This is a genomic window from Nocardioides eburneus (genome assembly GCF_040838215.1).
In the GTDB taxonomy this organism is placed as follows: Bacteria; Actinomycetota; Actinomycetes; order Propionibacteriales; family Nocardioidaceae; genus Nocardioides; species Nocardioides eburneus.
Genome location: NZ_JBFPJR010000005.1, coordinates 54220 through 108969, shown reverse-complemented (window position 1 = coordinate 108969; position 54750 = coordinate 54220). Strand labels below are relative to the sequence as shown.

Sequence of the window (54750 nt, the reverse complement as noted above, 5' to 3'; positions counted from 1 at the left end):
TCGCGGGTGAGCGCCCGTGCCCAGCAGGCGGTCGACGACGCCGTACGCCGGCTCGGCTACACCCCCAACCCGGCCGCGCGGTCGCTCGTGACCCGGCGTACGGACTCCGTCGCGCTGGTCGTCCCCGAGCCGGACGAGCGGGTCTTCTCCGACCCGTTCTTCGCGCGGACGCTCCATGTCGTCACGAGCGTCCTCTCGGCCCGCGACCTCCAGGTCGTGCTGCTGATCGCGCAGCCCGGCGACGAGGAGCACCGGATGCTGCGCTACCTGCGCGGGCGCCACATCGACGGGGCGATCGTGGTCTCCCACCACCGCAGCGACAGTCTCTCCGACCACCTCGCCGCGCTGGGTCTCCCGTGCACGTTCATCGGGCGACCGTGGACGAGCACAGATCGGGTCTCCTACGTCGACACCGACAACAGGGCGGGTGGTCGCGAGGCCACCCGCCTCCTCCTCGACCGCGGCTGCCGCCGGATCGGCACGGTCGCCGGTCCCGCCGACATGACCGCCGGACGCGACCGCCTGGAGGGATGGCGCGAGGCGCTCGGTGACGCCGGCCTGCCCACCGACGCCGTCGTCCACGGCGACTTCACCGAGCTGGGCGGCGCCGACGCCTGCGCCGCGCTCCTGGACGCCCATCCCGACCTCGATGGGATCGTCGTCGCCTCCGACCTGATGGCGTCGGGCGCCCTGCGCGTCCTCTCCGCGCAGGGCCGGCGGGTCCCGACCGACCTCGCCGTCACCGGGTACGACGACCTCGGCATCGCCGAGCACACCGACCCGCCGCTCACGACCCTGCGCAACCCCATCGGGGAGATGGCCGAGGAGGCCGCCCGGCTGCTCCTCGAGCAGCTCGACGGCGGGCTCACCCTGCCGCGGCGGGTCATCTTCTCCCCCACCCTCGTGCGGCGCGCGTCGGCCTGAGCGGTCGCGCTGCGCCGGACACGAGACACCCCTAGCATGTGACCCGGCCCACACCTGCCGAAGGAGCGCGCATGCCCGACGTCGAGACCGATCTCCAGATCGCCCGCCAGCACAGCCTCGGCGACCTGCCGCGCCGGACCGCGCAGCGCCTCCCCGACAAGCCGGCCATCATCGACGGCGACACCCGGCTGACCTTCGCCGAGCTCGAGGTCACGGTCGACCGTACGGCGGCCGCGATCGCGGCGGCCGGGCTCGCGAAGGGCGACCGGCTGGCGCTGCTGTGCCACAACTGCTGGCAGTTCGCCGTGCTCGACTTCGCGGCCGCCCGGGTGGGGGTCGTCCTCGTGCCGATCAACTTCATGCTCGGCGCCGACGAGATCGCCTTCATCCTGGCGCAGTCCGGCGCCACCGCCTTCGTCGTCGAGGACACGCTCGTGCCCACGGCCGAGAAGGCGCTGGCGGAGTCGGGCTCGCGGGTGGCGACGCGGGTCGTCGTACCCCTGCACGGCGAGGTGCCGTCCGGCTGGACCGACGTCGCCACCTGGACGGCGTACGACGGCGTCGCGCCGCTCGTCCCCGTCGCCGACGACGACCCGATCCGGATGATGTTCACCTCCGGCACCGAGTCACGGCCGAAGGGCGCGCTGCTGACCAGCCGGGCGCTGATGTGGCAGTACGTCTCCTGCCTCGTCGACGGCGAGATGAGCGCCGACGACGTCGAGCTCCACACCCTGCCGCTCTACCACTGCGCGCAGCTCGACTGCTTCCTCGGCGTCGACGTCTACCTCGGCGCGACCTCGATCATCCTGCCGTCGCCGGAGCCCTCGGCCGTGCTGCGCGCGATCGAGGAGCACGGCGTGACGAAGTTCTTCGCGCCGCCGACGGTGTGGATCGGGCTGCTCCGCTCCCCCGACTTCGACACCCGCGACCTCTCCAGCCTGCGGAAGGGCTACTACGGCGCCTCGCCGATGCCGGTCGCGATCCTGCGGGAGATGACCGAGCGGCTCCCCGGCGTACGCCTGTGGAACTTCTACGGCCAGACTGAGATGGCGCCACTCGCCACCATCCTCGGCCCGGACCAGCAGCTCTCCCACGCCGGCTCGGCGGGGCGCGCGGCGCTCAACGTCGAGACCCGGATCGTCGACGACCACGACCGGCCGGTGGCGCCCGGCACGATCGGCGAGATCGTCCACCGCTCGCCGCACGCGACGCTCGGCTACTACGAGCAGCCCGACAATACCGCGGAGGCCTTCCGCGGCGGGTGGTTCCACTCCGGCGACCTCGGCTACCTCACCGAGGAGGGCCATCTCTACGTCGTCGACCGCTTGAAGGACATGATCAAGACCGGCGGGGAGAACGTCGCCACCCGCGAGGTCGAGGAGGCGATCTATACCCTCGACGGCGTCGCCGAGGTCGCCGTCTTCGCGGTCCCGCACCCGCGCTGGGTCGAGGCGGTGGCCGCCGTCGTCGTCCCCAAGGCCGGCGCCACGCTGACCGCCGAGCAGGTCATCGACCACACCCGCGCGTGCCTTGCCGGCTTCAAGACGCCCAAGTACGTCGTCGTGGCCGACGCCCTGCCGAAGAACCCCTCCGGGAAGATCCTCAAGCGTCAACTCCGCGACGAGCACGCCCACGTGGCCGACTGACCGCGGCCAGGACAGGGTTGACTCTCTGGCATGGACGTAGGACTCGACGGACAGGTCGCCCTCGTGACCGGCGGCAGCAGGGGCATCGGCAAGGCGTGCGCGAGGGCGCTGCTCGCGGAGGGCGCGTCGGTCGCGCTGCTGGCCCGCGACGCTGAGGCGCTCGCGGCGGCCGCGGCGGAGCTCGGCGGCGACGTCCTGACCGTGGTGGCGGACACGACCGACGCGGCCCAAGTGGATGCGGCCGTCGCGGAGGTCGTCGCGAGGTTCGGCCGGCTCGACGTGGTCGTCAACGCGGCGGCCCAGCCGGCGTCGAACTCCACGAAGGGCACCGGCGTCGCCGGGACGGACGAGGCCGAGGTCATCGAGCAGGTCGACACGAAGGCGTTGGGCTACCTGCGGGTGGCGCGGGCCGCCGTCCCCCACCTGCGGGCCGCCGGCGGCGGGCGCATCGTCAACATCTCCGGCATGAACGCGCGCGCGACCGGCTCGATCATGGGCTCGGTCCGCAACATCGCGGTCGTCGCGATCGCGAAGAACCTCGCCGACGAGCTCGGCCGGGACAACATCGCCGTGACCGTCGTCCACCCCGGCCTCACCCGGACCGACTCCCGCGAGTTCACCCCGGCGATGCAGGCCGGTTCGGAGGCCAACGCCCTCGGCCGCACCGTGGACGCGAGCGAGATCGGCGACATCGTGACGTTCCTGGCCTCTCCGCGCGCCGTCGCGCTCAACGGCGCCGTCCTCACCGCCGACGGCGGCCGGGTCGGATCCATCTGGACCTGAGGGCCGGGGCCGCTCGGGGCGGCTCAGCCGTCAGCTCGGGCCGGCACCGCCGTCAGCTCGGCTCAGCCGTCAGCTCGGCTCAGCCGTCGGCATCGGCTCAGTAGGCGTAGCCGCCGCCTCCCGAGTCGGCCGGCGCCGGGCTCCCCGACGCCTTCGGCGCCGCGGTGATCTTCGCGCCGTCGGGCGCGACGACCCACCACACGTCGTCGAGCGCCTGGCCGGTCAGCTGACCGGCCTGCGTGTCGCCGACGTAGTAATAGAGCGGCCAGCCGTCGAGGGTGAGCTGCGGCTTCCCGTCGACGCCGGTGATGCTGCCGAGGGTGCCGGTCACGCCGGTCCCCTTCGGCGTCCCGCTGCCGGCGGGGACTGCGGGCCACGAGGTCGCACACCCGCCCGTGCACGCGCTCGAGGAGGCGCCCTTCGTGTCCTGGTCATAGACGTAGACCGTCCGCCCCGCGCCGTCCACGACGATCGTGCCCAGCGGCGTGGAGGCGGTCTTCACGACGGTGCCCTGGGTGGTCCCGGAGCCGCCGGATGAGCCGGCGGAACTGCTGTCCGAGCTGCCGGTCGAGCTGCCGGTCGAGCTGCTGTCCGACGCAGCGGACCCGCCGCCCGAGGAGCCACAGCCGGCGGCGAGGAGCCCGACGACGGCCAGGCCGGCGAGCGCGGGCGAGAGGTTGGTCAGGTTCATGGCTGCTCCTCGGCGAGACGTGCTGACCCCAGGGACACGAGGCGCAGCGTGCGGAGGTTCAGCGGGTGGCCGGTCACCCCGCCGATCAGCCTGCCGACCGGCCCGCCGATCACCCGGACCGGCCACCCGGGCGCCCGGTCATCAGGACCGCGCCCGCGTCGTCCCGCAGCTGGACCTGCCGGATGTCGGCGACCGCCAGGTCGGTCGAGCCGCTCGTCCGCGCGGTCTGCCCGGGGCTGGCGTGCCAGCGTGAGACCAGCGATGGGCGGCCGTCCGGGTCGACGACATAGAGCGCATAGGTGTGGACGGCGTCGTACGGCTCCCGGGCATACCAGCACGTCATGTCGACCTTGGTCCCCCACGAGGTCGGCACGAGCGCGACGTCGGCGGTCAGCGGGATCTCCCGCGCCGGCCGGAGGGCGACCTGGACGGCGGTGGGGTTCGGCTCGTCGGGCCCCGCCAGCGACAGGGGTACGACGACGGCGGCCGCCACCGCGGCAGCGGCTGCGACCCCGAGACCTGCGCGGGTCGACGTACGCCGCCAGAAGGCTGGCCTCGCCGTCTGCTCCCGCGCCGCGGCCTCCAGCAACCGGCGCTCGAGCCCGGGCGGCGGCGGGCCGGCCGTCACCTCGGGCGTGGCGAGCAGCGCCTCCGCCTCCTCGGCGTCGACGCGTGCGAGCAGGCCCGGCAGCGGGGCGAGGTCGCCGACCTCCGCCTGGCAGCGCGGGCAGCGGGCGAGATGGCGCTCGAACTCGGCGCGCTCGGCCGGCGAGAGCGCACCGACGACGTAGGCGCCGTCCCAGTCGGCGTACGCCTCGTGCTCGGTCTCGTGGTCGGTCATCTCGTCACCCCCCTCTCCTGCAGGGCGAGCCGGAGCGCGCGCAGCCCGTAGTGGAGCCGCGACTTCACCGTGCCGGCCGGGATCCCCAGCTCCTCGGCGATCTCGGCGACGGTGAGCCGACCGTAGTAGGCACGGACGACGACAGCCAGGTGCTCCCGCGAGAGCGAGCGCAGCGCATCGCTGACCAGCATCGTCTCGAAGAGCGCGTCGACGCGGTCGGGCAGCGATGGGTCCGGCAGCGCGTCGAGGGTCAGGTCGGCGGCCGCCTCGTGCCGGGACCGGGCGCTGCGCGCCTCGTCGACGACGAGGTTGTGGGCGACCGTGAACAGCCAGGCGCGGGCGGACCCTCGCTCGCCGTCCGCGATCGCGCCGCGCCAGGCGCGGAGCATCGTCTCCTGCACGACGTCCTCGGCGCGCGCCCGGTCGCCGGTCAGCCGGACGACATAGCTCCACAGCGCTGCGGCATGGTCGCGGTGCAGCTCGCGGAGCAGGTCCGGGTCGCCGACGGGCCGCGCCATCTCATCACCTCCGCCCCTGACACGGGACAGACGGCCCGAACGTTCACTCGGGCGCACACCCCCACTGAACCACGCGGCGCGCCGTTCCGTGTCGACGTCATGACCTTCGACGGAATCCCCGCCCACCCGCTCCTGGTGCACGCGGTGGTCGTGCTCCTCCCACTCACGGCGCTCGCGCTCGTGCTCCACACGCTGTGGCCCGCGGCGCGCCGCCGGCTCGGGATCGTCACGCCGCTCGCCGCACTCGCCGTGCTGGTGCTCGTGCCGGTCACGACCCGCGCGGGCGAGGACCTGGCCCGCTCGCTCGGCGCCGAGCAGAGCCCGCTGGTCGAGCGCCACGAGCAGCTGGCCGGGCAGATCCTGCCGTGGGCGGTCGCGCTGTTCGTGGTCGCGGCCGCCCAGTGGTGGTGGGGCGGTCCGGGGCGGGACGTGCTCGTCGGCGCGGACGGGTCGGCCTCCGTCGTACGACGCACGCTCGGGGTCGCGCTCATGGTCGCCGCGCTCGTGGTGGCCGTCGGCGCGACGGTCGTGCTGGTCCGCGCCGGGGACGCGGGCGCCCGCGCCACCTGGGGCGGCTGAGGGCGGTGTGACATCCAGCGTGCGTCCTGGCGCACTCTGGGTGTCACAGGAGCCCCTACTCTGTCCTGCATGGACCCGATCCGCGAGGCACACCGGCAATGGGTCGCCCACGGCTGGACCGACGCCGCCGACGGCATGGCGATGGTGACCTCGGTCGTCCGGGTCCACCAGCTGCTGATGGAGCGGATCGATGCCGTGCTCCGCCCGCTCGACCTCTCCTTCGCCCGCTATGAGGTCCTGCGCGTGCTCGCGTTCACCCGCGCCGGTGCGCTGCCGATGACCCGGCTCGGCTCGCTGCTCCAGGTCCACCCGACCTCCGTAACGAGCGCCGTCGACCGGCTGGAGCGGCAGGGGTACGTCGCCCGCAGCCGTGGCGAGCAGGACCGCCGGGTCGTCCTCGCCACGATCACCGACGCCGGCCGTGAGGCGGTCGAGACCGCCACGGTCGGGCTCAACACCGAGATCTTCGAGAAGCCGGGTCTCCCCGAGCCCGCCCAGGTCGCCACGCTCCGCACGCTGCTCGACGAGCTCCGCTCCTCCGCGGGCGACACCGTCGGCTGACCCGCCTCGGGTCGAGATGTCGGTTTCGGCCCCTCGAGATGTCGGTTTCGGTTGGCCGAAACCGCGGTTGTGGTTGGTGGAGACGGCCACAATCCGCATCTCGACCGACCACAATCCGCATCTCGACCGACCAGAACCGACATCTCGACGGAGGGGGACGCGCGCCCTATGCTGGAGATACTTGGACTTCCTAGTTTCTCGCCTTGGATGGAGGGCCGATGGCCACCCAGGATCTCTATGTCCCGCAGCACCACGTCCGCATCGTCACGGCGAGCAGCCTGTTCGACGGCCATGACGCCTCGATCAACATCATGCGGCGGATCTTCCAGAGCCAGGGCTGCGAGGTCGTCCACCTCGGCCACAACCGGTCGGTCCAGGAGGTGGTCGACGCGGCGGTCGAGGAGGACGCGCACGCGGTCGCGGTGAGCAGCTACCAGGGCGGCCATGTCGAGTACTTCGAATATCTCGTCCAGTCGCTGCGCGAGCGCGGCGCGGACCACGTCAAGGTCGTCGGTGGCGGTGGCGGGGTGATCATCCCCGCTGAGATCGAGCGGCTCGCCAAGTCCGGAGTCCACATCTTCTCCCCCGAGGACGGTCAGCGCCTCGGCCTGGTCGGGATGGTCAACTCGGTCGTCCGTGACATCGACGCCGACCTGTGGGCGCAGCACGCCGTGACCGCCGACGAGGTCCTCGCCGGCGACCGTACGGCGGTCGCCCGCGCCCTCACCGGCGCGGAGCAGGGGCGGCTGCCCGACGACGTACGCGCCCGCCTGACCGACGCCGCCCGCGACGTCCCCGTCCTCGGCATCACCGGCACCGGCGGCTCAGGCAAGTCGTCCCTGACCGACGAGCTCGTACGCCGCCTGCGTACCGACCAGCAGGACAAGCTGCGCGTCGCGGTGATCGCCATCGACCCGACCCGGCGCAAGGGCGGCGGGGCGCTGCTGGGCGACCGGATCCGGATGAACTCCATCGACGGCGATCGGGTCTACTACCGCAGCCTCGCGACCCGGGGCGCCCACGAGGTTCCCGAGCACCTCACCGACGTGCTCACCGTGGTGAAGGCCGCGGGCTTCGACCTGGTCATCGTGGAGACGCCCGGCATCGGGCAGGGCGACGCGGCGATCGTGCCGTTCGTCGACGTGTCGCTCTATGTCATGACGCCGGAGTTCGGGGCCGCCAGCCAGCTGGAGAAGATCGACATGCTCGACTTCGCCGACGTGGTGGCGATCAACAAGTTCGAGCGCCGTGGTGCCGCCGACGCGCTGCGCGACGTGAGCCGCCAGCTGGTGCGCAACCGCGAGGCGTTCGGATCTTCGCCTGAGGAGATGCCCGTTTTCGGGACGTCGGCCGCCACCTTCGATGACGATGGGGTCACCGCGCTCTACCAGCATGTGAGGGGGGTGCTGGCGGAGCGCGGTCTCGGGATCGACGAGGGCGTCCTGCCCGCCGTCTCGGTCAGGCACTCCTCCGGCATCCACCCCGTCGTCCCGCCCGAGCGGGTCCGCTACCTCTCCGAGATCGCCGAGACCGTCCGCGGCTACCACGCCCGCACCGACGAGCTCGCGGTCGCCGCCCGCCGTGCCCAGGCCTTCGAGACCGTGGCCGCGGAGCTCCCCGACTCAGCGTCGGTGACAAAGGCCGCGGCCGAGGCGAAGGCCGCCCTCCCCACCGACCTCGCGGAGCAGCTCGCGACCTGGCCGGAGACGGTGGCGTCGTACGACACCGACACCCAGACCGCCGGCCGGGTGTCGCTGTCGGGCACCAAGATCCCGCGGGTGGCCGTCCCCCGGTTCGACGACCACGGCGAGCTGGTCCGCTTCTTCCGGCGCGAGAACCTGCCCGGCCGCTTCCCCTACACCGCCGGCGTCTTCCCGTTCAAGCGGACCAACGAGGACCCCGCCCGGATGTTCGCCGGCGAGGGCGACCCGTTCCGCACCAACCGCCGCTTCAAGCTCCTCTCCGAAGGCCAGCCCGCCACCCGCCTGTCCACCGCCTTCGACTCGGTCACCCTCTACGGCCGCGACCCCGACGAGCGCCCCGACATCTACGGCAAGGTCGGCACCAGCGGCGTCTCGGTGGCCACCCTGGAGGACATGAAGACGCTCTACGACGGCTTCGACCTGCTCGCCCCCACCACCAGCGTCTCGATGACGATCAACGGGCCCGCGCCGACGATCCTGGCGTTCTTCCTCAACACCGTCATCGACCAGGCCCGCGAACGCGGCCTCGACCCCGCCGAAGCCCTCAAGACCGTGCGCGGCACCGTCCAGGCCGACATCCTCAAGGAGGACCAGGGCCAGAACACCTGCCTGTTCTCCACCGAGTTCTCCCTGCGCTGCATGGCCGACATCCAGGAATGGTTCATCGCCCACGGCGTCCGCAACTTCTACTCCGTCTCGATCTCCGGCTACCACATCGCCGAGGCCGGGGCGAACCCGATCAGCCAGCTCGCCTTCACCCTCGCCAACGGCTTCACCTACGTCGAGTCCTACCTCGCCCGCGGCATGGACATCGACGACTTCGCGCCCAACCTGTCCTTCTTCTTCTCCAACGGCATGGACCCCGAATACTCCGTCATCGGCCGCGTCGCGCGCCGCATCTGGGCGGTCGCCATGAAGGAGAAGTACGGCGCCTCCGACCGCTCCCAGAAGCTGAAGTACCACGTCCAGACCTCCGGCCGCTCCCTGCACGCCCAGGAGATGGACTTCAACGACATCCGCACCACCCTGCAGGCCCTCATCGCGATCTACGACAACGCCCAGAGCCTCCACACCAACGCCTACGACGAAGCCGTCACCACCCCCAGCGAGGAGTCGGTCCGCCGCGCCATGGCCATCCAGCTCATCATCAACAAGGAATGGGGCCTGGCGTTCAACGAGAACCCCCTGCAGGGCTCCTTCATCATCGACGAGCTCACCGACCTCGTCGAACGCGCCGTGCTCGAGGAGTTCGACCGGATCTCCGAGCGCGGCGGCGTCCTGGGCGCCATGGAGACCGGCTACCAGCGCGGCCGCATCCAGGACGAGTCCATGCTCTACGAGCACAAGAAGCACGACGGCTCCCTGCCCATCATCGGCGTCAACACCTTCCGCCGCCCCGAGGTCGCCCACGACGCCGACCCCAACGCCGCCCTCGCGCTCTCCCGCGCCACCGAGGAGGAGAAGACCGGCCAACTGCGCCGAGTCCGCGACTTCCAGGCCGCCCACAGCGACGAAGCCGCCGCAGCCCTCGACCGGCTCAAGAAGGCCGCCACCACCGGCGACAACATCTTCGCCGTCCTCATGGACGCCGCCCGAGTCTGCACCCTCGGCCAGGTCACCGAAGCCTTCTTCGAAGTCGGCGGCGCCTACCGCCGCAACGTCTGAGCTGAATGCTCGCACCGGGGCACCACCGATGACGGACGACCTCGGCATCCCGTACGACGGCCCCCGGCCCGCCCAGCGGGTCGTGTCGCTCGTCCCCTCACTGACGGAGGCGCTCGCCACGGTCGCGGCAGACCGCCTGGTGGGTGTGACGGACTGGTGCACGCATCCCGCCGACCTGGCCGCGCGCGACATCGCGCGGGTCCGCGGCACCAAGAACCCCGACCTCGCCGCGATCCGGGCCCTCGCCCCCGACGTCGTGGTCGCCAACAAGGAGGAGAACCGCGAGCTCGACGTCCGACGGCTCCGCGAGGCCGGCGTGCGGGTGTGGGTCACCGACATCGAGACGGTCCCGGCCGCGGTCGCATCCATGGAGCGGCTCCTCGACGGCCTCGGCTGGGACCGGCCGGACTGGCTCGCCGACGCGCGACGCCAGTGGTGCGGTCCGCTCCCCCGCGTGACCCGACGGGTCGTCGTACCCATCTGGCGGGATCCGTGGATGGTCGTCGGCGCCCGCACCTTCACCGGTGACCTGCTGCGCCGACTCGGCTGGGAGAACGTCTATGCCGACCGCGTGCGCAACCCCGACGGCGCGCGCTATCCCCGTGTCCCGCTCGAGGAGCTCGACGCGGCCGGCGCCGACGTCGTACTGCTCCCGGACGAGCCCTACCGCTTCACCGCGACCGACGGTCCCGAGGCCTTCACCCGGACCCCCACCGAGCTGATCAGTGGACGGCTGATCACGTGGTACGGCCCGAGCCTCCTCGAGGCGGCAGCGCTGAGGTAGTCCGGGACGTTCGAGTCCGTTACTGAGGAGTAGACCGACCGGAACGTCCCGGATTACCCAGCCCCAGCACCAACCGACGGCACTCAGCGAAACGCGGGCTTCTCCTTGGCGAGGAACGCGCGGACGCCCTCGGTGAAGTCCGGACCGGTGTAGACATCGCGCAGCAGCTCCTCGTCGCCCTCGGGAGCGGCCTCAAGGGCCGCGGAGCGCGCGGCGAGCTGGGACTTCGCCGCCCCGATCGTGACGCGCGAGAGCGGGAGGATGCCGTCCACGAGCGCCGCGACCTCCTCGTCGAGCGCCGCCGTGTCCGCGGCGACCGCCGTGAGCGCGCCGACGGCGTAGGCCCGGTCGGCGCCGACCAGCCGCGCGGCGAGCAGCATCTCGCGGGTGAGCGGCTCGCCGAAGACGCCGGCGCAGCGATAGACGATGGGCGCGGCGAGCGCGTTGCCGAGCGTCTTGGCGATCGGGTAGCCGAAGCGCGAGTGCGCCGTCGCGACCCGCAGATCGCAGTGGGTCGCGACCGCCAGCCCGCCGCCGACGCAGACACCGTCGACGGCGGCGATGGTGACCTGCGGGAGCGCGTAGAGCTTCTGCAGCAGCTCGCGGATCCAGTCCTCGTAGGCGACCGCGTCCTGCGAGAGGAAGTCGGAGATCTCGTTGCCGGCGGCGAACGCGCGCCCGCCGGCCCCCTGCAGGACGAGCACCCGGGTCGACTCGTCCGCGGCGAGCTCGTCGCAGAGGTCGTGGAGGGCGGCGTACATCGCCTGGGTGAAGGCGTTGTGGCGGTGCGGCCGCTCGAACGTCACGCGTACGACGCCGGCCCGGCGCTCGATTCGAAGCTCGTCAGTCACGTGTGCTGACCCTAGAGCACCCCCGGCCGAGACGACCGGGGGTGCTCACGCGGACATGCGGAGGCGAGGCGCGCGATCAGATGTTCGGCTTCACCTTGTCGTTGTAGATCCCCTCGAGGGTGGTCTTGAGCTTGCCGAGCTCGGCCGCGACGTCCTTGTGCTGGTTGAGGATCCGATCGCAGGTCGCCGCCATCTGCTCGTCGGCCCCCGGCAGGAACACCCGGGCGTAGTCCTGCGACCGGGTCGCGGCGAGCTGGTCGATCGAGGTCTTCGCCTGCGGCGTCTTCTTGATGATCTGCGACGGGTCGGCGTCCTTGCGGACGGGCATGTAGCCGGTCGCCTGGGCGAACTTGAGCGTGTTCTCCGGGGTGGTGAGGAACTTGATGAAGGTCGCGGCCGCGAGCTGGTTCTCGACCGGGATGTCCTTCATGATCGCGACACCCGAGCCGCCGGTCGGGCAGACCGGCTGGTCGGCGCCACCCTTGGCCTGCGGGCCGCCGGGGAGGAAGCCGACGCCGATCTCGAACCCCTTCGCGAGGCTCAGCGCGGTGGCGAGGCTGCCGGTGGAGCCGACGGTCGCCGAGGCCACGCCGGCGGCGAGGTCCTGGATCGAGTCGGTGCCGGCCACGGCCGCCCACTTGTGCTTGTAGCGCATGTCGGCGAGGAACTGGATCGCGGCGACGGACTCGTCGGCGTCGCAGGTGATCTCGAAGCTGTCCTTCTTCGACCAGCCGCCACCCCAGCCCCAGAGGTTGTTCTGGAACGACCAGCCGGCGTAGCCGGCGAGCGCGGGGAGCTGGAAGGCGTTCTTGCCCGTGGCCTCCTTCAGCTTCGGCGCCCACTCGGCGAACTCGTCCCACGTGGCGGGTGCCTTCTCCGGGTCGAGCCCGGCCTTGTCGAAGTGGTCCTTGTTCCAGTAGAAGACCGGCGTCGAGCGCGCCCACGGCACGGCCCAGCTGGCCTTGTTGTAGACGTAGTCGCCCAGCAGCGAGTCGACGTACTGGTCGGTCTCGAAGCCGACCGCGTCGAAGGCCGAGTCCAGCGGGATGATCTGGTCGTTCATCATGTACTGGAACCACCACACGTCGGACAGGTTGACGATGTCCGGGAGCTTCCCGCCGCGCGAGACGGTGGCGAGCTTGTGGGCCAGCTCCTCATAGTCCGCCCCGGCCGTCACCAGCTTGACGGTGATGTCGGGGTTCTCCTGCTGGAACGCCTTGATGATCTGGTGGGTCACCGGGCCGGACTCGCCGGGGTTGGTCGTCCAGAAGGTGATCTCCTTCGCGGGCTTCACGCCGTCGAAGTCGACCTGCGTGACCTTGCCGGCGGTGTTGCCACCGCCGCTGGTGCTCGGTCCGCCCCCGCAGGCGGACAGTGCTGCCGCCGTGATCCCGAGGCCGGCCAGACCGAGGAACCGACGCCGGTCGAAACTCGGGCGCCCGAGTGGGCCCGCCCCCTGCGGCAGATGAAGCGTCATTGCTCGTGTCCTTCCGTGGGTGATCGAATCCGACAGGATCAGCCTTTGACCCCGCCCTGGGTGAAGCCGTTGACGATGTGACGCTGCAGGACGGCGAAGACGAGCAGCACCGGGACCAGCACCATCACGGTGCCGGCCATGATCGGACCGACCGTCGCCGCCAGGTTGTCGCTGTTGCGCAGCAGGGTGATGCCGCGCGCGAGGGTCATCATGTTCGGGTCGTTGGTGATGACCAGCGGCCAGAGGTAGTCGTTCCACTCATAGACCACGTTGACGAGCGCGACCGTGGCGATGCTGGGGGCCGCCATGGGGATGACGTGGTGCCACAGGCGGCGCCAGTGCCCCGCGCCGTCGAGCTCGGCGGCCTCGAGCACCTCCAGCGGAAGCTGCATGAAGGCCTGCCGCAGCAAGAAGGTCCCGAATCCCGTGCCGAGCCCCGGCAGGATCAGCCCCCAGTAGGTGTCGCTCCCGCCCATCCCCGAGATGAGCACGTAGTTGGGCAGCACCGTCACCTGGGGCGGCACCATGAGCGTCGCGAGGATGGCCCAGAAGATGAGCTTCTTGCCGGGGAACTCGCAGAAGACCAGCCCGTACGCCGTCATCACGGCCAGCACCACCTTGAGACCGGCGCCGACGACCGTGACGATCGTGGAGTTGAGGAAGAACCGGCCGAACGGCAGCTCGTTGAGCGCCTTGGTGTAGTTGTCAGTGCCCCATCGGTCCGGGAACAGCGTGAACTGGTGGCTCGCGAGGTCCGAGGGCGACTTGAACGACGAGAAGCCCAGATAGACCAGCGGCAGCAGCACGACCAGCACCGCCACCAGCAGGGTCAGGTAGTCGCGGAGCACCAGCAGGCTCAGGCCACGCCGGAGCCGGTTCCGGGGAGGACGCGGCGGCTTCGCCGCCGCCACGGGCGGCTCGGCGAGGGTCGGGGCGCTCATCGGGGCGCTCATCGGGGTCCCCGATCGATTGTTGGCCGGGGGAGCGAAGCGGAGGAGGTCAAGAATCGAGTGGGGTGGTTCATCGGTAGTGGACCTTCCGCTCGAGGAAGACCAGCTGGAAGAGCGTGAGGACCGCCAGCAGGCCGAACAGGACCGTCGACATCGTCGCGGACATCCCCGCGTCCCCGTCATAGAAGCCGGTCAGGTAGGCATCGAAGATCAGCGTCTTGGCGCCGTGGCCGAGCTTGTCGAGGCCGATCAGCAGGTCGAACGCCTGCAGGGAGTTCAGCATCACGGTCACGAGCAGGAAGAACGTCGTCGGCGAGAGCAGCGGGAACGTCACGGAGAAGAACCGGCGGATCGCGCTGGCACCGTCGAGCTCGGCGGCCTCCAGGATGTCGGTGGGCACTGCCTGCAGACCGGCCAGATAGATCACCGCGGCGTAGCCGAGGTTCTTCCAGACGTAGACGATGATGACCATCACGAGCGTGAGCCGCGGGTTGTTGATCCAGTCCGGGCTCGTGAGGTGGATGCTGCGCAGGATCGCGCCGAGCGCCCCGATGTTGGGGTCGAAGATGTAGAGCCACAGCAGCGCGACGGCGAAGCCGGAGAGGACGTACGGCGCGAACACCGTCGCCTGGGCGAACCCGACCCCGGGAAGCTTGCGGTTCAGCGCCACGGCCACCAGGAGACCGAGCGCGAGGGAGAGACCGACCGTCGCGACGGTGAAGATCGCCGTCGTGAGCAGGACGTGGCCGGCCTCACCGCTGCGGAAGAACTCGCGATAGTTCCCGAGCCCGACCTTGGTCGCGAAGTCGGAGCTGATGTCCCACTTCAACGTCGAGTAGTAGACGTTGACGATCAGCGGCCGGTAGGTGAAGACCGCGATCAAGGCGACGTTCGGCCCGACGAACGCCAGGAACAGCAGCGCCTCCTTGAGGCTGAACCGGCGACGTCGCCGTGGCGCGCTCAGCGCTTGCGTCACACCCGTACCACTCACGGTCGGGGAGTCAAGCGCCGTCACGGTCGGGGAGTCAAGCGAGGTTGTCTTGACCAACAGGGCTGCTCGGGTGAACGGGACCCGCCCACTGGGCGAATCACTTCCGAACCAGCCATCGGGCCAGGAGCGTGCCATCGGCCTCGATCAGCGCCGCCAGCTCGAGGCCGACGTCGAGCTGGTCACCGACGACCATCCGACGCCCCTCCCCCGCGATGAGGCACGGGACGACGGTCGAGCAGAGCTCGTCCACCAGGCCGGCGCGGAGCAGGTCGCCGAGCAGCCGCGGCCCGCCCTCGCAGACGATGTGGTGGAACCCCTCGGCGTGGAGGCCGGCGATCGTCCGGCGCAGGTCGTCCGTGTCGCCGCCGTGCGCCAGCCGCACCGAGCCCTCGGGTGCGTCCGCCATCGTCTCGGGCAGCGCCCCGCTGCGGCTGACGACCACGATCGGGGTCGCGGCGGGCCCGTAGCCCTCGGCGCGCGCCGTCCCGGCGCCGACCAGGATCGCGTCGGCGGTGTCGCGGAGCCGATGGAAGATCTCCTTGTCGACCGCGTTGTTGATCGTCCCGCTGCGCCCGTCGGCGCCCTGCGCCGAGCCGTCCACCGTCGTGACCATGTTGGCCCGCAGCCACGGCCCCTCCGGCCACGCATACGAGCCGTCGCCGACCAGCGTCCTCATCGCATCCACCCGTCACCTCGCACTCACGTCGCGCTCGCGCCGCAGCCCATCCGCGTCCTCCCCGAAAGTAGCGCCCCGCAGGCCGCCGCCGTGTGACCCTCACGGTGCGCCATGGCGCACGCTGGGTGTCACACCGCTCCCGATAGGGTCACTCGCATGAGTTGGCTGGTGACGGGTGGTGCGGGCTACATCGGGGCCCACGTGGTGCAGGCGCTGATCGACGCCGACCTGACCCCGGTGGTGATCGACGACCTCTCGTCCGGGATCCGCCGGTTCGTGCCGGAGGAGGTGGCGTTCGTCGAGGCGAGCATCCTCGACCGCGCCGCCATCGAGGGCGTTCTCGCCGAGCACGACGTCGAGGGCGTCATCCACCTCGCCGGTTTCAAGTACGCCGGCGTGAGCGTCTCCCGGCCGCTGCACACCTACGCCGCCAACGTCACCGGCACGGCCAACCTGCTGGAGGCCATGGTCGACGCCGGTGTGGACAAGCTCGTCTTCAGCAGCAGCGCGGCGACGTACGGCACGCCCGACGTCGACCTCGTCACGGAGGAGACCGAGACCCACCCGGAGAGCCCGTACGGCGAGTCGAAGCTGATCGGCGAGTGGCTGATCTCCGACGTCGCGACCGCGCACGGCCTCGCCCACACCAGCCTGCGCTACTTCAACGTCGTCGGCTCCGGGCGGCCGGACCTGTTCGACTCGAGCCCTCACAACCTCTTCCCGCTGGTCTTCGACGCCCTCGCCCACGGCCGCACGCCGCAGATCAACGGCGACGACTACCCGACGCCGGACGGCACCTGCGTGCGCGACTACGTCCACGTGGCGGACCTCGCCCACTCCCACGTCGTCGCCGCCCGGGCGCTCGCGGCGGGCCACGGCCTCGAGCGGGTCTACAACCTCGGCTCCGGCGAGGGCTCCAGCGTCCGGCAGATCATGGACACGATCCGCGAGGTGACCGAGATCGACTTCGAGCCGGTGGTCAAGCCGCGCCGGCCCGGCGACCCGGCCCGGATCGTCGCCGCGGGCGACCTCGCCCGCCGCGACCTGGAGTGGGAGATGCGCCACGACCTGCGCAGCATGGTCGCCACCGCCTGGGCGGCCCGGCAGGCCGCCGGGGCGGACTATCCCGCCTGAGGCCCGACTGGTCTAGATGACCAGACCGATCGGTCCCAATTCCGGAGAAACCCCGCGCGGAGGCTTGATTTTTACCTAACGTGAGCCATGCCGGACAGAGGGGTTCGGCCTCAGGTTCCGACTTCGTCGGACGTGGACTTCGTTCCTAAGGGCTCACTGCATGACGGTCTTGTCAGAGCGGCTCGAGCGGCCGGTTTCGACCAGCCCCAGCCGCGCGGTTCGTTACGTTCCGCTGAGCGCCTTCGTCATCGACCTCGCGGTCATGGTCGCGGCGTGCCTGCTCGCGGTCCTGGGTCGCCACCACCTCCCCATCTTCCGCAGCGCCACCGACGTGTCCTCGAGCGTCACGACGGTCGGCCCCCTCCTGGTCGTCTGCTGGGTGGCGCTGCTGTGGGCCCTCGGCGCCTACCGCAGCGACGTGTTCGGCGCCGGCGCGGACGAGTTCAAGCGGGTCTTCCACGCCAGCATGTATGCCGCCGGCTTCGTCGGCGTCGGCTGCTACCTCGCGAAGTTCTCGCTCTCCCGCGGCTTCTTCGCGCTCGCCTTCGTCGTCGGCCTCCCGGCCCTCTTCGCCGGCCGCGTCGTGCTGCGCCGCCTCCTCCACCAGGCCCGCGCCCGCGGCGTCCTGCAGGAGCGGGTCCTCATCGTCGGCGGCCCCAAGCAGGTCGACGACATCGCGGCCGTCGTACGCCGCGAGCGGTGGGTCGGCTACAGCATCGTCGGTGCCGTCGTCCCGACCGGCTTCGAGGCCTCCGAGACCCCGTCCGGCGTCCCCGTACTGGCCCGCGCCCAGGACATCAGCGCCCTGCCCGAGTGGTGCACCGACACCGACGTCGTCTTCGTGGCCGGCGGCCTGCCGTACTCCTCCACCGAGCTGCGTCAGCTGCTCTGGGACCTCGAGCAGCACGATGTCCAGCTCGTCGTCGCCCCCGCCGTCACCGACGTCTCCGGCGACCGCGTCCGGGTCCGCCCGGTCGGCGGCCTCCCGCTCGTCCACCTCGAGGGACCGCGCTGGGCGAAGGCGACCCGCTGGGCGAAGCGCTCCTTCGACATCGTCGGCTCCGGCCTGATCCTGCTCGCCGCGTTCCCCCTGATCGCCTACGCCGCGCTCCGCGTGAAGTTGTACGACGGCGGCCCGGTCTTCTTCCGCCAGACTCGCGTGGGGAGGGACGGCCAGGAGTTCGGCTGCTTCAAGTTCCGCACCATGGTGGTCAACGCCGAAGCGCTCGTCGCCAGCCTTCAGCAGGAGCAGGGCACCAGCGCGCTGCTCTTCAAGATGAAGGACGACCCACGCATCACCCGGCCCGGCAAGTGGCTGCGCCGCTTCTCGATCGACGAGCTGCCGCAGCTCTTCAACGTGCTCCTCGGCGACATGAGCCTGGTCGGCCCGCGTCCCCAGGTGCCGGCCGAGGTGGCTCTCTACGACGACGTCCTCCACCGCCGCCTGCGGGTCCGCCCCGGGATGACCGGCCTGTGGCAGGTCTCGGGTCGCAACGACCTCTCCGTCGAGGACTCGGTTCGGCTCGACCTCTACTACGTCGACAACTGGTCGATGCTCCAGGACCTCTCGATCCTCGGCCGCACGGTCGGCGCGGTGCTCGGCAGCCGCGGCGCCTACTGACCGCAGCGCATTTCCCCGGTTGGCAGGGGATTTGGCACCACGCCCCGGCACACGCAGACGAGGCCCGCTCCGATCGGAGCGGGCCTCGTGCGTGGTGGAGCAGCGGGTCAGTCGTTCTTCGGCTGCTCGGCGGGCTTGGCGGCCGGAGCCTTGGCCGCCGGCGCCTTGGCAGCCGGCGCCTTCGTGGCGGCCGACGCGGTGGTCTTCGCCGGGGTCGACTTCGCGGCGGCGGTCTTCGCCGGCGCCTTCTTGGCCGGAGCCTTCTTCGCGGCCGTCTTGGTGGCCGGGGCCTTCTTCGCGGCCGTCTTGGTCGCGGGGGCCTTCTTGGCGACCGTCTTGGTCGCCGGAGCCTTCTTCGCCGCCGGCTTCGCGACCGGCGCCTGGGGAGCCGGCTTGCCGCGGAGCTTGGCGACGAAGACCTCGCCGCGCTTGGCCAGGTCGTCGTAGGTGTCGGTGACCGTGCTCGTGGTCTCGTCCAGCTTGGCCTTGGCCTTGGCCGGGAGGGCGCGGGCGTCGGCCTGCAGCTCGGTGACGGTCTTCTTCGAGGTGCCGGCGAACTCGGCGTACGACTGCTTCGCCTTGGCGGGGAGCGCCTTGGGCTCGAAGGAGATCACGGTCTGCTTGACGTCGGCGTACTTCGCGGTGGCGTCACCGCGGTAGCTCACGACCTTCTTCTGCACGCCGACGGCGTACTCCTTCACCGCGGCGTAGGCCACCTCCGCGACGCCGGCACCGGCGTAGAGCGGCTTGACCGGCACGGCGACGTCGAGCTTGGGCAGCTCGGTCTTCGGCAGCTTCGGGAGCTCGGCCTTGGGGAGCTTCGGCAGCTCCAGCTTCGGGAAGGACGCCTTGGGAAGCGACGGCTTCGGGATCTCGAACTTGGGCAGCTTGGGCATTCAGATCTCTCCTTGCGGGGTGGTCGGGTCCGTGGTGGTGGTGTCGGTCGTGTCGCTGTCGTCGTTGGCGCGACCGTTGAGAGCGAGGAAGGACTGGTAGACGTCGAGGAGCGAGCGCTTCTGACGCTCGGTCAGGCGGGAGTCGCCGAGCACGGCGAGCTCGACCGAGCTGCCGACGCCTTCGTCAGGGCTGAGGATCCCGGCGCGGATGTAGACCTGCTCCGCGGAGATGCGCAGCGCCTTGGCGATCTGCTGGAGGACCTCGGCCGATGGCTTGCGCAGTCCGCGCTCGATCTGACTGAGGTAGGGGTTGGAGACTCCTGCCTGGTCAGCGAGCTGGCGCAGGGACATCTGCGCCGAGATGCGCTGCTCCTTGAGGTACTCACCCAATGTGCCGACCGTCTTGCCGACCTTGCTCTTGACCATGACTCCATGGTGCTAACTCTTGCTAGCACTTTCAAGTCTTCTGTTAGCAAAGACCACATGTTGGACGATTGGTTGTCTCGTCAACCTCGTGTCGGCCCGAACCGGGCAGTCAGCGCCGACTCGTGACCCAGACGTACGCCGCCAGCGCCATCCCCGCGACCCCCGCGAGGTCGGCGCCCGTGAGCCCGTGGCCGGCGCCGAAGGAGAGCAGGACCGGGCCCTCCATCGGTCCGTTGACGAGGATCCAGAGCACCGAGAAGACGGCGAGCAGCAGGGCGCCGGTCCGTCCGACGAGATGCGCGAGACCGGCCGCGAGGACGAGCAGGACGAGGACGAGAGGTGCCACCAGCCTGTCCCTCCCCGCGCGCGCTCCCTGGAGCGCGCGCAGCTCCCCGACAGGGCGGCCGCCGCCGTACACGGTCTGGACGCCGGTCGCGCGGACCGCCTCGGTGTCGACCCCGTCCCGGGTGTCGACGCCGTCCTTGGCGAGCGCGGCGGCCATGACGACCGGGCGGGCGCGCCCGGCGCCGTCGTCGGTCTTGAGGGCATAGGCGCGGCCGTCCGGCAGCGCGACGGCATAGACCGACTCGGCGCCACCCTTCCCGATCGCGCCGGGGACGGCCCGCAGCAGGGCGAGCTCGTCGCGGGTCGTCCCGGAGACGTTTTCGGGGTGGCGGCGGATCGCGTCGGCGATGCGCGCGGCGGGCCCCGTGGTCGCGGTCGCCAGCGTCGCGAAGGCGCGCGCCAGGCCCACCAGCGAGGCGGAGAGGAGCGGCGCACCGCAGCCGTCCACGGCGATGGTCGTGGGCTCGCCGGTCATGCGGGTGTACGTCGCCGTGATCGCCTCTTGCAGGGGGTGCGCGGGGTCGAGGTAGCCCTCGAGCGGCCAGCCGTTGGCCACGCAGGTGGCGAGCATCGCGGCGTGCTTCCCGGAGCAGTTCATCGCGATCCGCGACTCCGGCTCGCCGGCGCGGATCATCGCGTGGCGGGCCGTCTCGTCGAGCGGGTAGTCGGGGATGTTGCCGAGCGCGGTCTCGTCGAGACCGACCGAGGCGAGGATGCGGCGTACGCCCTCGAGGTGGAAGGCCTCCCCCGAGTGGGACGCGCAGGCCAGGGCGAGCAGATCGGGCGGCAGGTCGAGCCCGTGCTCGACCATCGCGTGCGCCTGGAGCGGCTTGTTGCACGAGCGCGGCAGCATCGGCGAGGTCACGTCACCGACCGACCAGTCAATGCTGCCGTCCGGGTCGAGGACCACCAGCGAACCGTGGTGGTGACCCTCCACGAAGCCGGAGCGGACGATCTCGACGAACGGGACGGGCGACGGCATGTGCCCAGGCTAGGCCGCGCACCTGACGCGCGCCGACACCGGGCTCGGGTCGTCCGCGCGCGACCGATCGGCGCAGATATGCCAAGGTTGCACCCGTGTCCAGCGCGCCCCAACACAGCCCCACCCCCCGTGAGCTCGACGACCTCGAGCTGATCGTCCACGGCGTCCTGCCCGGTCCGTTCAACGCTCCCGGCTCGGCCCTCACCCTCACCCTGCCGCCCGAGGTCGAGGAGAAGGCGCGCGCCGCGGGCGCCGTCGAGATCGTCGACCCCGAGGGCCTGCCGCTCGCGACGGTGTCGTGGCCGGCCGGCGAGGTGACGCCGCTGGCCACCCCGGCCTACGGACCGTTCCGCCGGTTCCACCTCTCCCCCGCCCGGGTCCGGGAGGCGTACGCCGGCCGCACGTTCGTCCCGGTCACCGATGCGCTCACCTACACCGAGCTCGACGAGATCGCCGAGCTCGGCCCGGTCGTCCTGCTCGCCCTCGTCGGCAGCGGCACCCCAGCGCTCTCCCCCGTGGCGCTCCTGCGCGCCACCCTGCTCGCGACCGGCCACCTCCAGGACGCGGTCGTCGTCGCCGTACCCCTGGCCTCGCACGGCGACCCCGAGGCCGATCACGCGCTCGGGATCGAGGTCACCAAGGCGTACGCCGCCGGCGACCCGGTCCACGCGCTCAGCGACGCCGCCGAGTCCGCCGAGGACCCCGAGCAGGCCGCCGACTATCCGTCCGACATCGCGGAGGTCGTGGAGTTCGACCGGCCGGAGCCGGCGGAGCAGGGCCTGGTGCTCTTCTTCACCGGCCTCTCGGGCTCGGGCAAGTCGACACTCGCGCGGGCACTGACCGACCGGATCCTCGAGCAGGGCCGCCGGACCGTGACGAGCCTCGACGGCGACGTCGTGCGCCGCAACCTCTCGGCCGGGCTGACGTTCTCCAAGGAGGACCGCGAGACCAACATCCGCCGGATCGGCTGGGTGGCGGCGGAGATCTCCCGCCATGGGGGCGTCGCGGTCTGCTCGCCGATCGCGCCGTTCGACGCCACCCGGCAGGACGTGCGGCGCTACGTCGACGAGGCCGGCGGCGCGTTCTTCCTCATCCACGTCGCCACGCCGCTGGAGGAGTGCGAGCGGCGCGACCGCAAGGGGCTCTATGCGAAGGCGCGGGCCGGGGAGATCCCGGAGTTCACCGGGATCAGCTCGCCCTATGAGGAGCCGGCCGATGCCGACGTACGCGTCGACACGACCGGGCGCACCATCGAGTCGGCACTGGTCGACATCCTCGTGGCGCTGCGCGACGCCGGCTACCTCGACCTCACCGGGGAAGGGCCGGGGACGAGTGGAGCGGGTGAGCCGGCCCCTTTCGTGCCGGCGCCGGCGACTGAGCCGGCGCCGACCCCCGAGCCGCTGAAGGTCCTCTTCGTCTGCACGGCCAACATCTGCCGGAGCGCGTACGCCGAGCTGGTGGCCCGCAGCCTCGTCGGCGACGGTGACGAGGTGAGCTTCGCCAGTGCGGGCACCCACGGCTGGCGCGACCACCCGCTCGAGGCCGAGATGGCGGCCGTGCTGCCCGAGGGCGTCGTGGCCGACGCGTTCCGCAGCCGACCGGTGACCGCGGCCATGCTGGCCGAGGCGGACCTCGTGCTGACGATGGAGGCGGCGCAGCGCGCCTACCTGCTCCAGGACCACCCCGAGCACGTCCGCAAGATCGTGACGCTGGGCCAGGCCGCGGAGGCGCTGCCGCGGCTCGCGCGCGAGGCGGACGGCCCGCTCGGCCGTGCCGAGCTGCTCCGCCGGCTGGGCACCTCGCGCGGCGCCGCCGATCCGGCGCTCGACGTCACCGACCCCTATCGCAAGGGCCCCGATGCGGCCGCCGCCGCGGCCGAGCGGATCCGGGTGTTGCTGGACGGCGTGCTCGCGGCCTTGCGCACCCCGTAGACTGCACCGGTCGACTTAAGTCGATCAGACAAGTAAACCTACGGAAGAGTGACAGGGTGCACGATCTCTTCACCATCGACGCGGGCGAGGTGCTCGTCGTCAGCTTCGCCATCGGCATCGTCGTCGGCCTCACCGGCATGGGCGGCGGTGCCCTCATGACGCCTGCCCTGATCCTGCTGGGCATCAACCCGACCACCGCGGTCGCCAACGACCTGGTCGCGGCCTCGGTGAACAAGTCGGTCGGCGCCGGGGTCCACTGGCGCCACGGGTCACCGAACCTGCGGCTCGCGGGCTACCTGATCGCCGGGTCGGTGCCGTGTGCGTTCCTGGGGACGTTCGTCACCCGGCTGCTCGGCAGCGGCGACGAGGAGGACCTGCTCAAGACGATCCTCGGCTACGCGCTGCTGTTCGCGGCGGCGTCGTACGCCTTCCGGATGTATCTCCAGCTCCGCCACGTCACCAGCGGCAACACCATCCCCGACGAGGACCCGCAGCTGCGACCGCTGCTCACCATCGGCATCGGCGCGGTCGGCGGCTTCCTGGTCGGCATCACCTCGGTCGGCTCGGGCTCGGTCATCATGATCGCGCTGCTGCTGCTCTATCCCACGCTCTCCGCGGTCAAGCTGGTCGGCACCGACCTCGTGCAGGCCGTCCCGCTGGTCGTCGCGGCCGCCGTCGGGCAGGTCATCAATCACGGCGTCGAGTGGTCGGTCCTCATCCCGCTCATCATCGGCGGCTCCCCCGGCACCTTCCTCGGCTCGAAGATCGCGCGCTGGGTCTCCCAGTCGGTGATCCGGCGCGGCATCGTGATCGTGCTGACGATGTCGGGCGCCAAGATGCTCGGCGCCTCCTCCGACGCGTTGCTCATCATCGCCGGCGCCATGCTGCTCCTCGGGCCGCTCGCCTGGGGCTTCGTCCGCCAGACCCGCGGGATCCCGGCCTTCGACAACAACCTCGCCGCCTGGCGGCTGCCGGAGCGGAAGTAGTCCGCATCCTCGGGTCCTCAGACGTGCCAGGCACGTCTCAGGACCCGAGGTCGTGGACCGGACAGTCCGGACCGCAGGGCGTCGGCGTCCCGTCCCAGCCTCGGCGCCGCAGGATGAGCGCGATTCGCATGGCGGTCCGGCACGACGTGCCGTACACCTGCTTCCACCGCAGCCTGGCCGTCTCCTTGCCCCCGAGCGCCAGGTCGTCGAGGTCACGGTCCGCGTCGCGCCCCTGGGCCGCCCACGAGTCGTGGCCCAGACGCCCGTCGAGCTCCACGACGAGGCCGTAGGCGAGGTACTCCACGTCGCGGAACTCGTGGCCGTTCGCGGTGCGGCGTGGGACCTGCCGGTGCGCCCGCGGCAGCCCATGGGCGCGCTCGACCCGCTCGAGATAGCCGTGCTCGAGGACGGAGCACGTCCCCTGCGCGAGGTCGGCGAGGAGCTCCTTGATCCAGCGCCGCCGACGGACGCGCGGGAAGCGCTCGAGCGCCCGGGCGAGGGAGCGCGCCGTCACGCCCCGCCGACCCACGACGTCGGCCAGGATCGCGACGACCTCGATCTCCGTCTCCGCCTCCTGGGCCATCAACAGCGCGTTGTCCTCGATCCGCAGCCGTGGCGGCTTGTCGGGGAACTGCCGTTTCGCCAGGCCGGTGACGCGATGGATGACGATGCCCTCCGGTGGGCGCAGCCGGCGGGACGCGTCGATCGCGACATGGATCGGCCCACCGTCGTCCTTCCTCGGCTCGGTCAGCGAGGTCCAGCACAGGGCGGCCGGCTGCGCATAGAGGACGGCTGCCCACGCGCGCTGGTGCCAGGTCAGGGGCCCGGTGTGGTTCACGTAGACGCGCGGGTGGACGCGGCGCAGCTCTTTGCGGCGCAACATCCTCTCGATGTCGCCGTGCGTGCGTCCGGCCTCATGGAGCTGGGCATGGCTCAGCACGCCATGCTGGTCCTCGCGGGTGCGCTCCAGCCATGCGTCCCAGAACGCCCGGGCTCGGTCCTCGTCCTCCGTCACAAGGAATGTCTTCCCGCGTGAAAGCGAGAACGAACGACCCACCTGACCCCTGTGGAAACTCAGATGCTCGGGTCCTCAAACGCGGCAGGCACGTCTGAGGACCCGAGGTCGGAGCTCAGTCCTCCAGATAGCGCCGCAGGGCGACCAGCTGGTCCTCGGGCTCGAAGCCGGTGGCGCGGATCTTGTCGAGCGCGAGGACGGAGTGGCGCGGCCGCGGGGCGAGCGGCTTGCCGGCGGCGTACTCCTCGGTGGTGACGGGCCGGACGTCGTCGGCGGAGCGGCCGCAGGCCGCGAAGACCTCGCGCGCGACGGCATACCAGGAGAGCGGCTCGCCGGCGTTGGTGACGTGATAGGTCCCGTACGGCGCCGCCGACCCGACCAGATGGCGGGTCGCGTCCGCGAGCGTCGTCGCGAAGGTGAGCCGCCCGATCTGGTCGTCCACCACAACGGGCGAGACGCCGCGCTCGGCGAGGGAGCGCATGGTGCGGACGAAGTTGGCGCCGTCGCCGACGACCCAGGAGGTGCGCACGACGTAGTGGCGGGGCGCGGTCGACGCGGCGAGGTCGCCGGCCGCCTTCGTCTGGGCGTAGACGCCGAGGGGCGAGAGCTCCTCGTCCTCGGGGTGGCCCTTCTCGTTGACGGCGGTGAGGGTGCCATCGAAGACATACTCCGAGGAGTAGTGGACCAGCGTGAGCCGGTGCTCGCGCGCGACCCGGGCGAGGCGCGCCACGGCGGTGGCGTTGACCGCCCAGGCCGTACGCCGGCCCTCGGGCGTCTCGGCCGCGTCGACGGCCGTGAACGCGGCGGCGTTGAGCACGACGGCGTACTCCCCCCACGGCCAGGCCTCGACCGCCTCCGGCGAGCCGAGGTCGAGCTCGGCGCGGCCGGCCACCTCGGCGTCGGGGAACGCCGCCGCGAGGGCGCGCCCGAGCTGGCCGCCGCCACCCAGGATGAGCGTCTTCTTGGGCGCCATCGGGGTGACGTCGGCGAGGCGCGGGTTGGCACGGTCCTTGGCCGAGATCTCGACCTCGTCGGAGTCGAGCGGGATCGGCCAGGCGATGGCGGCGGTCTCATCGGCGAGGTGGAGCGCGGGGTAGGCGACGCCCGGGCGCCAGTGGTCGTTGACGAGATAGGAGTAGACCGTCTCGTCCTCGAGCGCCTGATAGGAGTTGCCGACCCCGCGCGGCACGAACACCGCGGTCTCGGGGCCGACCTCGACACAGAACGTCGTGCCGAACGAGTCCCCCTCGCGCAGGTCCACCCACGCCCCGAAGACGCGCCCGGCCGCGACCGAGACGAACTTGTCCCACGGCTCGGTGTGGATGCCGCGGGTGGCGCCCCGGGTCGCGTTGAAGGACATGTTGTTCTGCACCGGCCCGAAGTCGGGCAGGCCGAGCTCGGTCATCTTCGCCCGCTGCCAGTTCTCCTTGAACCAGCCGCGCGCGTCGCCGTGCAGCGGCAGGCGTACGACGAGCAGCCCCGGGATCGGGGTGTGCTCGACGCTCAGTTCATTCATCGGATCAGTTCTCCGTGACGTCCGGGTTGGAGGTCACTGTCCCTTGGCCGCGTAGGCGGCCTCGGTCGCGGCCTTGGCGGGGCGCCACCAGTCCTCGTGGGCTTGATACCACGCGATGGTGTCGGCGAGACCCGCCTCGAAGTCCTGGTAGGTCGGCTCCCAGCCGAGCTCGGTGCGGAGCTTGCCGGACTCGATGGCGTAGCGGCGGTCGTGGCCCGCGCGGTCGGTCACGAACTCCAGGTCGTCCTCCGACCGCCCGAAGTGGCGCAGGATCGCCCGGACGACGTCGAGGTTGGAGCGCTCGCCGTCGGCCCCGATGAGGTAGGTCTGCCCGATGCGCCCCTTCTCGAGGATCGTCCACACGGCCGAGGAGTGGTCCTCGGTGTGGATCCAGTCGCGGACGTTGAGCCCGTCGCCGTACACCCGCGGCCGGCGGCCGTCGATGACCTCCGTGATCTGGCGCGGGATGAACTTCTCGATGTGCTGCCAGGGGCCGTAGTTGTTGGAGCAGTTCGAGATCGTGGCGCGGACGCCGAAGGAGCGCACCCAGGCGCGGACGAGGTGGTCCGAGCCCGCCTTGGAGGCGGAGTAGGGCGAGGAGGGGTTGTACGCCGTGTCCTCGGTGAACCGCTTCGGGTCGTCGAGATCGAGATCGCCGTAGACCTCGTCGGTGGAGACGTGGTGGAAGCGGACACCGGTGCGGCGGGCGGCCTCGAGGAGGGTGAACGTCCCGACGATGTTGGTCTGCACGAACGGTGCCGGATCGGAGAGCGAGTTGTCGTTGTGGGACTCGGCGGCGTAGTGGACGACCGCGTCGGTGGCCGGGTCGAGCCGGTCGACCAGCGGGTCCACGACCGAGGCGTCGGCGATGTCGCCGACGACCAGCTCGACGCGGTCCTCGGGCAGGCCGGCGAGGGACTCGCGGGTGGCGGCGTAGGTCAGCTTGTCGAGCACCGTGACGTGGGCGTCGGTGTGGCGCACGACGTGGTGGACGAAGTTGGAGCCGATGAAGCCGGCGCCGCCGGTGACGAGGATGCGGTTCACCGCTTCATCCTAGGGAGCGCGGGGTCTTCCGTAGGCTGGCACCACTATGAAGGGCATCATCCTCGCCGGCGGCACGGGCTCCCGGCTGCATCCGATCACGCTCGCGATCAGCAAGCAGCTCATGCCGGTCTATGACAAGCCGATGATCTACTACCCGCTCAGCACGCTGATGCTGGCCGGGATCCGGGAGATCCTGGTGATCACGACGCCCCATGACGCCCCGGGCTTCGAGCGGCTGCTGGGCGACGGGTCGCAGTTCGGCATCGAGATCACCTACGCCCAGCAGCCCTCCCCCGACGGCCTCGCCCAGGCGTTCACGATCGGCGCCGACGTCGGCTTCCTCGAGGAGGGCCGCGACCGGGTGGGGCTCGTCCTCGGCGACAACCTCTTCTATGGCACCAGCCTCGGCACCCAGCTGCGCCGCTTCCACGACCTCGACGGTGCGGCGGTCTTCGGCTACCGAGTCGCCGACCCGACGGCGTACGGCGTCGTCGAGTTCGACGACGACAACGTCGCGATCTCGCTCGAGGAGAAGCCCGAGAAGCCGAAGAGCCCGTACGCCGTCCCGGGGCTGTACTTCTATGACAGCTCGGTCGTCGGGCTGGCGCGCACGCTGACGCCGTCCGCCCGCGGCGAGCTCGAGATCACCGATCTCAACCGGCTCTATCTCGAGGCGGGGAGGCTGCAGGTCGAGGTGCTGCCGCGCGGGTCGGCCTGGCTCGACACGGGGACGGTGGAGGATCTCAACGAGGCGGCGAACTACATCCGCGCGATCGAGCACCGCCAGGGCCTCAAGATCGGCGCTCCCGAGGAGGTCGCCTGGCGGATGGGGTGGCTCTCCGATGAGGAGCTCGCCGACCTCGCCCAGCCGCTGGTCAAGAGCGGCTATGGGAGCTACCTGCTCGACCTGCTCCGCTGAGGGCTGGGCCTCAGGCCCGGTGGTAGTCGTCTTCGAGGCGGCAGATGTCGTCCTCGCCGCAGTAGTCGCCGCGCTGGACCTCGACGATGACGAGCTGCTCGTCGGTCTCGTTGCAGATCCGGTGGGCCTGGCCGACGGCGACCTCGACGCAGTCGCCGGGGCCGGCGATGGTGGAGTCGCCGTCGAGGATGCAGGTGGCCTTGCCGGAGACGATCACCCAGTGCTCCGCGCGGTGGTCGTGGGTCTGGTAGGAGAGGCGCGAGTGGGGCAGGACCTCGATCCGCTTCACCTTGTAGCCCGGACCCTCGTCGAGGATGTGCCACGAACCCCAGGGGCGGTTCTCGGACTCACCGATCATTGCTGTGCCTCTCGTTGCTGCTGTGCTCAGTGAAGCCTAGGTCGCGGAGGCCGCGGTCGTCTTGGCTTCAGTAAAATCGCGGTGCCGAGCGCTGTGCCGCTCCAGGTGGGGGCACCGGTCGCCGTACTTCTTCTTGCAGGCGACCTTCCGTCGCCACCGTCTCCACATACGCATAGGAGAACGCTGTCACCGGGGCCGGGATCGGGACGGCGGAATGCTTGAGAAGTCACCCAAATGAGTTAATCCGGTCCAGGCCATCGGGACCCCAGTCCCGACCAGGAGGACCCCAGACCCTGCCTCAGTCGCGGCCGTAGATGTCGCGGGTGTAGACCTTGGCGGCGACGTCGTCGAGGACGTCGGTGCGACGGTTGGCGATGATCACGTCGGCGCGCTTCTTGAAGTCGTCGAGGTCACGCACGACCTCGGAGTTGAAGAAGAGGTCGTCGACCAACTCGGGCTCATAGACGATGACCGGGACGCCCTTGGCCTTGATCCGCTTCATGACGCCCTGGATCGAGGAGGAGCGGAAGTTGTCGGAGCCGGACTTCATCGCGAGGCGGTAGATGCCGACGACCGCCGGGTTCCGCTTGAGGATGTCGGTGGCGATGAAGTCCTTGCGGGTGGTGTTCGACTCGACGATGGCGCTGATGAGGTTCTGCGGGACGTCGCGGTAGTTCGCGTGGAGCTGCTTGGTGTCCTTGGGCAGGCAGTAGCCGCCGTATCCGAACGACGGGTTGTTGTAGTGGCCACCGATCCGCGGGTCGAGGCCGACGCCCTCGATGATCTGGGCGGTGTCGAGATCGCGGGTGGCGGCGTAGGTGTCGAGCTCGTTGAAGTAGGCCACCCGGAGCGCGAGATAGGTGTTGGCGAAGAGCTTGATCGCCTCGGCCTCCGTCGATCCGGTGAGGAGCACCGGGACGTCGTCGTCGAGCGCCCCCTCCTGGAGGATCTCGGCGAAGGCCTTGCCGTCGGCGCACTCCGACCCGACGACGATGCGCGAGGGGTGCAGGTTGTCGTAGAGCGCGCGGCCCTCGCGGAGGAACTCCGGGGAGAAGACGATCGCGGCGCCGGGGTGGCGCTCGCGCAGTTCGGCGGTGAAGCCGACCGGGACGGTCGACTTGATGACGATCGCGGCCTCCGGGTTGGTGGCGAGGACGTCGCTGACGACGGTCTCCACCGTGTGGGTGTCGAAGTAGTTGGTCTTCTCGTCGTAGTTCGTGGGGGTCGCGACGACGACGAAGCGGGCGCCGTCATAGGCCTGCTGCTTGTCGAGGGTGGCGGTCAGGTCGAGCCCGTCGCCGGCGAGGAATGCCTCGAGCTCGGCGTCCTGGATCGGCGAGCGACCCGCGTTGATGGCGTCCACCTTCTCGGGGACGACGTCGAGCGCCACCACCTCGTGACGCTGGGCGAACAGCACTGCCAGCGAGAGTCCGACGTAGCCGGTGCCGACGATCGCGATCTTCATGCGAGCCAGGGTAGGTGCGGGGCCCTATCACTGGGGTCGCTTTGCGGAGACCCCGGCGTGAACATTGCGTCACACGACCGGCCTCAGCCGGAGGCGCCGAGACCGTCGACCGCGGCGAGGACGTCGGCGAGCGCGGCGCGCTGGTCGTCGCTGAGCCGATCGCGGTGGAACCCGGCGTCCGCCAGCAAGGCCACCGCCTTGTGGGCCTGGCCGAGCGAGACGCCCGCGACGGCGGCGATCTCGCGCAGCGTCGCGGTCGGCAGCGACGGGTCGTCCAGGAGGGCCGCGACCACACGCCGATTGGCCGGGGTGAGGAGGGTGGACGTACGCCGGCCGGCGGCCGCCGGCTCCGACGCCATGCCGGCCCGGTCTGCTCCGCCCGTCCGCTCGGCCCGCGGCGGCCTCGGTCGTCCCGCGACCTCGATGAGGACGGTCCCGAACCGGACGGAGGCGTTGCCGACGCTGTCGACGTAGCAGACCCCGGCCTCGCGCAACTGCTCGCCCATCCGCGGGGAGATCCAGGGCGCGGTGACCATCGCCCGGACCGCCTCGTCGCGGGCGGCGAGCACCTCGGAGAGCCGGATCGCGGGCATGGCGTAGAGCGAGAACCGCTGGTGGGAGCCGGCCCACCGCAGGGCGAGGGTCGCATCGGCCCGCACGAGCGGAGATCGCTCGTGCCGGACCGTGCAGTCCACGCCGTACTCCCGCAGGCGCGCGTGCACCGCCTCGACCAGCGTCCTCGTGACCGTCATGCTGTTCACTCTAAAGGCGTGTTCATGATCCACGAACACGCGGGTTCACTGAACAAACGGCGGTGCGGATGGGGATCGAGGCGAACCGAGGGTTAGGCTGCCCGCCATGACGTCCACCCATGCCGACTACCGGTTGAGTCAGCTCGACCAGCTGGAAGCCGAGTCGATCCACATCTTCCGAGAGGTCGCCGCCGAGTTCGAGAAGCCTGTGCTGCTGTTCTCCGGCGGCAAGGACAGCATCGTGATGATGCGCCTCGCGGAGAAGGCGTTCTTCCCGGCCAAGATCCCCTTCCCGGTGATGCAGGTCGACACCGGCTTCGACTTCCCCGAGGTCGTCGAGACGCGTGACCGCTGGGTCAGCCGCCTGGGCGTCCGCCTGATCATCGCCAGCGTCGACCAGGCCATCAAGGATGGCATCGTCGTCGACGACGGCAAGACCTCGCGCAACCGTCTCCAGATCGGCACGCTGCTCAACGCCATCGAGGAGAACGGCTTCACCGCCGCCTTCGGCGGCGGCCGCCGCGACGAGGAGAAGGCCCGTGCCAAGGAGCGCGTCTACTCCCACCGCGACGAGTTCGGCCAGTGGGACCCGAAGAACCAGCGCCCCGAGCTGTGGAGCCTCTACAACGGCCGCATCCACGAGGGCGAGCACATGCGGATCTTCCCGATCTCCAACTGGACCGAGCTGGACATCTGGGACTACATCGCCCGGGAGCGGATCGAGATCCCCTCGATCTACTTCTCCCACCAGCGCGAGGTGTTCGACCGCGACGGCCTGCTCCTGACCGCAGGCCCGTTCAACCCGCTGCGTGAGGGCGAGACCGTCGAGGAGCGCACCGTCCGGTTCCGCACGGTCGGCGACATGACGCTGACCGGCTGCGTCGAGAGCACCGCGTCGACATACGAAGAGATCATCGAAGAGGTCGCCGTGGCCCGCGTCACCGAGCGCGGCGCGACCCGAGGCGACGACAAGTTCTCCGAGGCCGCCATGGAGGACCGCAAGAAGGAGGGTTACTTCTGATGGCCGACGAGAAAGTTCTGCCCGACATGGACCTGCTGCGCTTCGCGACGGCCGGGTCGGTCGACGACGGCAAGTCGACGCTCATCGGGCGCCTGCTGCTGGACTCGAAGTCGATCTTCGAGGACCAGCTCGAGGCGGTCGAGCGGACCAGCGAGTCCAAGGGCTACGACTACACCGACCTGGCGCTGCTGACCGACGGGCTGCGCTCGGAGCGCGAGCAGGGCATCACGATCGACGTGGCCTACCGCTACTTCGCGACGCCGAACCGCAAGTTCATCATCGCCGACACCCCGGGCCACGTGCAGTACACCCGCAACATGGTCACCGGCGCCTCGACCGCCGACCTCGGCCTGGTGCTGGTGGACGCGCGCAACGGGCTCTCGGAGCAGTCCCGCCGCCACGCGGTGATCCTCTCGCTGCTGCGTGTCCCGCACCTCGTGCTGGCGATCAACAAGATGGACCTCGTGGACTTCAAGCAGGAGGTCTACGACCAGATCCACGCCGAGTTCACGCAGTTCGCGACGAAGCTCAACATCCCCGACCTCGAGGTCATCCCGATCTCGGCGCTGCAGGGCGACAACGTCGTGACCCGCTCCGAGAACATGCCGTGGTATTCCGGCCCGACGCTCATGCACCACCTCGAGCACGTCCACGTCGCCTCCGACCGCGACCTGATCGACGCGCGGTTCCCGGTGCAATACGTCATCCGGCCGAAGTCGGACGAGCACCACGACTACCGCGGCTACGCCGGCCAGGTGGCCGGCGGCATCCTGAAGCCGGGCGACGAGGTCGTCGTCCTCCCGTCGGGGATGACGTCGAAGATCGCCGGCATCGACCTCTTCGACCAGGAGGTCACCGAGGCGTTCCCGCCGATGTCGGTGACGGTCCGACTCGAGGATGACGTCGACGTGTCGCGCGGCGACATGATCGCCCGGGTGCGCAACGCCCCGGAGCCGACGCAGGACATCGACGCGATGGTCTGCTGGATGACGAACGCGCCGCTGCGGCCGCGCCAGAAGCTCGCCATCAAGCACACCACCCGCTCGGCCCGGGCGTTGGTGAAGGACGTGCAGTATCGCCTCGACGTCAACACCCTCCACCGCGACCAGGACACCAAGGAGCTGGGTCTCAACGAGATCGGCCGCGTCCAGCTGCGCACCACCGTGCCCCTGCTGGCCGACCCGTACTCCAAGAACCGCACCACCGGCTCCTTCATCCTCATCGACGAGGCCACCGGCATCACCGTCGGTGCGGGCATGATCAACGGCTGATCGTCGGTCGACACCGTCGCACGCCGGTCGTACGCCGAAGGGGGGCGCCCCACAGGGAGCCGCCCTTCTCGCGTCGTGGCGCCGGCCGATGGCCGACCGGCGTCGTGCCGGCCCTCGAGAGAGGGGTCCATCGGGTCTCCGCGTCCGACTGACCGGTCAGTCAGGTGTCACGCTGGCCACCGTCTCAGACGGGATCGAACACCTCGGGGCCGAGCAACGCGCGATGGGCGGCTGGCCGGCGCCACCTCAGCCCAGTCGCACGCCCTCGGCCTCCGGAAGCCGGGCGGCGGGGATGCGGGTGGTCCCGACGTCGGTCGGGGTGATGCGGGCGATGGGCCGACCGTCGCGAGTGACCTCGTACGTCTCCCCGAGCGACACGTCATAGAGGACCTCAGCGAGCCGTCCGGCGAGGTGCCAGTCACTGATGATCTTCACGGTGCCGACGCTAGGCCCCGCGTCTGTGGCTGAGCCGAGAATGCCCGGAGAAGAGACCAAGGACCCGGGACCGAGGACCCGTTCAGGCTCGAAAGGGCGCGGGATACCCACATGTGAGGTTTCGCCCGGTCTGGACCAGCCGCTACAAAGAACGATCTGCTGATCTCAGGCAGCCGCGTCCGGAGAGGCCGGCGCCATGCCGTCGACGCCGACGTACGCCGCGCCGGCGCCGCCCCACCCGACGACGTACGAAGCCAGGCCGGCCCTCGTTCCCACCTCTCCGCGAGGGCCGGTCGCCCCCAGGACAGCCGGGACGTGCGTGACGAGAAGCCGATCGGCCTCGTCGTGGCGGTGGTTCCGAGCGGTGGTGACGGTCTCGCAGGGCACGGCGGTCATGAGGTCCTCCGGTTCGTCGCTGGATCAGCTGGGGTCGTGACCTTGAGCGTCGCGGGACCGGTTGGGCGGGCCGTGGGACGGCGCTGTGGAGGCGCTATGCGTACGACGCCGGCGCCCGGCCAGCGTGGCGGCCGCCCACCCCTCCCAGGCTTCGAACACACGTTCTATCCTGGCCACATGCGGGCAGCCGAACCGGTCCACGTCTGGGTGGACCTCACGAACTCGTGGGGCCCGCGCTCCGAGCCGGGCGTCCTCATCGGCTGGCGCAAGGGCAACCTCGGCTGGGAGGGCTGGGTCATCCGCGTCTCGACCTACTCCACCGGCAACGGCTCCGCCGTCCACGTCGTGCAGTCATGGATCCCCGCCCCGCTGATCCGCCGCGCCGCCACTGATCCCCCGCGGGCGGACATCTCCCAGCACAAGCGCATCGGGGGCTGAACAGAATTCTGTTCGGGCGCTTGTCGGCGGCCCCGGCGCCAGCCGCTCGGCGCCGCACGAATAGCCCGATCGGACCACTCCCCCAGGGCCATAAGGCCCGAGCGCGCTCGTTCCTCGGCGCGGCGGCGCGAGCGGCCTTTACTGTCGGCGCGGATGCTCACCGAGGAGGACCATGCGACGCGCCATCGCCGCGACCATTGCGGCCGTCACCGCCACCGGGATCGGTGCCGGGCTCGTCCCCGCCGCCCACGCGACCACCGTGACGGCACGCACGGCGCTGCACCGCACCACCGTGGCGGTCGGCCAGCCGACGCATGCGAGCGTGACGCCGAACGGGACGGTCACCCTGAGCGGCAGCGTGCGGGACGCGACGGCCGGCAAGCCCGGCGTACGACGGGCGCTCCACCTCGAGCTGAAGACGGCGTCGGGGTGGGTCACCCGGGCGACCGGCGCCACCAACGCCACGGGGGGCTACACGCTGCGCGTCCCGACGTACTGGTATGGCCACCACACCTGGCGCGTGGTCGCTCCGGCGACGAGGACGGCGGCCGCGGGCGCGTCGTCGGCGCGCGCAGTGACGGTCACGGTGCCCTACAAGGCGCGCGGGAAGGCGTCGAGCCACACGTTCATGCAGGCACGGGTCGTCCGCTGGAACCCATGCCAGGTCATCCCCTACCGGGTCAATCTCAACGGCGGCCCGGCCGAGACGATGGCGGTGGTCAAGGCGTCGTTCGCCAAGCTCACCGCGGCGACCGGCATCCGGTTCGCCGACAAGGGGACGACGTCGGCGATCCCGTTCGCGGCGGGCAAGCGCGGCCAGCTTGCGGCTGGCATCACGATCGCCTGGACCCGCGTCTCCACGGTCAGCGGACTCGCGGGCACCGCGGTGGGCCTGGGCGGCTCCACATGGACGACCCGGCCGACAGCGCACTACATCGACGGCGGCGTCGCCCTCGACAAGGCCTTCCCCCTGCCGAAGCTCTCCAGCACGTCGAGCGCCAGCGTCAAGAAGCTGCGCACCAACCTCATCGAGAGCGTCGTCCTGCACGAGCTGGGGCACGTCATGGGGCTCGGCCACGTCAACGACCGCCAGCAGGTCATGAACCCCGTCGACGTCGACGGTTGGACGACGTACGGCGCCGGCGACCTCGCCGGCCTCGCCCGTCTCGGCCTCGACCAGGGCTGCCTCTGACCTGACGCTCCCCGGTCAAGACGAATACGGAGAAGAGAGCGCTCGGCCGGTTCTCCGCAGGGCCCCGCCGGACCAGACATTTCGTACGACGCCCGCATGCCCGACCCCAGTGCGGGTTACTTCGGGTCGCTCGTTACGCACGAGCCGCGCTCATGGGCCCCGTCCATCCCGCAGAGGACGGGGCCCAACGCATGTCAGCCCAGAAGAGCCCGGCCACGACGACAGGGTGCGGCAGCCCGGTCGGGTGACCTGTCTGCGGTGCTCGACCCAGGGGACACTCCTCGGCAGGACTGCCGCACGCCGACCACGCTAAACCCCCGCGACACGCGCGCGCATCCCCGCCCTGGAGTCGCGCTACAACGTCTGGTCGGAGCGCGCCGGCGCGAGCTTCGTCTACAACGGCGTCAGCGGCGCCATGCTGAGGATGACGCCGCAGGACCGTCACGCGCTTGCCGAGGCCTCCGCCGGTCGGCCGGCACCGGCGGAGGTCTCGGCCGAACTGCTCACCCAGCTCACGCACGGACGCATGATCGTCCCGGACGATGCGGACGAGGTCGCCATGCTCGGGGCGCGCTCGGGGCGCGCTCGCGCCGCAGGCGTTGCTGACCGCCCGGGTGTGTTGGTGGGCGATCAACCAGATCCGTCGTGACGACGCCTCGATCGGTGGCTTGGCGCGACAACTCTGGACGACGTGCAACACGGTGTGGACCTCGATCCGTCCGATGATCACGGCGATGGCCGCGGACGAGATTCGGTTCGCCGGCGCGAAGCCTCGCGGCGTCGATGAGCATGTGTGGCACCACGTGGCGAAGTTTCCGGTCGCCGATGGTCGCGGGCACAAGCATCTGACCGGGATGGTCGACCTCACCGCCGGGAACGACGGCAAGCCGCGGGCGCGGCTGGTCGACGTCGTCCCTGGCGGGTCCAGCAAGGCCCATAGCGGCTGGCTCGAGGAGCGCGGCGAGGACTTCAAGAACGGTGTCTAGGTCGCCACCATCCCCGCTCCACGGCCACAAGAACGCCATCGACGACCAGCTCGAGGACTCGACCGCGATGCTCGACGCGTTCCATGTCGTCGAGCCCAGCACCATCGCGGTCGATGAGGCCCGACGCCGGGTACAGCAGGAGATCCACGGCCGCCGTGGCCGCAAGAACGTCCCGCTCCACGGGATCCGCACCGTCCTGCGCTGCGGCGCCAAGAAGCTCACCGACCGTCGATGAGCTCGGCTCGACCGGGCGATCGCTGCAGATGACCCCCACGACGAGGTCCTCGTCGCGTGGCTGTGCGCAACAGCAACTCCGATCCGCCTACAACGCCCAGAGCCCGGCCGAAGGACGGCCGACCGCCCAGAAGGTCCTCGTCTCCTTGACACCGGCCTGCCCGATCCCGGAGATCAAGCGACTCGGCAAGACCCCGAAGCATTGGCGCGAGGCGCCCCTGGCCTACTTCGACACCGGCCGCGCCAACAAGGGCGGCACTCAAGCCATCAACGGCCTCATTGAACTCCACCGCCGCGTCGCCCGCAGCTTCCGCAACCACGAGCTACCGACTCGCATGCTGCTCGTCGGCGGCGGGCTGTCCAACCTCACCTCAAGTAGGAAGAGCCTGATAGAGGTCGCCGACCGCGCCGTTCGCTGAGAACGCAACGCTAAAGGTCGCCAGCAGGCGAATATGTACCGCCTGCAGCATTAATTGATCTACTCAGTGCATCGCACAAGCTCAGCCACTCGCCGCTTGGCGGATCGTGGCAGTGCCATTCGTTGAATGGCCTGAGATTCGCCCAGCGACGACGCCGCGCGCGTGTTCAGCACGTCATGCCAGCGCCGAAGGACGGACGCCCGCGTCAATATGCGCTGCGCAAAGTCCTGCGCCCGCCGAGCGATCTCCAGCGCCTCTCTGGGATGACTATCTGCCCAATTCAGTTGTTCCACGAGGTCGGCCAGATCCCTGCGTACTGGAATATACTCTTTGAACGGCTCAAGTTCCGTGAACCACCACTCGTTCCAGGGGCGTTTTGCGATAAACAGTGGCCGTCCAGAGTGGAGCAGCAACTTCACACGCCCGCTATAGCCGCGGCCTTCGACATCGATGAGGTAACGGAAACGTCGAACCTGGTTCAGTATATCCATGCCTTGGTGAGCGCGACGGCGGGCGACTGGCGAAAGACGGCGACGGGGTGACCACCGCGGATAATAGGCACCCGTGGCCCAGAATTCGGCGCGCTCCGCGTGCTTCTGACCCCACGTAAGGAGTCGGTAACGGGCCGGGATCCGAGCTGGATTTCCCATCCAACCAAGCAGATCAGTCTCCGATGGAACCGAACCGGCGGCCGCGAGGTCGCGCGCGAGTTCGTCCCATCCGACCGAAGGGGCTAACGGCTGCTGAAACATGAAGTCAGGAACCCCAATGTCAGCAAGTCCGCGCCGCTCGGAGAACGAGAGGACTTCGCCAGCATGGCCGATTGGTCGGTCGCCCGTATGAAACAACGTCGGAGGCAAGTAATTCGCGCTTGGTTCGACGTCGCTCAATAGCTGAAACAACAAAGCGTGGCGGTTGCTGAAGCCTTGAAAATCGAGTGCACTGAGACCAGTTCCGTCGTTCCAGAGGACGATCTTCTCGTAGAGCGGATCGGCGAGTTGACGCGGCAAGCGTGACACGGATTCGACTTGGTGAACGCGAACCAAAATTGGGTCCTTCCTAGAGAGATGGCGGAATTCCAGTTTTGCATTAGATCCGTTGATGGCGGCGTGACGCAAAAACGTCAAGACTTCCCGAAAGATTGCGGCAACCGCAGAGTTGGATTCTAGCCTCGTTGGCCACAGCGGGATGACAGAACTCAGAAACTACTTGGCGTCCAGCGGAGGATGCCGAGCGCGGTAGCCGACTCGGTCTGCGCACCCTGCGGTGCCTCGGCTTCCTCGCCCGAAAGCGGGGCCGGCTGAGTTTGAGCTGGATGCAGTTCAAGGTGCAGCCCGTGACGGTCTTCATGCTGGTTTAGCACGGTCAGCCAATAGCGCATTGGTGCCATGCTCAGTCCTCAGACCGTCGCCGTCACCACGCACCGTCGGGTTCCGGACGGGGTGGTACAAGTCGGCCCTTCAGACAGGCGCCGTCGCGGCAGCGGCTATCACGGGGCCGGGCCTTCCAGGGACCGGCCAACGTCGTGTTGTCGCCGCGAAGCTCGTCCTTAGCGACAACACAATGAAGAGCAGGGCGTCGAAGATATCCAATAGCTGGGGCGGGATGCGCTGGAGACGGCTCCGAAGAGCTCATCGACCGCCACCACTCGCGGCGCTGTTGCCAGCAAGGTCGATGGGTCGGACGCTCATGGCGCGACCCTCGGACTCGTCCCAAGCCGCGACGCCGTCTCCTGACCCGTTTGCTGGCGTGATTTCCCTGTCGGCTTCCTCTGCCGAACCAACCAGGGAAATGGCAAGGCCGATTGCACACCATGCAGGAATCGCGGCCATCAGACGGTTCTCGAACATGAGAACCTCCGTAGAGTTGTGGACCACGTACATCAACAGGACTGCAGCCCCGAATCGGCTCGACTCGTTGCAGCCATGCAACGCGAGCCGGGACCAAAGGGTCAGCAAGACTACGGCAATGAGGATGACTCCGATGTAGCCGAGCTGTAGATAGGTCTGCATATAGGTACTGTGCGAGGAGAGTTCGGTGTTCAGAATGTCGCGCGGTAGCGCGCCGGCACCGAGACCAGTCCACTCGTGGCCAGCGACCGCCCTTGTAATTGCTGGCCAGAGGACTTGGCGCCCCGATGTGGCGGGCCGTCCGGTGTGTAGAGCAATCCACTGTGAAACCGTGAACGCCCGAGGGCTGGTGAATGTGTGAAGGAAGTACCACGTCAGTGCCGAAACCCACGTGATGCAGCCGACGACACCGATAAGCCAGAACGTCTTGCGCGAGAGCACCTTGGCGCCCCAGTAGCCGAGAATTAGGACGGCCGTGTAGGCGACCAGGCCACGGAAGTCGAGCAGGAACGCAAGCGTGCCCGTCACCAGGAAGAAGGTGCCGGCGTAGAACCAGGACTTCTGCGGCTTGCTGTAGATGAGCAGCGACATCATGAACGCCACAAGGTAGGCGACCGCCCCGCCGGTCGCGTTCTTTGACATATGACCGAAGTTCACCGCCAGCACTCCGATTGTGACCAGCGCATAGGCCCAACCACGGAACCACCGGTAGGCGACCATCTCTTTGCCGTAGGTGGCGAACAGCAGGATCGCCGACCCGGCCGCTGCGGTCGACGCAGTGTGCCGGAGGCCCTGATAACCGTGTTGCGGAGCCCCCACAGAGCTGAAGAGGTAAGCCAGGACGAGAGCCGCTATCGCGATCCTCAGGCGCGGTGCGCGGTGCGACCGCGTAGCGATCGGCAGCAGCGAGTAGAGCCCAGCGGCAGCGCCCACCGCGTCCCCCAAAGAGCCGCTGACGCCGGAGATGACTGGGACCGACAGGAACAGCAGCCCGAGCAGCGCCGCGAGCAGCCGCAGGTCAGTGGGATCAGTCAGCCGCCGTTGCAGACGGCTATGAGCACTAGGCATGGCATCGCAGCCTAGGCCAACGTGGACCCACCTGCGTCCGAAGCGGCGCCGGGCTGATCCCACCACGAGGCCCAAGACGAGGAACTGATGAACGAACCGGATGGGGTCGACGTTCCAAATAGTCAGGACCGGCTTCATCGCCGCTCCCCATCGCAACACGTTCACCGCGAATCTGCAGCAGCCCGAGCCCCTGGAGCGCCCTCGACTCAACCTGGATAATTGTCAACCTGGACCGGTCAAACTCCCTGCTCGCCGACATGTGCAACGTCCTCACTTACTCTTCTCTGCCACCAGGCACCCACTTACCGGATCTTCAACATTCCCCCTGGGTGGCCAGAACACGCCAAGAACCGTGGGATCGATGCCGATGCGCCGGCGACAGTAGACCCACGCGACGAGGTTCCATCCGGCTGCGGCGAGCGCGATGCAGATCGCTGCGCCCTTGGCACCCAAACTTCCGACGGCAACCGGCATCACGCCGACACTCACCGCATTAAACACGAGGAGGATCGCGGTGTACGCATTCTGTTTGCCGCTCATCTCGAGCAGCGCTCCAGTCGGCCCAGCCAACGTGTTCACGAGGTAACCCGCCCCAAGAATGACCAGCGCGGAGTAGCCACCGTGGAAACCACCGCCGAAGAGGCCCAGGATCCAAGGCCCGCAAACGACGATTCCTACGAATCCTACGGAGCCGAAGATTCCACCAATCCAGGCGGTCAGAGTGCAGACCGTCTGCGCTCGGCGGCGATCACCGACAACCAGGGCTCGGGACAAGAGGGGAGTGCAGATGATGCTCGTCGCGAGCAGGAGCAGGTTCAGCAATTGCGCCACGCGTAGGGCAGAGAAGAACGGCCCGGCAGACGCAGCACCCATAAGGTGCTCGATCAAGATGACTGACAGAGCCGGAGCCGCGTTCATGATCACTGAACTAAGCCAGAGTCCTCGCGCCGGCGCTGCCCACTCAGACCGGGCGTAGCGCGCTGGGCCGCGGAAGATTCTTCGACCTTGGCGGCACTCGAAAAAACCGAGTTGAGCCACGGCCGTGATCGCTAACGAGATCGCAAAGATCCATACCCACGCAAGCGCCGAGGTCGAATTCGTCCCCCAGACGACGACAGAGCCGGCTGCCCCGATGAAGATCCCGAAGCGCCAAAGTAGGTCACGCGGCACCAAGGTGAGCGCAAGCCCAGCCATTGCCCGGAACGCCACCGCCTGGAACTCGACGACTCCCATGGCGATCGTCAGACAGCACACGCCGAGAATCCACCAGGGAGCTGTTTGACCGTTTGCAAGCGAGTACAGCACCACCACGACCGAGCACGCTCCACAGCCGGTCAGCACGAGCCGATAGCTGTGCCGCATCACGCCTCGGGCGAGCTCGACTTCGCCCGTTTCGTCATAAGCCGCGGCGAATCGCAGGGACAATGGGCGCTGGCCCAGACTTCCGACGACCGCAAGAAGCGTCGTCAAGGAAAAGGCCGAACCGAAGTAGCCGTAGTCTTCTGCTGACATCGCATGCGCCAGCGCGACGAACATGACGAACTGAAGCCCGGCGCTGGCAATCTTGATGCCAAAAGCGACGGCACTGCTTCCGATCAGGTGCCGATGCGGGCTCCGAAGGATCCTGCCCATCATCGGGGATCAGTCCTCCACTGTCGCCACTTGTAGGAAACCGCACCGCGCCACCCGCGCTCGCGCGCGTAGGAGCGAACCACCCTCGCAGCGTCGGCAATCGCCGCGCATCGGGTGTACCAAGCTCTGGGTGCCTCAGCTCGAGTCGCAAGCACGGGCGTGTATCCGCACGCTTGCATCTGGTAGTAACAGATGGCCTCGATCTTTCGGAGGTGTCGCGGGTCAACGGCCGTGCGCCACGCTGACTCCGTTTGGCGGACGCCTCGCGACGTCGCCGCCCTGCCCCATCGCTCCCCGGTCTGGATCACGCCCAGGGCACCGGTATCAAACTTGACTCCGAGCCAGGACGCGACACGACCGAGCGTCTCCTCGGGTCGTGCTGTCAGATCTTCATAGCGAACTTCGGTGAAGCGATCTGGGTGGGTCAACGCAAACGTCGCCGCCGCCGCGGCGGCGTCACGCCATATGACCGCCGACCTCAACCAACTCCGGCCCCATGCCCGGTTCATCGAAAGCGCAGTGTCCCGCGGATCCCGCACGATGTTGATCACTCGCGCATCGGGCCAGGTGGCTGAGATGAGATCCAGCTCGAAGATGTTCTCCGGTGTCTTGTCTCCCCAGAACAGTGGACGAAGCCGACCTTCCTTCTCCGCAAATGAGAGAACAACGCTCTCGAATGCAGCACCCGGATTCGTACCCCGGATTGCGGACGCCAATAATTCTGGGTCAGGCCACAGGCCACGGTCTTTCATGTGCGACCCGAACGCGGACTCCTCGATTCGACGCACCAGTGAGCGCGGGTCTTCGTGCGCAGCAGCCCGTAGGAAGAGTCCGAGTATCTGAAACTCCTCCGGAAGGAGGTACACGCCGTCGAAGCCGCGGAGCGCGGTCTTCATCAGCGTCGTGCCACTCCGCGGCGCACCGACGATGAAGAGCGGCGTCCCGTCATACACGCTCATCTATCCCTCCAGAACGAATGCACACTTGCCGCTCGGTCGACCATACGAACGGCGCCGACGCTACGTCCTCGGCCCGCGCTTCAATGGGCGAGCACAGCAACGCGAACGTCGGCACTGCGATACAGCATCGCCCAATCGCGGTGTCGAGACGCAAAGGCGGCTCAGGGCTCGCGAAGACCAACAGGGGCAACGCGTAGAGCGAGCTCCTTAGCGACGAATCCACGTGATGGCCAACCAAAGCCATGATGATGAGCACCAGCAGGACAGCGACGAGCAGTGCTCGAACCAGACGGCTCACGTTCCAGGAATGGATCAGGTTGGGCCCATCTCCGGATAGAACACCTACAGACTTCGACGCCCTTAACCCGACAGTCGACTCCCTGTACGCATCCTCGGCCGAGCGGCCTCCCTGCCAGTTCACCGTGTTGCCGGCGGCGTCCACACCGCAAAGGTCTCGCCTCGGCGGGCCCGCAGGACGCCAAGCAACGTGGACATGACAGCGACGAGCAGATCCCAGACGAAACTTGACGACTTCGGCACAACGACCCGTGCGGCGACCGTCAAGACGGTGGCCGCCGCGAGTGCGATGAGGCCAGGCACGCCGACGGAGGCAAGGAACACAAGAGCAGCGAGCAGTCCTACGGAAACGGGCACGGCGCCCCACCATCGGAGCATCTTGTGCGCCGCGTACTTGTACTTGTCTACCGGCGACATCGCCTCGCGCCCGGACTTCATCACAGTGTGCGTGTGAAAGGCTCGCGCAGCGATGCGCACCTTGCGGCGGGCTTCGTCTGCCCGGTCGGAGACCAGCCGCTCATACGCCACAACTGACGGAGCCTTGACGAGACGCTTTCCCGCAAACACGACAGCCATCGAAACGGTGAAGTCGTCCTGCACGGTGTCGGGGAAATCTGGATAGAGCTCACGACGTACGCTGAAGATAGAGCCGTCGGCTCCCATCACGTTCCCGGTCGCCGACTCGAGGGCCTTGCTCCACTCCTCCAGTCGCCAATACAGGCCACCAGCCGCTTCGGTAGCGGTGCCTTCGGCCGAGGATATGTAATGGAGGGAGCCACCCACTCCTCCGACCCGCTCGTCAGCGTAGTAACGACCCAGTTCGGCAACGCAGTCCACGTCGAGGATGACATTGGCGTCGGTGAAGACCAGGTAGTCGGCCCGGCACTGCGCGACCATCTGCTTCATCCCGTGCGCCTTTCCCGTGCGGCCGGAACCTCTGACGACCGTGACCAGGTCCGGCTCGGCCTGTAACAACTGGAGGGTGCCGTCGCTGGAGGCGTCGTCGTAGGCGAAGACCTGCAGGTTCGGGTACCGCTCCTTCAGATCGCGGATGTTGGCGAGCTTGTCCGGCATCACCCTGGCCTCGTTATAAGCGCAGAAGAACAAGGCGAAGCCCGCTCCATCTGTGCCGGCTTCGCCCAGGCTGAGCGGCTTCTTCGGCAGCAGGCGAAGGGTTAGGGGATAGATCACGTATGGGTACAGGAAAAGGAGTCCGCACGCGACCGCGACCATCGCAGACACAACGGTCACCGTCGTCATCGGTTCCTCCCGCCGCGGCTGAAGGCGGCGACCGCTGGACCGACGTGCAAGTCCCACGAGAAGTTCGCCAGGGCGTGCTCTCTGCCCTTCGAAGCGATCCGCCCACGCGTCTCGTTGTCGACGACCATCCGTCGGATCGCGTCGGCGATCGAGTGGACGTCATCACCATCGACGAGAAAGCCGGTCTCACCGTCAAACACGAAGTCCCTCGGCCCTCCGTCACGACCCGCGATCACGGCACAACCATGTGCCATCGCATCCGCGATCGCGATCCCGAACCCCTCAAAATCGGCGCCCTCGTGCGAGTGGGGGTGGACAAAGATGTCCGCCCAGTCGTAAAGGTCGGGGACTTCCTCGTCGGCCATGAACCCGAGCATGCGCACCTGCCCACCGAGACCGTTGCGGTCAATCGTGTGCTGGATCGTCTCGACCTCAGGGCCCTTGCCCGCGATGCGGAAGTCGATCGATTTCCGCACCGCTTCATCAAGCGACGCGACTGCTTCGACCGCGTTTCGAACGTTCTTCCGGGCAACCAGTCGACACAAGGAAAGCAAGCGCACTGGGCCGTCATGGGCGGTACGCATAGAGTTCTCCGCCCTCAGCGCGTCCGTGAGCCCATTGTGCGCGACCTGCCACCTGGCGCTGTCTTTCGGTCTGACGGCGGCCAACGCGACGGCCCGAGTCTCCGCGGAGACCGCAAGCACCGTCGCCGCGCGGCGGAACACGCGGCGCATCAACGGGCGGGCGCCTGGCGGGAAGTTGAGCACCTCACGTCCGTGCACAGTGACCACTCGCGGCACTGTTCGGAACACCATGTCCGCCACGACACCCACACGCCAAGTAGTCGAGTGGACGCCGATAACACCATCGCACGCCTTCGCCGCCGAACACGCTTCGCGAAGCATCCGTCGAAAGACGGTGACCTGTCCGCCTGGCCCGGCGTTCCACAAGCGGAATGCTCCGTCGGGCGTGCTGCGCGTTCCCCACCCAGAATTCCCTTCGGTCTGCGTGAGCACGACGACGCCGCAGCCCGCCCGCAAATATGCCCGCACAACCTGTTCGGAGTAAGTCTCAACGCCGCCCAGCACCGGCGGGAATGCCTTGGCGAGAACAACAACCGTCCCCGTCATAGATCCACTCATCCCTTGTCAACCTGTCCGGCGGTGTCGGGGGCATAGCCGTACCCATACCCGTAGCCGTACTTGCGGTTCCTGCCCGGCACCCCATTGATGACAACGCCTACGAGGGCAGCGTCGACCTGTGCGAGGCGATCGAGCGAGTGTCGAACTTGGTCACGCGTGACGTTGCCGTGGCGTACGAGAAGAAGAGCCCCGTCGGCCCGAGAGGCGAGGAGCGCGGCGTCGGTGACTGGCAGGAGCGGAGGGGCGTCGATAATGACGACGTCGTACTCCTTGCGGAGCTGGTCGAGGATATCCTGCATAGCGTGCGACTGAAGTAGCTCGGCCGGGTTCGGCGGGACCGGGCCTGCGGCGATGAACTCGAGGCCGCTGGCGTCGTGTTTCTGGACCGCATCTGGAAAGGACACCTTCCCGACGAGCAGGTTGGTGAGACCGACCGCGCCGTCGAGCTGAAGCTGCGCGTGAGCCTTCGGACGACGCAGGTCGCTCTCGAGGAGCAAGGTTCGTACGCCGGCCTGGGCAAGACTGATGGCAAGATTGGTAGCGGTCGAGGTTTTGCCCTCGTTCGGCACCGCGGACGTCACTACGAAGATTTTCTGCGCGCTGTCGACGTCAATGAACTGCAGGTTCGTCCGCAGCACGCGGAAGGCCTCGGCGCGCGGCGAGTGGGACTCGATGTCGCTGACCAGTGGCGTCTTCGTCGCATCGGAGTCGAACGTGATGGCGCCCAGGACCGGAGCCTCGGTCACCTCTGCGAGGTCGTCCGTCGAGTTGATCCGGGTGTCGAGCGTCTGGCGGAGCACGGCGAGGCCGAAGCCGATGAGCAGCCCAAGGACGACGCCGAGGCCGATGTTGCGGACCGGCTTCGGAGAGACCGCAGCGTCGGAGTACGAGGCGTTGTCGACGATCGTCGCCTTGATCGGCGCCTGCTTCTTGCCCGGCGGCGTCTCCAGCTGGCGAACCATGTCAGTGAGGTGCTCGGCGTACGACTGCGCGATCGACTGCGCCTGATGCGGGTCGGGATCGGTCGCAGTGAGGGTGAGGTTCACCGTGTTCGTCGCGACCGTGGCCTTCACCTGCCCGGAGAGATCGGCGGGCGTCGTCGAGAGGTGGAGGTCCGAGATGACCTGCTGCGCGAGTTCGCGCGAGGAGACAAGGTCGGCGTACGACTGCACGCGTGCCTGCGAGAACTGGCCGGCCTGGTTGAGCGCGCTGGCGTCATCGAGGTTCGATGTCGAAACGAAGAGGCGGGCGCTCGAGGCGTACTCCTTCGTCTGGACCAGCGTGAGCGCCACCGCCGCAGCCGCGCACACGAGCGTCGTCACCACGATCCATGCCCACCGACGGCGCACGATCTTCAAGTAGTCAGTGATCTCCACTGGCGAGGGTTCCTTCCCGCGTCATGCCCCATGCACGACTGACTGACGCGGAACGGGCCTCGGTGCACCGTTCCGACCGGACCATTACACAGGGTCCAGGTGGGCCCTGTTCACGTTTTGGGTGGACTGGACAACCCCAGTATTGGGGGTTCGCACGGCGTGTCCAGACCACATGACAGTGGCTAGGTACTGAGAGGTCGAAGCGCGGGACGCCCGGAGCAGCGTTCCCACACGCCGATTCCGCTGCGCCGATGGCCTCGTCGTCCTACCGTGATCGGCATGGTCTCGATTCCTGCACGCTGCGCGCGATGCGGTTACACGTTCCAACCGAGCGGCGGCATCTGGATCGAGGGCGCCACCAACGTGACGTTCAGCAACAACACCGTCAACTGTCCCCGCTGCGGCGGTCGCGCCCAGTTCATCGACGGCACCTTCGACGTGGTCGATGGCTCTATCGCGATGCGTTCCGGGCCGGCATGGAGCTGGGATGTGGTCGAGTCGCTTCGGCTGACGCTGGTTCGGATTGTCGAGGACCAGCCTGAGGACCCGGTGGCCGCGGTCGAGACGACGAACCCCCGCATCGCTGGCATGCTACGTCGCGCCACGACGGGCTGGAGCAGGGGCGAAATCATGAGCCTGCTCAGCCTGCTCCTGTCAGTGTTGAGTTGGCAGGGTGCGACCCCTGCGGACATCAAGCAGTGGATGACTGACGCTGAACAGGCGGTCGTCCAACTCATCGAGCAGTCGGCGCAGGAAGGGCCACCACCGGGTCCGCCCACTTCCCGTTGATCCACGCTTGGCCGGCGCTGCCGTTCATCTTTTCGCTCCGTTCGGTCTCACTGAACGCGCCCAAAGATCGAACGCATGGGAGGCTCGCAGCTTGCGACAGGAGGCGGTCGACGGACCGGCGGAAGGGATCGAGGAGCCGGAACGTCCACGGTGAAGCGACGGCAAGCATCTTGTGGCGAGCGGGCCGTCGAGGATCGCTGACAGCTGCCACCCCTGTTTGCCTCATCGGTCTAGCCGTGAGCATGCAAGCAGCCTTGAAGGGTTGCAGTTGTGTCTGCAACCACGCACACTTGCAAGTGCAACACACAATGCAATGGGAGTGATCAAGGTGACCGGCACGGTCGAGACACAAAGTCGCGTGCTCGTGGCGCGCGAAGAGCGAGTGCAGGCGAAGACGCTGCTCGAGAGGCTCGCCGGCAGCGATGACCTCGTCGTCGAGCTGCCTCATGACCTGACGGCCTCGGTGCCCCGGGAGCTCGCGGGCATCATCCGCCAAGTTCTGGAAGCGATGGCTTCCGGCGGCACGGTGACGGTTGGCTCCATGCCCGACGAGCTCACCACGACAGTCGCTGCCGAACAGCTCGGCGTGTCACGAACGACGCTCATGAAGATGATCAACCGCGGCGACATCGCCGCACACAAGGTCGGGTCGCATCACCGCCTCAAGACAGCCGATGTTCGCGCGTTCAAGCGGGCCCGACTCGCGCGCCAGCGCGCAGCGCTGGCGGAACTGCGCGACCTTGAGGACGAACTCGACGCGCGCTGAGCCGAAGCCGACAGGCGGGGACCCAAGCGCACCGAATCAGCCGCCACTGTTTCAACATCCTGGCCCGTTCGGTGTTGCCGATGGCGCCCAAAGATCGAACGGACGGGACCCTGGAGGCACGCCAGCAGGAACCGTCGTCGTACTCAGGCGATTGGCCGACGGCGTGGGCGGCGGGTCTAGATTGGGTGCGGCAGTCCGGCTCGGAGTGTCCCCTGGGGTGAGCACCGCGGTGGGTCACCCGGCCGGACTGTCGCACTACCTGTCGGTGCCCAGCGGGCGGGGGGAAGCATTCGCGCGCGTGCGGGTGGCACGACTCGGCCCCGTCACTCTGCGTGAGCGTGCCGGGGCCGTCGTTCCTTCCCGCGCACCGAGCGGCGAGGCGCAGGGAAAGTGACGGCCAGTACCCGACACGGAGTTCCCGAAAACCACCCCGCGCGACAATTTTTCTCGATAGCGTCTGCGACGGCTCGCGACGTCCCCACGACTCACCGCGGGCCGACGAAAGGCCCCAGCCTCAGGGGGAGGCTGGGGCCTGTTCGCACCCGCCGCCAGGTCGGCTCCGGACGATGCGCATCGGCGGTGGCCTTGGGCCCTGGTCGGTCGATCAGCGGTGTGCTAGACACGAAATGGACGGGCCCCGTGCCTCACCACTCGCTCAGCAGACGGCGAGACCGACCAGCGATCTCAGGAGCTGATCAAGCATGACCGCTCCTCACCCCTCGGCAGGTGGATCTCCCCCGCGCGGCGTCGCCGGGCGGCTCGAGGACCTGACGCGCGCCGAGCGACGCGCGCGGACGGCGGACCTGCTCAGCCGGGTCCCCACGTGCCACGACGCCCTCGCCCGGAGTCGTCTGATGGTCGAGATCGCCGCGCTCAATCTCTGCCGCGCCGACGCCGTCGCCCACCGCTACCGGCACCCCGCCATCGACCGGCGCGAGCTCCGCGACTGCGTCCGCCGGGCGCTGCTCCAGGGCGTCGCCACCTTCGCCCCCACCGCCGGTGACGACCTGTGGGCGCAGGTGATGCCCGTCGTACGCCGCGCGGCGCTGGGCTACGTCAGCGCCCACCCCCTCAGCACCGTCCGTGAGCTGTACGCCGGCCGCGACCGCGCGCTCGGGCCGGAGGCGCTTCGCGGGCTGCTGGGTGAGAGCGGGCTCGACCAGGAGCAGACGACGCGGCTGCTCGGCACGCTCAGCGGCCTGACCTGGACGCGGCGGCTGCCGCCGCGCGAGCGCTGGCTGCTCTGCCTCCAACTGTTGAAGGGCACGCGCGAAGCGACGCCGCGTCCGACCTCGCTTCCGCTCGGTGGCCGGCCCTCGCGCCTCGTCGCCCGTGTCCTCCCCCTTCTCGGGACCGGTGCGCCGCGTCGACCACCCGACGCGCCCCTCCCGTCGGGCGCCGCGTGAGCCTGACTCGTCTCTCCATCGTTCGCCGAGAGGGACGGTCGGCGTCGACGGCGATCGGGTGCCGACGACGATCCGGCGCGGGCCACGGGGTGCGACAGCCCTCAGGCGAGTGTCCCGCTGGCACCGCGACAGGTCACCCGGGGGGCTGCCGCACTTCCTCCAGGGTTCCCGCTTGGCCGGGGGAACCATTCGTTCCACCGCGATCGTTATTGAACTCGTCCGGCCGCTCAGTCATCGGAGTGGTGATCCCGACGGCGGTCGTTGCGCTTCCACGCCCGGCGGCCCAGGACCAACTCGATGGCCGCCTCGATCGCCGCATGGTCCGGCGCCCGGCCGGCCTTCGCGCCTTTCGCCAGGAGAGCCTGGACCTGGCGCTGCTCGCGCTCGGACAGAGCGAAGTAGCGATCGTGGGGTCTGCCACTGCTCATGTGGGCTCAACGGCTGTGGTCTAGAGCAGGTCACGGCCCCAGAGGAGGTGACCTGCGCCGCCGTGCGACCCCTGGCGATGATTCGCTCCCGCCCAGCGGGCGGAGACGGTCAGTGGCAGGAGGACTTCGCGGCGCTGGCGGAGGAGTCGAGACCGGGGGTGACGTCGAGGTCGGCGTCGCCGGTCTGCCCCTTGCCGGACTTCATCTGCCAGCCGAGGTCGACCTTCTGACCCGGCTCGAGCGTGACGTAGAGCTGGGCGACGGGCCGGCCGTCCTCGTGGGAGAGCCAGGCGGTCGAGTCGGGCTTGCCGTCCTGCATGACGTGGCTGATCGTCCCGCCGACCGGGCCGTGGATGAAGATCGTGACGATCTGGCTGCCCTTGCTGATCTGGAAGTCGCGATAGCCGCCGAGGATGTAGGGCGTCTGCTTTGCCACGTTGTCCTTCGAGAGCGTGCTCGTGAACGTGGCGCTGCCGGTGAGGCCCTGGACGCCCGAGGTGCAGTAGGTCGAGCGTACGGCCGCGTCGTAGCGCAGGAAGTAGCTCATCTTCGACATCGTCGAGTCGTTGAGGCTGACGGTGACCTGCGGGCTGGACGTCGAGGCGGTCACGAAGTCGCCCGCGACCGGGGTGCCGGTGAGGCGCTTCTGCACGTCGGCGTGGAAGGAGTGGATGAGGACGCGGTGCTCGATCGCGCCCTTGCCGAGCGCACGGATCAGCGCCTGCGGCGAGCCGGTGCCGTTGGCGATCCGGTCGAAGACGGTCTTGGCCACCGCCCGGAAGAAGACGTCCTGCTTCGTCGGGTCCGGGATCTTGACGTAGACCTGGTGCAGGAGGACGTCGGTGGCGTTGTCCGGCGTGAGCTCGACGCCCTGGACGGTCACCGGGCCGGTGGCGGCGAGGAGGTAGCCCAGCTCGACCGCGTCCACCGTGATGACGCCGTCGACGTGCTCGCCACGGACCTCCTCCCAGCGCGCCTTCCACAGGTCGGCGGTGCGGGCGAAGTCGGGGGTGACGTTGGCGTCGAGGAAGTAGGTGCCGAGCTGGTCGCCATAGATGTTGCGCTCCGCGGCCGTCAGCGGCAGGACGGAGGACTTGCGCATCGGGATCTCGTTGCCCGCGACCTGCACCGGCATCGTGATCTTGCCGTTCTGGGTGTGCAGCAGCGAGACCGCGCCGGGGAGGCCGCCGGTGCTGCGGATCTCCGCGTTGTTCTGCATGACGAGGAGGTAGTTCCGCGGGCCGTCGCCGCCGAGCATCGTCGGCAGGATCTTCGCCGCGATGTCCGCGCTCGCCATCGTCGAGGCGGCGCTGTCGATCCGGCCCTCGAGGTCGCGGTAGCGGTTCTTCAGCCCGGTCAGGTAGCCCGACGGGTCCTGCGTGGCCAGCTCGTCGCGGGCGCCGGCGAGCGCGGTCGACGCGTCGGCGATGCCGCCCTGCAGCTTCGTCACCGCGGCGATGTCGACCTTGCCGTCCTTGGGCACGATCGTGGACAGGTCCGTCGCCGACTGCGCGAGCGAGGCCAGCCCCTGGTCGCTGAGGTCCGCCACGACGCGGCTCGCCACCCGGACACCGCGGGCGTCGTCGCCGTACGCCGGCAGGTGGGTCGCCAGCGACCACACCCAGCCGTCGGTGCGCTCGTGCGCGTCGCGGCTGTGGGTGCGCAGGCTCGCCAGCGCGCGGTCGATGCCGGCCGAGTCTCCGTCCGCGACGGCGGACTGGAGGTGGGCCGCGTCGTCGGTCGCCGCGGAGAGACTGCTCTGGACCTGGTGGGCCTGCCAGGCGGCGTACACGCCGAGCACCACCAGGACGACGACCAGGGCCCCGACGGCGGAGAGGATCCACCGCTTGGGATTCGACACGCGCATGAGCTACCTCAGGATCACAGACATGGGAAACGGGCCCCGCGGCACGCCGCGGGGCCCGTCAGCGAAGCGAACGGCTCGGATCAGCCCCTGGTCCACCAGCGGTACTTGGGGTAGACCGGGCGGTAGTGACCCTTCGGGGTGAAGGTCACCCAGACGCGGTAGGTGCCGCGCTTGAGGTTCCAGATCTTCACCGAGACGTCCTTCTTGAACGTCCACCGCGTGATGACACGCTTGTGGCCCTGCGGGTCCACGATCGTGATCCGCATCTTGCCACCGAGGTGGCGCGGGTTGCCGACCCGGAACCAGCCGGCGTGGTGGGCGCGCGCCCGCGGCTTCTTGATCCCCGGACGCGGAGCCTTCGGGCACAGGCCGTAGCCCGGAGTGCCGCACTTGCTGCTTGTCTTGGCCAGCACCGGCGACGCCTGGGAGGCGCCCCCCGACACCGTTGTCAGGCCGGCCGCCATCAGGAACGCCGCGAGGATCGCGACGATCAGCTTCTTCATGTGTCCTCCTGCCGAGACCCGGAGCAGGGTCGGCCGTCGACCTATCTGTACGAAGGTAAAGCATGCTCGAAGGAGGCGCCTCGCGCAGCCGCTTCCCCAAAATAGGTGACACAGGTCTGGACCTCTAGACCAGGTGGGTGGTCCCGGGTGCTGGGGTCCCGCTCTGGTCCGACCCCGGGTCCGGGCTGGGCCGGCGCTGAGCCGGCCTTGGCCGGCGCTCAGGGGCCGGCGCTCAGGGCAGGCCGAGCAGCGACCGTGCGTCGGCGGGGGTCAACGGCTCACGCTGGGCCAGGCGGCCCGCCTCGACGGCGCGGTCGACGAGCTGGCGGTTGTGCTCGACGGGTACGCCGCGGCGCAGCGTCAGCACGTCCTCCATGCCGACCCGGAGGTGGCCGTCCATGCTCAGCGCGGCCAGCATCACCGGCAGGGTCGTGCGGCCGACCCCGGTCGCGGACCAGCTCGTCACCTCGGGCGGGAGCGCGGTGACGGCGCTGACGAGCGCCTGGGCCGTCCCCGGCATCCCGCCCGGGACACCGAGCACGAAGTCGACGTGCACCCGGCCGCCGTACGGAAGGCCGAAGCGGTCCAGCAGGCGCCGCAGGCTCGCGACGTGGCCCAGGTCGAAGAGCTCGAACTCCGGTACGACCCGGCGCTCCTGGGTCAGCTGGTAGAGCTCCGTCACGAACGGCCACGGGTTGGAGAAGACGTCGTCGCCGAAGTTGGTGGTCCCCATCGTGAGGCTGCACGCGTCGGGGGCGGCGTCGAGGACCTTCAGGCGCTCCTCGAGCGGGTCGTGGACGCTGCCGCCCGTCGAGAGCTGGACGATCAGGTCGGTCCGCTCGCGCAGCGCCTGCACGGTGTCGGTGAGCCGGGTGAGATCGAGGGTCGGGCGGTGGTCCGCGTCGCGGATGTGGACGTGGATCATCCGCGCCCCCGCCGCCTCGCACTCCCCGGCGGTGCTCACCAGCTCCTCGAGGGTGGTCGGGAGCTGGGGGCAGTCCGCCTTCGCCGTCTCCGCGCCGGTGGGCGCCACGGTCACGAGCAGTCCGGTCATGGGGCCAATCTAGGGTGCTACCCATGCGTGCCGTCGTGACCCGAGTGTCGTCCGCGTCCGTGAGCGTCGACGGGACGGTGGTGGGGTCGCTGGCCTCGCCGGGGTTGCTCGTGCTGCTCGGGGTCGGCCACGACGACGGCCCCGACCAGGTCGCCTGGATGGCCCGCAAGATCTGGGGGCTGCGGATCCTCGAGGACGAGCAGTCCGCCTCCGACATCGACGCACCGATCCTGGTGGTCTCGCAGTTCACGTTGTACGGCGACGCGCGCAAGGGCCGCCGCCCGACCTGGACCGCCGCCGCCCCGGGGCCCGTCTCCGAGCCGGTCTACCTCGCCGTCTGCGCGGAGCTCGAGCGCCTCGGCGCCCACGTCGAGCGCGGCGTCTTCGGCGCCCACATGGACGTCGCCTCCGTCAACGACGGTCCGATCACGCTGATCCTCGAGACGCCGTAGGGCTGCGGCCGCCCGAGGCGGGGTAGTCCGGGACGTTCGCGTCGGTTACTCACCAGTAGACCGACCCGAACGTCCCGGACTACCCCCGGTGGGCCGGCAGCGACCGCCACGAACGCCGACGGCCCGCCCCTGCCGGAGCAGGAGCGGGCCGTCGTACGACGTCGTCGTCAGCCGATCGGGATGGTGACCTCGGCGACGTTGCCGGTCGCGGCGTGGACGACCTTGTCGACCGGCTCGGCCTTCGGCGCGAGGGTGCGCAGGGTCCACTGGCCGTCGCCGGCGAAGAACCGGAAGTGGCCGGTCGCGGAGGTCGGGACCTCGGCGGTGAACTCACCGGTCTTGTCGAGCAGGCGGACGTAGGCGCCGTGCACCGGCTCGCCGCCACGGGTGACCTGGCCCTGGATCACGGCCTCCTTGGCCACGTCCACGCCGGCGAGCGAGAGCCCGCCCTCAGTCGCGCCGCACATCAGGCCTCCCCA

Annotated in this window: 57 protein-coding genes (2 of these 57 cut by a window edge); 24 read left to right on the top strand and 33 right to left on the bottom strand. The window is 69.3% G+C overall.

Going from position 1 to position 54750, the window contains the following annotated elements:
- From AB3X52_RS04325 to AB3X52_RS04315, 3 genes are all read left to right on the top strand, one after another.
- Positions 1 to 924: the 3' portion of a LacI family DNA-binding transcriptional regulator gene (locus AB3X52_RS04325; RefSeq protein ID WP_367991642.1), read on the top strand. 129 nt of this gene lie to the left of the window's left edge; 924 of the gene's 1053 nt are visible here — the last part of the coding sequence; its start codon lies beyond the left edge, outside the window; its stop codon occupies positions 922 to 924.
- A 71-nt stretch (positions 925 to 995) separates the two neighbouring features.
- Positions 996 to 2570, top strand: coding sequence for a fatty acyl-CoA synthetase (locus AB3X52_RS04320; RefSeq protein ID WP_367991640.1), 1575 nt, complete (start codon positions 996 to 998; stop codon positions 2568 to 2570).
- A 30-nt stretch (positions 2571 to 2600) separates the two neighbouring features.
- Positions 2601 to 3353, top strand: coding sequence for an SDR family NAD(P)-dependent oxidoreductase (locus AB3X52_RS04315; RefSeq protein WP_367991638.1), 753 nt, complete (start codon positions 2601 to 2603; stop codon positions 3351 to 3353).
- Between the two features lie 97 nt (positions 3354 to 3450).
- Here the strand turns inward: AB3X52_RS04315 and AB3X52_RS04310 are convergent, their stop codons facing one another.
- From AB3X52_RS04310 to AB3X52_RS04300, 3 genes are all read right to left on the bottom strand, one after another.
- Entirely contained in the window at positions 3451 to 4044 is a 594-nt protein-coding gene (locus AB3X52_RS04310; RefSeq protein WP_367991637.1) for a COG4315 family predicted lipoprotein, read from the bottom strand.
- Between the two features lie 109 nt (positions 4045 to 4153).
- On the bottom strand, positions 4154 to 4885 hold the full coding sequence (locus AB3X52_RS04305; RefSeq protein WP_367991635.1) for a zf-HC2 domain-containing protein: 732 nt from the start codon (positions 4883 to 4885) through the stop codon (positions 4154 to 4156).
- Positions 4882 to 5403 carry a sigma-70 family RNA polymerase sigma factor gene (locus AB3X52_RS04300; RefSeq protein WP_367991634.1) on the bottom strand — a complete coding sequence of 174 codons (522 nt, stop codon included), beginning with the start codon at positions 5401 to 5403 and terminating at the stop codon, positions 4882 to 4884. Before AB3X52_RS04300 ends, AB3X52_RS04305 begins: the two co-directional genes overlap by 4 nt.
- A 99-nt stretch (positions 5404 to 5502) precedes the next feature.
- On the opposite strand from AB3X52_RS04300, the gene AB3X52_RS04295 reads away from it, so the two are divergent.
- The 4 genes from AB3X52_RS04295 to AB3X52_RS04280 all read left to right on the top strand — a co-directional run bounded on the left by AB3X52_RS04295 (position 5503) and on the right by AB3X52_RS04280 (position 10695).
- Positions 5503 to 5982, top strand: a complete 480-nt coding sequence (locus AB3X52_RS04295) for a hypothetical protein (protein WP_367991632.1) — start codon at positions 5503 to 5505, stop codon at positions 5980 to 5982.
- 69 nt (positions 5983 to 6051) lie between these two features.
- Entirely contained in the window at positions 6052 to 6543 is a 492-nt protein-coding gene (locus AB3X52_RS04290) for a MarR family winged helix-turn-helix transcriptional regulator (protein ID WP_367991630.1), read from the top strand.
- A 218-nt stretch (positions 6544 to 6761) separates the two neighbouring features.
- A complete protein-coding gene (gene icmF / locus AB3X52_RS04285; RefSeq protein ID WP_367991628.1) occupies positions 6762 to 9911 on the top strand; it encodes a fused isobutyryl-CoA mutase/GTPase IcmF in 3150 nt (1049 codons plus the stop codon).
- Between the two features lie 28 nt (positions 9912 to 9939).
- Positions 9940 to 10695, top strand: a complete 756-nt coding sequence (locus tag AB3X52_RS04280) for a helical backbone metal receptor (RefSeq protein ID WP_367991626.1) — start codon at positions 9940 to 9942, stop codon at positions 10693 to 10695.
- An 83-nt stretch (positions 10696 to 10778) separates the two neighbouring features.
- On the opposite strand, the gene AB3X52_RS04275 is transcribed toward AB3X52_RS04280, so the two are convergent.
- From AB3X52_RS04275 to AB3X52_RS04255, 5 genes are all read right to left on the bottom strand, one after another.
- A complete protein-coding gene (locus tag AB3X52_RS04275; protein WP_367991624.1) occupies positions 10779 to 11546 on the bottom strand; it encodes an enoyl-CoA hydratase-related protein in 768 nt (255 codons plus the stop codon).
- 76 nt (positions 11547 to 11622) lie between these two features.
- Positions 11623 to 13023 (bottom strand): ABC transporter substrate-binding protein, encoded by a 1401-nt coding sequence (locus AB3X52_RS04270; protein ID WP_367991622.1) that lies wholly within the window; start codon positions 13021 to 13023, stop codon positions 11623 to 11625.
- A 38-nt stretch (positions 13024 to 13061) separates the two neighbouring features.
- Positions 13062 to 13964, bottom strand: a complete 903-nt coding sequence (locus AB3X52_RS04265; RefSeq protein ID WP_367991620.1) for a carbohydrate ABC transporter permease — start codon at positions 13962 to 13964, stop codon at positions 13062 to 13064.
- 79 nt (positions 13965 to 14043) lie between these two features.
- Positions 14044 to 14964, bottom strand: a complete 921-nt coding sequence (locus AB3X52_RS04260; protein ID WP_367991619.1) for a carbohydrate ABC transporter permease — start codon at positions 14962 to 14964, stop codon at positions 14044 to 14046.
- Positions 14965 to 15061: 97 nt separating this feature from the next.
- Positions 15062 to 15640 (bottom strand): dihydrofolate reductase family protein, encoded by a 579-nt coding sequence (locus AB3X52_RS04255; RefSeq protein ID WP_367991618.1) that lies wholly within the window; start codon positions 15638 to 15640, stop codon positions 15062 to 15064.
- 156 nt (positions 15641 to 15796) lie between these two features.
- On the opposite strand from AB3X52_RS04255, the gene galE reads away from it, so the two are divergent.
- Both galE and AB3X52_RS04245 read left to right on the top strand, forming a co-directional pair.
- Positions 15797 to 16774, top strand: coding sequence for a UDP-glucose 4-epimerase GalE (gene galE, locus AB3X52_RS04250; protein ID WP_367991616.1), 978 nt, complete (start codon positions 15797 to 15799; stop codon positions 16772 to 16774).
- Positions 16775 to 16934: 160 nt separating this feature from the next.
- Complete coding sequence (locus tag AB3X52_RS04245) at positions 16935 to 18395, top strand: sugar transferase (protein ID WP_367991615.1); 1461 nt, start codon at positions 16935 to 16937, stop codon at positions 18393 to 18395.
- A gap of 107 nt (positions 18396 to 18502) precedes the next feature.
- On the opposite strand, the gene AB3X52_RS04240 is transcribed toward AB3X52_RS04245, so the two are convergent.
- From AB3X52_RS04240 to AB3X52_RS04230, 3 genes are all read right to left on the bottom strand, one after another.
- Positions 18503 to 19291: a hypothetical protein gene (locus AB3X52_RS04240; protein ID WP_367991613.1), complete on the bottom strand. Its 789-nt coding sequence runs from the start codon at positions 19289 to 19291 to the stop codon at positions 18503 to 18505.
- Positions 19292 to 19717, bottom strand: coding sequence for a helix-turn-helix domain-containing protein (locus AB3X52_RS04235; RefSeq protein ID WP_367991611.1), 426 nt, complete (start codon positions 19715 to 19717; stop codon positions 19292 to 19294). It lies immediately after the preceding gene.
- 109 nt (positions 19718 to 19826) lie between these two features.
- The gene (locus tag AB3X52_RS04230) at positions 19827 to 21044 is read right to left on the bottom strand and encodes an asparaginase (RefSeq protein ID WP_367991609.1); all 1218 of its coding nucleotides are present in this window, start codon (positions 21042 to 21044) and stop codon (positions 19827 to 19829) included.
- A 95-nt stretch (positions 21045 to 21139) separates the two neighbouring features.
- Here AB3X52_RS04230 and cysC point away from each other — a divergent pair, with 95 nt between their 5' ends.
- Both cysC and AB3X52_RS04220 read left to right on the top strand, forming a co-directional pair.
- Positions 21140 to 22975, top strand: a complete 1836-nt coding sequence (gene cysC, locus AB3X52_RS04225) for an adenylyl-sulfate kinase (RefSeq protein ID WP_367991607.1) — start codon at positions 21140 to 21142, stop codon at positions 22973 to 22975.
- Positions 22976 to 23031: 56 nt separating this feature from the next.
- Positions 23032 to 23961 carry a sulfite exporter TauE/SafE family protein gene (locus AB3X52_RS04220; RefSeq protein ID WP_367991605.1) on the top strand — a complete coding sequence of 310 codons (930 nt, stop codon included), beginning with the start codon at positions 23032 to 23034 and terminating at the stop codon, positions 23959 to 23961.
- Positions 23962 to 23998: 37 nt separating this feature from the next.
- Here AB3X52_RS04220 and AB3X52_RS04215 read toward each other — a convergent pair whose 3' ends face one another.
- The 3 genes from AB3X52_RS04215 to rfbB all read right to left on the bottom strand — a co-directional run bounded on the left by AB3X52_RS04215 (position 23999) and on the right by rfbB (position 27536).
- A complete protein-coding gene (locus tag AB3X52_RS04215) occupies positions 23999 to 24976 on the bottom strand; it encodes a hypothetical protein (RefSeq protein ID WP_367991603.1) in 978 nt (325 codons plus the stop codon).
- A 115-nt stretch (positions 24977 to 25091) separates the two neighbouring features.
- The gene (locus tag AB3X52_RS04210; RefSeq protein ID WP_367991601.1) at positions 25092 to 26492 is read right to left on the bottom strand and encodes a sugar nucleotide-binding protein; all 1401 of its coding nucleotides are present in this window, start codon (positions 26490 to 26492) and stop codon (positions 25092 to 25094) included.
- A 33-nt stretch (positions 26493 to 26525) separates the two neighbouring features.
- Positions 26526 to 27536, bottom strand: a complete 1011-nt coding sequence (gene rfbB, locus AB3X52_RS04205; RefSeq protein WP_367991599.1) for a dTDP-glucose 4,6-dehydratase — start codon at positions 27534 to 27536, stop codon at positions 26526 to 26528.
- Between the two features lie 46 nt (positions 27537 to 27582).
- Here rfbB and rfbA point away from each other — a divergent pair, with 46 nt between their 5' ends.
- Positions 27583 to 28455, top strand: a complete 873-nt coding sequence (gene rfbA / locus AB3X52_RS04200) for a glucose-1-phosphate thymidylyltransferase RfbA (RefSeq protein WP_367991597.1) — start codon at positions 27583 to 27585, stop codon at positions 28453 to 28455.
- Positions 28456 to 28465: 10 nt separating this feature from the next.
- Here rfbA and AB3X52_RS04195 read toward each other — a convergent pair whose 3' ends face one another.
- From AB3X52_RS04195 to AB3X52_RS04185, 3 genes are all read right to left on the bottom strand, one after another.
- Positions 28466 to 28813: a phosphomannose isomerase type II C-terminal cupin domain gene (locus AB3X52_RS04195; protein ID WP_367991595.1), complete on the bottom strand. Its 348-nt coding sequence runs from the start codon at positions 28811 to 28813 to the stop codon at positions 28466 to 28468.
- Positions 28814 to 29111: 298 nt separating this feature from the next.
- Complete coding sequence (locus tag AB3X52_RS04190) at positions 29112 to 30278, bottom strand: nucleotide sugar dehydrogenase (RefSeq protein ID WP_367991594.1); 1167 nt, start codon at positions 30276 to 30278, stop codon at positions 29112 to 29114.
- 83 nt (positions 30279 to 30361) lie between these two features.
- Positions 30362 to 31030: a hypothetical protein gene (locus tag AB3X52_RS04185; RefSeq protein ID WP_367991592.1), complete on the bottom strand. Its 669-nt coding sequence runs from the start codon at positions 31028 to 31030 to the stop codon at positions 30362 to 30364.
- A gap of 106 nt (positions 31031 to 31136) precedes the next feature.
- Here AB3X52_RS04185 and cysD point away from each other — a divergent pair, with 106 nt between their 5' ends.
- Both cysD and AB3X52_RS04175 read left to right on the top strand, forming a co-directional pair.
- Positions 31137 to 32051, top strand: coding sequence for a sulfate adenylyltransferase subunit CysD (cysD, locus tag AB3X52_RS04180; protein ID WP_367991590.1), 915 nt, complete (start codon positions 31137 to 31139; stop codon positions 32049 to 32051).
- Positions 32051 to 33322 carry a sulfate adenylyltransferase subunit 1 gene (locus AB3X52_RS04175; RefSeq protein WP_367991588.1) on the top strand — a complete coding sequence of 424 codons (1272 nt, stop codon included), beginning with the start codon at positions 32051 to 32053 and terminating at the stop codon, positions 33320 to 33322. The genes cysD and AB3X52_RS04175 overlap by 1 nt, the downstream gene beginning before the upstream one ends.
- A gap of 246 nt (positions 33323 to 33568) precedes the next feature.
- On the opposite strand, the gene AB3X52_RS04170 is transcribed toward AB3X52_RS04175, so the two are convergent.
- Positions 33569 to 33757: a type II toxin-antitoxin system Phd/YefM family antitoxin gene (locus AB3X52_RS04170; RefSeq protein ID WP_367991587.1), complete on the bottom strand. Its 189-nt coding sequence runs from the start codon at positions 33755 to 33757 to the stop codon at positions 33569 to 33571.
- A 165-nt stretch (positions 33758 to 33922) separates the two neighbouring features.
- Entirely contained in the window at positions 33923 to 34153 is a 231-nt protein-coding gene (locus tag AB3X52_RS04165; protein ID WP_367991585.1) for a hypothetical protein, read from the bottom strand.
- Positions 34154 to 34330: 177 nt separating this feature from the next.
- On the opposite strand from AB3X52_RS04165, the gene AB3X52_RS04160 reads away from it, so the two are divergent.
- From AB3X52_RS04160 to AB3X52_RS04135, 6 genes are all read left to right on the top strand, one after another.
- Positions 34331 to 34591: a hypothetical protein gene (locus AB3X52_RS04160; protein ID WP_367991583.1), complete on the top strand. Its 261-nt coding sequence runs from the start codon at positions 34331 to 34333 to the stop codon at positions 34589 to 34591.
- A 172-nt stretch (positions 34592 to 34763) separates the two neighbouring features.
- Positions 34764 to 35783 (top strand): matrixin family metalloprotease, encoded by a 1020-nt coding sequence (locus AB3X52_RS04155; RefSeq protein ID WP_367991581.1) that lies wholly within the window; start codon positions 34764 to 34766, stop codon positions 35781 to 35783.
- Between the two features lie 424 nt (positions 35784 to 36207).
- Positions 36208 to 36432 carry a hypothetical protein gene (locus AB3X52_RS04150; protein ID WP_367991579.1) on the top strand — a complete coding sequence of 75 codons (225 nt, stop codon included), beginning with the start codon at positions 36208 to 36210 and terminating at the stop codon, positions 36430 to 36432.
- Positions 36433 to 36484: 52 nt separating this feature from the next.
- The gene (locus AB3X52_RS04145; RefSeq protein WP_367991577.1) at positions 36485 to 36769 is read left to right on the top strand and encodes a hypothetical protein; all 285 of its coding nucleotides are present in this window, start codon (positions 36485 to 36487) and stop codon (positions 36767 to 36769) included.
- A complete protein-coding gene (locus AB3X52_RS04140) occupies positions 36762 to 37004 on the top strand; it encodes a transposase (protein WP_367991575.1) in 243 nt (80 codons plus the stop codon). The genes AB3X52_RS04145 and AB3X52_RS04140 overlap by 8 nt, the downstream gene beginning before the upstream one ends.
- Before the next feature lie 28 nt (positions 37005 to 37032).
- Entirely contained in the window at positions 37033 to 37422 is a 390-nt protein-coding gene (locus tag AB3X52_RS04135; RefSeq protein WP_367991573.1) for a transposase, read from the top strand.
- Between the two features lie 59 nt (positions 37423 to 37481).
- Here the strand turns inward: AB3X52_RS04135 and AB3X52_RS04130 are convergent, their stop codons facing one another.
- The 8 genes from AB3X52_RS04130 to AB3X52_RS04095 all read right to left on the bottom strand — a co-directional run bounded on the left by AB3X52_RS04130 (position 37482) and on the right by AB3X52_RS04095 (position 47006).
- Positions 37482 to 38540 carry a glycosyl transferase family 90 gene (locus tag AB3X52_RS04130; protein WP_367991571.1) on the bottom strand — a complete coding sequence of 353 codons (1059 nt, stop codon included), beginning with the start codon at positions 38538 to 38540 and terminating at the stop codon, positions 37482 to 37484.
- 80 nt (positions 38541 to 38620) lie between these two features.
- The gene (locus AB3X52_RS04125; RefSeq protein WP_367991569.1) at positions 38621 to 38812 is read right to left on the bottom strand and encodes a hypothetical protein; all 192 of its coding nucleotides are present in this window, start codon (positions 38810 to 38812) and stop codon (positions 38621 to 38623) included.
- Positions 38813 to 39053: 241 nt separating this feature from the next.
- Positions 39054 to 40340 carry an O-antigen ligase family protein gene (locus tag AB3X52_RS04120; protein ID WP_367991567.1) on the bottom strand — a complete coding sequence of 429 codons (1287 nt, stop codon included), beginning with the start codon at positions 40338 to 40340 and terminating at the stop codon, positions 39054 to 39056.
- Between the two features lie 270 nt (positions 40341 to 40610).
- Positions 40611 to 41975, bottom strand: a complete 1365-nt coding sequence (locus AB3X52_RS04115) for a lipopolysaccharide biosynthesis protein (RefSeq protein WP_367991565.1) — start codon at positions 41973 to 41975, stop codon at positions 40611 to 40613.
- Positions 41972 to 42931: a sulfotransferase family protein gene (locus AB3X52_RS04110; RefSeq protein WP_367991563.1), complete on the bottom strand. Its 960-nt coding sequence runs from the start codon at positions 42929 to 42931 to the stop codon at positions 41972 to 41974. Before AB3X52_RS04110 ends, AB3X52_RS04115 begins: the two co-directional genes overlap by 4 nt.
- A 417-nt stretch (positions 42932 to 43348) precedes the next feature.
- Positions 43349 to 44488 (bottom strand): glycosyltransferase, encoded by a 1140-nt coding sequence (locus tag AB3X52_RS04105; RefSeq protein ID WP_367991561.1) that lies wholly within the window; start codon positions 44486 to 44488, stop codon positions 43349 to 43351.
- On the bottom strand, positions 44485 to 45618 hold the full coding sequence (locus AB3X52_RS04100; RefSeq protein ID WP_367991559.1) for a glycosyltransferase family 4 protein: 1134 nt from the start codon (positions 45616 to 45618) through the stop codon (positions 44485 to 44487). The genes AB3X52_RS04105 and AB3X52_RS04100 overlap by 4 nt, the downstream gene beginning before the upstream one ends.
- A gap of 8 nt (positions 45619 to 45626) precedes the next feature.
- Positions 45627 to 47006 carry a tyrosine-protein kinase domain-containing protein gene (locus tag AB3X52_RS04095; protein ID WP_367991557.1) on the bottom strand — a complete coding sequence of 460 codons (1380 nt, stop codon included), beginning with the start codon at positions 47004 to 47006 and terminating at the stop codon, positions 45627 to 45629.
- Positions 47007 to 47285: 279 nt separating this feature from the next.
- Here AB3X52_RS04095 and AB3X52_RS04090 point away from each other — a divergent pair, with 279 nt between their 5' ends.
- The 3 genes from AB3X52_RS04090 to AB3X52_RS04080 all read left to right on the top strand — a co-directional run bounded on the left by AB3X52_RS04090 (position 47286) and on the right by AB3X52_RS04080 (position 49967).
- Positions 47286 to 47795 (top strand): hypothetical protein, encoded by a 510-nt coding sequence (locus AB3X52_RS04090; protein WP_367991555.1) that lies wholly within the window; start codon positions 47286 to 47288, stop codon positions 47793 to 47795.
- Between the two features lie 319 nt (positions 47796 to 48114).
- On the top strand, positions 48115 to 48561 hold the full coding sequence (locus AB3X52_RS04085) for a helix-turn-helix domain-containing protein (RefSeq protein ID WP_367991553.1): 447 nt from the start codon (positions 48115 to 48117) through the stop codon (positions 48559 to 48561).
- A 701-nt stretch (positions 48562 to 49262) separates the two neighbouring features.
- Positions 49263 to 49967, top strand: coding sequence for a hypothetical protein (locus AB3X52_RS04080; RefSeq protein WP_367991551.1), 705 nt, complete (start codon positions 49263 to 49265; stop codon positions 49965 to 49967).
- Between the two features lie 227 nt (positions 49968 to 50194).
- Here the strand turns inward: AB3X52_RS04080 and AB3X52_RS04075 are convergent, their stop codons facing one another.
- The 4 genes from AB3X52_RS04075 to AB3X52_RS04060 all read right to left on the bottom strand — a co-directional run bounded on the left by AB3X52_RS04075 (position 50195) and on the right by AB3X52_RS04060 (position 53819).
- Positions 50195 to 50395 carry a hypothetical protein gene (locus AB3X52_RS04075; RefSeq protein ID WP_367991549.1) on the bottom strand — a complete coding sequence of 67 codons (201 nt, stop codon included), beginning with the start codon at positions 50393 to 50395 and terminating at the stop codon, positions 50195 to 50197.
- Positions 50396 to 50504: 109 nt separating this feature from the next.
- Positions 50505 to 52256: a DUF4012 domain-containing protein gene (locus AB3X52_RS04070; RefSeq protein ID WP_367991547.1), complete on the bottom strand. Its 1752-nt coding sequence runs from the start codon at positions 52254 to 52256 to the stop codon at positions 50505 to 50507.
- A gap of 86 nt (positions 52257 to 52342) precedes the next feature.
- Positions 52343 to 52765, bottom strand: a complete 423-nt coding sequence (locus AB3X52_RS04065; protein WP_367991545.1) for a hypothetical protein — start codon at positions 52763 to 52765, stop codon at positions 52343 to 52345.
- Between the two features lie 232 nt (positions 52766 to 52997).
- Positions 52998 to 53819 carry a beta-keto acid cleavage family enzyme gene (locus AB3X52_RS04060; RefSeq protein WP_367991544.1) on the bottom strand — a complete coding sequence of 274 codons (822 nt, stop codon included), beginning with the start codon at positions 53817 to 53819 and terminating at the stop codon, positions 52998 to 53000.
- A gap of 23 nt (positions 53820 to 53842) precedes the next feature.
- Here AB3X52_RS04060 and dtd point away from each other — a divergent pair, with 23 nt between their 5' ends.
- Positions 53843 to 54271, top strand: coding sequence for a D-aminoacyl-tRNA deacylase (gene dtd, locus AB3X52_RS04055; protein WP_367991542.1), 429 nt, complete (start codon positions 53843 to 53845; stop codon positions 54269 to 54271).
- A gap of 167 nt (positions 54272 to 54438) precedes the next feature.
- Here dtd and AB3X52_RS04050 read toward each other — a convergent pair whose 3' ends face one another.
- Both AB3X52_RS04050 and AB3X52_RS04045 read right to left on the bottom strand, forming a co-directional pair.
- Entirely contained in the window at positions 54439 to 54738 is a 300-nt protein-coding gene (locus tag AB3X52_RS04050; RefSeq protein ID WP_367991541.1) for a DUF1416 domain-containing protein, read from the bottom strand.
- Positions 54738 to 54750, bottom strand: partial view of a sulfurtransferase gene (locus AB3X52_RS04045; protein ID WP_367991539.1) — the end only. The gene runs 836 nt beyond the window's last position; only the last 13 of its 849 coding nucleotides appear in the window; its start codon lies beyond the right edge, outside the window; it ends in the stop codon at positions 54738 to 54740. The genes AB3X52_RS04050 and AB3X52_RS04045 overlap by 1 nt, the downstream gene beginning before the upstream one ends.

What these genes read in the sequence shown, in the direction of transcription:
- AB3X52_RS04320 (WP_367991640.1), top strand. Translation starts at nt 996, where the DNA reads ATGCCCGACGTCGAGACCGATCTCCAGATCGCCCGCCAGCACAGCCTC.
- AB3X52_RS04315 (WP_367991638.1), top strand. Translation starts at nt 2,601, where the DNA reads ATGGACGTAGGACTCGACGGACAGGTCGCCCTCGTGACCGGCGGCAGC.
- AB3X52_RS04310 (WP_367991637.1), bottom strand. Translation starts at nt 4,044, where the DNA reads ATGAACCTGACCAACCTCTCGCCCGCGCTCGCCGGCCTGGCCGTCGTC.
- AB3X52_RS04305 (WP_367991635.1), bottom strand. Translation starts at nt 4,885, where the DNA reads ATGACCGACCACGAGACCGAGCACGAGGCGTACGCCGACTGGGACGGC.
- AB3X52_RS04300 (WP_367991634.1), bottom strand. Translation starts at nt 5,403, where the DNA reads ATGGCGCGGCCCGTCGGCGACCCGGACCTGCTCCGCGAGCTGCACCGC.
- AB3X52_RS04295 (WP_367991632.1), top strand. Translation starts at nt 5,503, where the DNA reads ATGACCTTCGACGGAATCCCCGCCCACCCGCTCCTGGTGCACGCGGTG.
- AB3X52_RS04290 (WP_367991630.1), top strand. Translation starts at nt 6,052, where the DNA reads ATGGACCCGATCCGCGAGGCACACCGGCAATGGGTCGCCCACGGCTGG.
- icmF (WP_367991628.1), top strand. Translation starts at nt 6,762, where the DNA reads ATGGCCACCCAGGATCTCTATGTCCCGCAGCACCACGTCCGCATCGTC.
- AB3X52_RS04280 (WP_367991626.1), top strand. Translation starts at nt 9,940, where the DNA reads ATGACGGACGACCTCGGCATCCCGTACGACGGCCCCCGGCCCGCCCAG.
- AB3X52_RS04270 (WP_367991622.1), bottom strand. Translation starts at nt 13,023, where the DNA reads ATGACGCTTCATCTGCCGCAGGGGGCGGGCCCACTCGGGCGCCCGAGT.
- AB3X52_RS04265 (WP_367991620.1), bottom strand. Translation starts at nt 13,964, where the DNA reads ATGAGCGCCCCGACCCTCGCCGAGCCGCCCGTGGCGGCGGCGAAGCCG.
- AB3X52_RS04255 (WP_367991618.1), bottom strand. Translation starts at nt 15,640, where the DNA reads ATGAGGACGCTGGTCGGCGACGGCTCGTATGCGTGGCCGGAGGGGCCG.
- galE (WP_367991616.1), top strand. Translation starts at nt 15,797, where the DNA reads ATGAGTTGGCTGGTGACGGGTGGTGCGGGCTACATCGGGGCCCACGTG.
- AB3X52_RS04245 (WP_367991615.1), top strand. Translation starts at nt 16,935, where the DNA reads ATGACGGTCTTGTCAGAGCGGCTCGAGCGGCCGGTTTCGACCAGCCCC.
- AB3X52_RS04240 (WP_367991613.1), bottom strand. Translation starts at nt 19,291, where the DNA reads ATGCCCAAGCTGCCCAAGTTCGAGATCCCGAAGCCGTCGCTTCCCAAG.
- AB3X52_RS04235 (WP_367991611.1), bottom strand. Translation starts at nt 19,717, where the DNA reads ATGGTCAAGAGCAAGGTCGGCAAGACGGTCGGCACATTGGGTGAGTAC.
- AB3X52_RS04230 (WP_367991609.1), bottom strand. Translation starts at nt 21,044, where the DNA reads ATGCCGTCGCCCGTCCCGTTCGTCGAGATCGTCCGCTCCGGCTTCGTG.
- AB3X52_RS04210 (WP_367991601.1), bottom strand. Translation starts at nt 26,492, where the DNA reads ATGAATGAACTGAGCGTCGAGCACACCCCGATCCCGGGGCTGCTCGTC.
- rfbA (WP_367991597.1), top strand. Translation starts at nt 27,583, where the DNA reads ATGAAGGGCATCATCCTCGCCGGCGGCACGGGCTCCCGGCTGCATCCG.
- AB3X52_RS04195 (WP_367991595.1), bottom strand. Translation starts at nt 28,813, where the DNA reads ATGATCGGTGAGTCCGAGAACCGCCCCTGGGGTTCGTGGCACATCCTC.
- AB3X52_RS04190 (WP_367991594.1), bottom strand. Translation starts at nt 30,278, where the DNA reads ATGAAGATCGCGATCGTCGGCACCGGCTACGTCGGACTCTCGCTGGCA.
- AB3X52_RS04185 (WP_367991592.1), bottom strand. Translation starts at nt 31,030, where the DNA reads ATGACGGTCACGAGGACGCTGGTCGAGGCGGTGCACGCGCGCCTGCGG.
- cysD (WP_367991590.1), top strand. Translation starts at nt 31,137, where the DNA reads ATGACGTCCACCCATGCCGACTACCGGTTGAGTCAGCTCGACCAGCTG.
- AB3X52_RS04175 (WP_367991588.1), top strand. Translation starts at nt 32,051, where the DNA reads ATGGCCGACGAGAAAGTTCTGCCCGACATGGACCTGCTGCGCTTCGCG.
- AB3X52_RS04165 (WP_367991585.1), bottom strand. Translation starts at nt 34,153, where the DNA reads ATGACCGCCGTGCCCTGCGAGACCGTCACCACCGCTCGGAACCACCGC.
- AB3X52_RS04160 (WP_367991583.1), top strand. Translation starts at nt 34,331, where the DNA reads ATGCGGGCAGCCGAACCGGTCCACGTCTGGGTGGACCTCACGAACTCG.
- AB3X52_RS04155 (WP_367991581.1), top strand. Translation starts at nt 34,764, where the DNA reads ATGCGACGCGCCATCGCCGCGACCATTGCGGCCGTCACCGCCACCGGG.
- AB3X52_RS04150 (WP_367991579.1), top strand. Translation starts at nt 36,208, where the DNA reads ATGACGCCGCAGGACCGTCACGCGCTTGCCGAGGCCTCCGCCGGTCGG.
- AB3X52_RS04135 (WP_367991573.1), top strand. Translation starts at nt 37,033, where the DNA reads ATGACCCCCACGACGAGGTCCTCGTCGCGTGGCTGTGCGCAACAGCAA.
- AB3X52_RS04125 (WP_367991569.1), bottom strand. Translation starts at nt 38,812, where the DNA reads ATGGCACCAATGCGCTATTGGCTGACCGTGCTAAACCAGCATGAAGAC.
- AB3X52_RS04120 (WP_367991567.1), bottom strand. Translation starts at nt 40,340, where the DNA reads ATGCCTAGTGCTCATAGCCGTCTGCAACGGCGGCTGACTGATCCCACT.
- AB3X52_RS04115 (WP_367991565.1), bottom strand. Translation starts at nt 41,975, where the DNA reads ATGATGGGCAGGATCCTTCGGAGCCCGCATCGGCACCTGATCGGAAGC.
- AB3X52_RS04110 (WP_367991563.1), bottom strand. Translation starts at nt 42,931, where the DNA reads ATGAGCGTGTATGACGGGACGCCGCTCTTCATCGTCGGTGCGCCGCGG.
- AB3X52_RS04105 (WP_367991561.1), bottom strand. Translation starts at nt 44,488, where the DNA reads ATGACGACGGTGACCGTTGTGTCTGCGATGGTCGCGGTCGCGTGCGGA.
- AB3X52_RS04100 (WP_367991559.1), bottom strand. Translation starts at nt 45,618, where the DNA reads ATGACGGGGACGGTTGTTGTTCTCGCCAAGGCATTCCCGCCGGTGCTG.
- AB3X52_RS04090 (WP_367991555.1), top strand. Translation starts at nt 47,286, where the DNA reads ATGGTCTCGATTCCTGCACGCTGCGCGCGATGCGGTTACACGTTCCAA.
- AB3X52_RS04080 (WP_367991551.1), top strand. Translation starts at nt 49,263, where the DNA reads ATGACCGCTCCTCACCCCTCGGCAGGTGGATCTCCCCCGCGCGGCGTC.
- AB3X52_RS04075 (WP_367991549.1), bottom strand. Translation starts at nt 50,395, where the DNA reads ATGAGCAGTGGCAGACCCCACGATCGCTACTTCGCTCTGTCCGAGCGC.
- AB3X52_RS04065 (WP_367991545.1), bottom strand. Translation starts at nt 52,765, where the DNA reads ATGAAGAAGCTGATCGTCGCGATCCTCGCGGCGTTCCTGATGGCGGCC.
- AB3X52_RS04060 (WP_367991544.1), bottom strand. Translation starts at nt 53,819, where the DNA reads ATGACCGGACTGCTCGTGACCGTGGCGCCCACCGGCGCGGAGACGGCG.
- dtd (WP_367991542.1), top strand. Translation starts at nt 53,843, where the DNA reads ATGCGTGCCGTCGTGACCCGAGTGTCGTCCGCGTCCGTGAGCGTCGAC.
- AB3X52_RS04050 (WP_367991541.1), bottom strand. Translation starts at nt 54,738, where the DNA reads ATGTGCGGCGCGACTGAGGGCGGGCTCTCGCTCGCCGGCGTGGACGTG.